The 57,671-nt window shown below is 65.7% G+C and carries 48 protein-coding genes (1 of these 48 running past the window's edge); 26 read left to right on the top strand and 22 right to left on the bottom strand.

Features of this window, described 5'->3' with window-relative positions:
* The 17 genes from dnaA to N8888_RS00085 all read left to right on the top strand — a co-directional run bounded on the left by dnaA (window position 1) and on the right by N8888_RS00085 (window position 22,298).
* Window positions 1–1,332, top strand: coding sequence for a chromosomal replication initiator protein DnaA (dnaA, locus tag N8888_RS00005; protein ID WP_065174068.1), 1,332 nt, complete (start codon window positions 1–3; stop codon window positions 1,330–1,332).
* Window positions 1,333–1,607: 275 nt separating this feature from the next.
* Entirely contained in the window at window positions 1,608–2,708 is a 1,101-nt protein-coding gene (gene dnaN / locus N8888_RS00010) for a DNA polymerase III subunit beta (RefSeq protein ID WP_005411731.1), read from the top strand.
* A 705-nt stretch (window positions 2,709–3,413) separates the two neighbouring features.
* A complete protein-coding gene (gene recF / locus N8888_RS00015; protein ID WP_263176650.1) occupies window positions 3,414–4,508 on the top strand; it encodes a DNA replication/repair protein RecF in 1,095 nt (364 codons plus the stop codon).
* Window positions 4,509–4,620: 112 nt separating this feature from the next.
* A complete protein-coding gene (gyrB, locus tag N8888_RS00020) occupies window positions 4,621–7,080 on the top strand; it encodes a DNA topoisomerase (ATP-hydrolyzing) subunit B (protein WP_065182134.1) in 2,460 nt (819 codons plus the stop codon).
* A gap of 67 nt (window positions 7,081–7,147) precedes the next feature.
* Window positions 7,148–7,993, top strand: a complete 846-nt coding sequence (locus N8888_RS00025) for a CPBP family intramembrane glutamic endopeptidase (RefSeq protein ID WP_053517218.1) — start codon at window positions 7,148–7,150, stop codon at window positions 7,991–7,993.
* A 70-nt stretch (window positions 7,994–8,063) separates the two neighbouring features.
* A complete protein-coding gene (locus N8888_RS00030) occupies window positions 8,064–8,870 on the top strand; it encodes a M48 family metallopeptidase (RefSeq protein ID WP_053517217.1) in 807 nt (268 codons plus the stop codon).
* Between the two features lie 132 nt (window positions 8,871–9,002).
* Window positions 9,003–10,196, top strand: a complete 1,194-nt coding sequence (locus tag N8888_RS00035; RefSeq protein ID WP_128987818.1) for a tetratricopeptide repeat protein — start codon at window positions 9,003–9,005, stop codon at window positions 10,194–10,196.
* Window positions 10,197–10,339: 143 nt separating this feature from the next.
* Entirely contained in the window at window positions 10,340–11,008 is a 669-nt protein-coding gene (locus tag N8888_RS00040; protein WP_053517215.1) for an energy transducer TonB, read from the top strand.
* A gap of 92 nt (window positions 11,009–11,100) precedes the next feature.
* Complete coding sequence (exbB, locus tag N8888_RS00045; protein WP_053517213.1) at window positions 11,101–11,862, top strand: TonB-system energizer ExbB; 762 nt, start codon at window positions 11,101–11,103, stop codon at window positions 11,860–11,862.
* A gap of 61 nt (window positions 11,863–11,923) precedes the next feature.
* Window positions 11,924–12,349 carry an ExbD/TolR family protein gene (locus N8888_RS00050; protein ID WP_053517212.1) on the top strand — a complete coding sequence of 142 codons (426 nt, stop codon included), beginning with the start codon at window positions 11,924–11,926 and terminating at the stop codon, window positions 12,347–12,349.
* A gap of 3 nt (window positions 12,350–12,352) precedes the next feature.
* On the top strand, window positions 12,353–12,766 hold the full coding sequence (locus N8888_RS00055) for an ExbD/TolR family protein (protein ID WP_053517211.1): 414 nt from the start codon (window positions 12,353–12,355) through the stop codon (window positions 12,764–12,766).
* Window positions 12,767–12,926: 160 nt separating this feature from the next.
* Entirely contained in the window at window positions 12,927–14,390 is a 1,464-nt protein-coding gene (cls, locus tag N8888_RS00060; RefSeq protein WP_065182132.1) for a cardiolipin synthase, read from the top strand.
* A gap of 40 nt (window positions 14,391–14,430) precedes the next feature.
* On the top strand, window positions 14,431–14,700 hold the full coding sequence (locus N8888_RS00065) for a hypothetical protein (protein ID WP_053517208.1): 270 nt from the start codon (window positions 14,431–14,433) through the stop codon (window positions 14,698–14,700).
* 9 nt (window positions 14,701–14,709) lie between these two features.
* Entirely contained in the window at window positions 14,710–15,453 is a 744-nt protein-coding gene (locus N8888_RS00070) for a pyridoxine 5'-phosphate synthase (protein ID WP_065182131.1), read from the top strand.
* Between the two features lie 77 nt (window positions 15,454–15,530).
* Window positions 15,531–16,622: a PA0069 family radical SAM protein gene (locus N8888_RS00075; protein ID WP_263176652.1), complete on the top strand. Its 1,092-nt coding sequence runs from the start codon at window positions 15,531–15,533 to the stop codon at window positions 16,620–16,622.
* A gap of 199 nt (window positions 16,623–16,821) precedes the next feature.
* Entirely contained in the window at window positions 16,822–20,070 is a 3,249-nt protein-coding gene (locus N8888_RS00080; RefSeq protein WP_263176654.1) for a DUF6531 domain-containing protein, read from the top strand.
* Between the two features lie 14 nt (window positions 20,071–20,084).
* Entirely contained in the window at window positions 20,085–22,298 is a 2,214-nt protein-coding gene (locus N8888_RS00085) for an RHS repeat-associated core domain-containing protein (protein WP_263176656.1), read from the top strand.
* 347 nt (window positions 22,299–22,645) lie between these two features.
* On the opposite strand, the gene N8888_RS00090 is transcribed toward N8888_RS00085, so the two are convergent.
* The 3 genes from N8888_RS00090 to N8888_RS00100 all read right to left on the bottom strand — a co-directional run bounded on the left by N8888_RS00090 (window position 22,646) and on the right by N8888_RS00100 (window position 25,893).
* Window positions 22,646–23,356, bottom strand: coding sequence for a 2OG-Fe(II) oxygenase (locus tag N8888_RS00090; protein WP_074902476.1), 711 nt, complete (start codon window positions 23,354–23,356; stop codon window positions 22,646–22,648).
* A gap of 107 nt (window positions 23,357–23,463) precedes the next feature.
* A complete protein-coding gene (locus tag N8888_RS00095; protein WP_263176658.1) occupies window positions 23,464–24,480 on the bottom strand; it encodes a class 1 fructose-bisphosphatase in 1,017 nt (338 codons plus the stop codon).
* A gap of 210 nt (window positions 24,481–24,690) precedes the next feature.
* Complete coding sequence (locus N8888_RS00100) at window positions 24,691–25,893, bottom strand: amino acid aminotransferase (protein ID WP_263176660.1); 1,203 nt, start codon at window positions 25,891–25,893, stop codon at window positions 24,691–24,693.
* A gap of 171 nt (window positions 25,894–26,064) precedes the next feature.
* Here N8888_RS00100 and N8888_RS00105 point away from each other — a divergent pair, with 171 nt between their 5' ends.
* Window positions 26,065–28,179: a TonB-dependent receptor family protein gene (locus N8888_RS00105; protein ID WP_263176662.1), complete on the top strand. Its 2,115-nt coding sequence runs from the start codon at window positions 26,065–26,067 to the stop codon at window positions 28,177–28,179.
* A gap of 25 nt (window positions 28,180–28,204) precedes the next feature.
* Here the strand turns inward: N8888_RS00105 and N8888_RS00110 are convergent, their stop codons facing one another.
* Window positions 28,205–28,549 carry a hypothetical protein gene (locus N8888_RS00110; protein WP_065182172.1) on the bottom strand — a complete coding sequence of 115 codons (345 nt, stop codon included), beginning with the start codon at window positions 28,547–28,549 and terminating at the stop codon, window positions 28,205–28,207.
* Window positions 28,550–28,694: 145 nt separating this feature from the next.
* On the opposite strand from N8888_RS00110, the gene N8888_RS00115 reads away from it, so the two are divergent.
* From N8888_RS00115 to ligD, 3 genes are all read left to right on the top strand, one after another.
* Complete coding sequence (locus N8888_RS00115; protein ID WP_053516083.1) at window positions 28,695–29,093, top strand: hypothetical protein; 399 nt, start codon at window positions 28,695–28,697, stop codon at window positions 29,091–29,093.
* Window positions 29,094–29,197: 104 nt separating this feature from the next.
* Window positions 29,198–30,118 (top strand): non-homologous end joining protein Ku, encoded by a 921-nt coding sequence (locus tag N8888_RS00120; RefSeq protein WP_053516081.1) that lies wholly within the window; start codon window positions 29,198–29,200, stop codon window positions 30,116–30,118.
* Window positions 30,119–30,121: 3 nt separating this feature from the next.
* Entirely contained in the window at window positions 30,122–32,575 is a 2,454-nt protein-coding gene (ligD, locus tag N8888_RS00125; RefSeq protein WP_263176664.1) for a DNA ligase D, read from the top strand.
* 36 nt (window positions 32,576–32,611) lie between these two features.
* Here the strand turns inward: ligD and N8888_RS00130 are convergent, their stop codons facing one another.
* The 5 genes from N8888_RS00130 to ttcA all read right to left on the bottom strand — a co-directional run bounded on the left by N8888_RS00130 (window position 32,612) and on the right by ttcA (window position 38,666).
* Window positions 32,612–35,413: a TonB-dependent receptor gene (locus tag N8888_RS00130; protein WP_263176666.1), complete on the bottom strand. Its 2,802-nt coding sequence runs from the start codon at window positions 35,411–35,413 to the stop codon at window positions 32,612–32,614.
* Between the two features lie 119 nt (window positions 35,414–35,532).
* Window positions 35,533–35,928: a hypothetical protein gene (locus tag N8888_RS00135; protein WP_193395684.1), complete on the bottom strand. Its 396-nt coding sequence runs from the start codon at window positions 35,926–35,928 to the stop codon at window positions 35,533–35,535.
* Between the two features lie 36 nt (window positions 35,929–35,964).
* A complete protein-coding gene (locus N8888_RS00140) occupies window positions 35,965–36,744 on the bottom strand; it encodes a M48 family metallopeptidase (RefSeq protein ID WP_263176669.1) in 780 nt (259 codons plus the stop codon).
* Between the two features lie 59 nt (window positions 36,745–36,803).
* Window positions 36,804–37,709, bottom strand: coding sequence for a recombination-associated protein RdgC (locus N8888_RS00145; RefSeq protein WP_065174082.1), 906 nt, complete (start codon window positions 37,707–37,709; stop codon window positions 36,804–36,806).
* Between the two features lie 36 nt (window positions 37,710–37,745).
* Window positions 37,746–38,666 carry a tRNA 2-thiocytidine(32) synthetase TtcA gene (gene ttcA / locus N8888_RS00150; RefSeq protein ID WP_197600186.1) on the bottom strand — a complete coding sequence of 307 codons (921 nt, stop codon included), beginning with the start codon at window positions 38,664–38,666 and terminating at the stop codon, window positions 37,746–37,748.
* Window positions 38,667–38,757: 91 nt separating this feature from the next.
* Between ttcA and N8888_RS00155 the strand changes: the two genes are divergently transcribed.
* Window positions 38,758–38,961, top strand: coding sequence for a YdcH family protein (locus N8888_RS00155; protein ID WP_053516066.1), 204 nt, complete (start codon window positions 38,758–38,760; stop codon window positions 38,959–38,961).
* 122 nt (window positions 38,962–39,083) lie between these two features.
* Here N8888_RS00155 and plsB read toward each other — a convergent pair whose 3' ends face one another.
* From plsB to N8888_RS00180, 5 genes are all read right to left on the bottom strand, one after another.
* On the bottom strand, window positions 39,084–41,720 hold the full coding sequence (gene plsB / locus N8888_RS00160; protein ID WP_197600185.1) for a glycerol-3-phosphate 1-O-acyltransferase PlsB: 2,637 nt from the start codon (window positions 41,718–41,720) through the stop codon (window positions 39,084–39,086).
* A complete protein-coding gene (locus N8888_RS00165; RefSeq protein WP_263176672.1) occupies window positions 41,720–42,673 on the bottom strand; it encodes a hypothetical protein in 954 nt (317 codons plus the stop codon). The genes plsB and N8888_RS00165 overlap by 1 nt, the downstream gene beginning before the upstream one ends.
* 314 nt (window positions 42,674–42,987) lie before the next feature.
* Window positions 42,988–43,809 carry a serine protease gene (locus N8888_RS00170; protein WP_065182122.1) on the bottom strand — a complete coding sequence of 274 codons (822 nt, stop codon included), beginning with the start codon at window positions 43,807–43,809 and terminating at the stop codon, window positions 42,988–42,990.
* 219 nt (window positions 43,810–44,028) lie between these two features.
* Window positions 44,029–44,754: an orotidine-5'-phosphate decarboxylase gene (pyrF, locus tag N8888_RS00175; RefSeq protein WP_053516059.1), complete on the bottom strand. Its 726-nt coding sequence runs from the start codon at window positions 44,752–44,754 to the stop codon at window positions 44,029–44,031.
* Window positions 44,751–45,668 carry a 5'-nucleotidase, lipoprotein e(P4) family gene (locus N8888_RS00180; RefSeq protein ID WP_053516102.1) on the bottom strand — a complete coding sequence of 306 codons (918 nt, stop codon included), beginning with the start codon at window positions 45,666–45,668 and terminating at the stop codon, window positions 44,751–44,753. Before N8888_RS00180 ends, pyrF begins: the two co-directional genes overlap by 4 nt.
* A gap of 99 nt (window positions 45,669–45,767) precedes the next feature.
* On the opposite strand from N8888_RS00180, the gene N8888_RS00185 reads away from it, so the two are divergent.
* A complete protein-coding gene (locus N8888_RS00185) occupies window positions 45,768–46,418 on the top strand; it encodes a YceH family protein (protein WP_111187079.1) in 651 nt (216 codons plus the stop codon).
* A 48-nt stretch (window positions 46,419–46,466) separates the two neighbouring features.
* Here the strand turns inward: N8888_RS00185 and N8888_RS00190 are convergent, their stop codons facing one another.
* Entirely contained in the window at window positions 46,467–46,994 is a 528-nt protein-coding gene (locus tag N8888_RS00190) for a GNAT family N-acetyltransferase (RefSeq protein WP_053516055.1), read from the bottom strand.
* Window positions 46,995–47,080: 86 nt separating this feature from the next.
* Window positions 47,081–49,057: a UvrD-helicase domain-containing protein gene (locus tag N8888_RS00195; RefSeq protein ID WP_065182170.1), complete on the bottom strand. Its 1,977-nt coding sequence runs from the start codon at window positions 49,055–49,057 to the stop codon at window positions 47,081–47,083.
* A gap of 102 nt (window positions 49,058–49,159) precedes the next feature.
* On the opposite strand from N8888_RS00195, the gene N8888_RS00200 reads away from it, so the two are divergent.
* Window positions 49,160–49,780, top strand: coding sequence for a thymidine kinase (locus N8888_RS00200; RefSeq protein WP_053516051.1), 621 nt, complete (start codon window positions 49,160–49,162; stop codon window positions 49,778–49,780).
* Window positions 49,781–49,883: 103 nt separating this feature from the next.
* A complete protein-coding gene (locus N8888_RS00205) occupies window positions 49,884–50,594 on the top strand; it encodes an SEL1-like repeat protein (RefSeq protein WP_180876190.1) in 711 nt (236 codons plus the stop codon).
* Between the two features lie 37 nt (window positions 50,595–50,631).
* Here N8888_RS00205 and N8888_RS00210 read toward each other — a convergent pair whose 3' ends face one another.
* From N8888_RS00210 to N8888_RS00225, 4 genes are all read right to left on the bottom strand, one after another.
* Complete coding sequence (locus N8888_RS00210; protein ID WP_053516049.1) at window positions 50,632–52,236, bottom strand: OpgD/OpgG family glucan biosynthesis protein; 1,605 nt, start codon at window positions 52,234–52,236, stop codon at window positions 50,632–50,634.
* Window positions 52,237–52,341: 105 nt separating this feature from the next.
* Complete coding sequence (gene mutM / locus N8888_RS00215) at window positions 52,342–53,154, bottom strand: bifunctional DNA-formamidopyrimidine glycosylase/DNA-(apurinic or apyrimidinic site) lyase (RefSeq protein WP_065174093.1); 813 nt, start codon at window positions 53,152–53,154, stop codon at window positions 52,342–52,344.
* 19 nt (window positions 53,155–53,173) lie between these two features.
* Window positions 53,174–53,503, bottom strand: coding sequence for an EF-hand domain-containing protein (locus tag N8888_RS00220; RefSeq protein WP_128987651.1), 330 nt, complete (start codon window positions 53,501–53,503; stop codon window positions 53,174–53,176).
* The gene (locus N8888_RS00225) at window positions 53,500–54,702 is read right to left on the bottom strand and encodes a DesA family fatty acid desaturase (protein ID WP_053516042.1); all 1,203 of its coding nucleotides are present in this window, start codon (window positions 54,700–54,702) and stop codon (window positions 53,500–53,502) included. Before N8888_RS00225 ends, N8888_RS00220 begins: the two co-directional genes overlap by 4 nt.
* A gap of 214 nt (window positions 54,703–54,916) precedes the next feature.
* Here N8888_RS00225 and N8888_RS00230 point away from each other — a divergent pair, with 214 nt between their 5' ends.
* Complete coding sequence (locus N8888_RS00230; RefSeq protein ID WP_231107769.1) at window positions 54,917–55,675, top strand: ABC transporter ATP-binding protein; 759 nt, start codon at window positions 54,917–54,919, stop codon at window positions 55,673–55,675.
* A gap of 88 nt (window positions 55,676–55,763) precedes the next feature.
* Here N8888_RS00230 and N8888_RS00235 read toward each other — a convergent pair whose 3' ends face one another.
* Entirely contained in the window at window positions 55,764–56,969 is a 1,206-nt protein-coding gene (locus N8888_RS00235) for a DUF4785 domain-containing protein (protein WP_263176680.1), read from the bottom strand.
* 11 nt (window positions 56,970–56,980) lie between these two features.
* Window positions 56,981–57,671 carry the 3' portion of a hypothetical protein gene (locus N8888_RS00240; RefSeq protein ID WP_065182116.1) on the bottom strand. Its footprint extends 188 nt past the window's final position, so the window shows 691 of its 879 coding nt (coding positions 189–879); its start codon lies off the right edge, out of view; the stop codon is at window positions 56,981–56,983.

Genomic DNA, 57,671 nt, shown 5'->3' on the forward strand with positions numbered 1-57,671 from the left:
ATGGATGCCTGGTCCCGTAGTCTCGAACGCCTCGAAGCGGAGTTCCCGCCTGAAGACGTTCACACCTGGTTGAAGCCGCTGCAGGCCGATCTGCGCGTGGACAGCCTGGTGCTGTATGCACCGAATGCCTTCATCGTCGACCAGGTGCGCGAGCTGTACCTGCCGCGCATCCGCGAGCTGCTGGCGCATTTCGCTGGTTTCAGCGACGTTTTTCTTGAAATCGGCTCCCGTCCGCGCCCGGTAGAGGCGCAGACCGCGCCGGTTTCCACGCATTCGGCGCACGCAGCCAGCGAACCCCAGGTGCCGTTCGCCGGCAATCTGGACAGCCATTACACCTTCGCCAACTTCGTCGAAGGCCGCAGCAACCAGCTCGGCCTCGCCGCTGCGTTCCAGGCAGCGCAGAAACCGGGCGATCGCGCACACAATCCGCTGCTGCTGTACGGAGGCACCGGACTGGGCAAGACCCACCTGATGTTCGCCGCCGGCAACGCCATGCGCCAGGCCAATCCGGGTGCGAAGGTGCTGTACCTGCGCTCGGAACAGTTCTTCAGCGCGATGATCCGGGCCTTGCAGGAAAAGACCATGGATCAGTTCAAGCGCCAGTTCCAGCAGGTCGACGCGCTGCTGATCGACGACATCCAGTTCTTCGCCGGCAAGGATCGCACCCAGGAAGAGTTCTTCCACACCTTCAACGCCCTGTTCGACGGCAAGCAGCAGATCATCCTGACCTGTGACCGGTACCCGCGTGAGGTCGAAGGGCTGGAAGCACGCCTCAAGTCGCGGCTTGCCTGGGGACTGTCGGTCGCAATCGAACCGCCTGACTTCGAGACCCGTGCGGCGATCGTGCTGGCCAAGGCGCGCGAACGCGGTGCGGAGATTCCCGATGATGTTGCGTTCCTGATCGCCAAGAAGATGCGCTCCAATGTGCGCGACCTCGAGGGCGCGCTGAATACCCTGACCGCCCGCGCCAACTTCACCGGCCGTGCGATCACCACCGAGTTCGCGCAGGAAACCCTGCGTGACCTGCTGCGCGCCCAGCAGCAGGCGATCAGCATTCCCAACATCCAGAAAACCGTTGCCGACTACTACGGACTGCAGATCAAGGATCTGCTGTCCAAGCGCCGCACCCGATCGCTGGCCCGTCCGCGCCAGGTCGCCATGGCCCTGACCAAGGAGTTGACCGAGCACAGCCTGCCCGAGATCGGCGACGCATTCGCCGGTCGCGATCACACCACGGTGCTGCATGCCTGCCGTCAGATCCGGACGTTGATGGAAACCGACGGCAAGCTCCGCGAAGACTGGGACAAGCTGATCCGGAAGCTGAGCGAATGATGCACGGACGCCGATGAGGCGTCATCGCACAAAACGGTGCAGAATCCGGTAGCAAGCGCGGGATGAGTTGTGGATAAAAAAGGCGCCTGACAACGCGCGGAATTTATCCACAGCTTTCCCCACCCTCTGGGGGGCGGTAATACAGAGGGTTTCGAGGCCAGAAATCCTTTTTATTACAAAGACTTAACGTTGTTTTCCAGCGATTCTGTCTCTACCAGCACCACCAAGCTTTTGATTTATTCCACATTTTTTAAAGCATAGGGGCACGGAACCACATGCGTTTCACACTGCAGCGCGAAGCCTTTCTCAAGCCGTTGGCACAGGTCGTCAACGTGGTCGAACGCCGCCAGACCCTTCCGGTTCTGGCCAATTTCCTGGTCCAGGTGCAGAACGGCCAGCTTTCGCTGACCGGTACCGACCTGGAAGTGGAGATGGTGTCGCGGATCGCGGTTGAAGATGCCCAGGACGGCGAAACCACCATTCCGGCGCGCAAGCTGTTCGAGATTATCCGCGCCCTGCCCGATGGCAGCCGGATCACCGTCTCGCAGACCGGTGACAAGATCACCGTGCAGGCGGGTCGCAGCCGCTTCACCCTGGCAACGCTGCCGTCCAACGACTTCCCGTCGGTAGACGAGGTGGAAGCCACCGAGCGCGTGGCGATCGGCGAAGCGACCCTGAAGGAGCTGATTGAACGCACTGCGTTCGCGATGGCCCAGCAGGACGTGCGCTACTACCTCAACGGCCTGCTGTTCGACCTGCGTGGCGATGCGCTGCGTACGGTGGCCACGGACGGACACCGCCTCGCCCTGTGTGAAACGGATCTGGCCAAGCCCAGCGGCTCCAAGCGACAGATCATCGTGCCGCGCAAGGGCGTGACCGAGCTGCAGCGCCTTCTGGAGAGCGGCGACCGGGAGATCGAGCTGGAGGTAGGCCGCAGCCACGTGCGCGTGAAGCGGGACGATGTCACGTTCACCTCGAAGCTGATTGATGGTCGTTTCCCGGACTATGAAGCCGTGATTCCGATTGGTGCCGACCGCGAGGTGAAGGTCGACCGTGAGGCACTGCGTGCCTCGCTGCAGCGTGCGGCCATCCTGTCCAACGAGAAGTACCGCGGCATCCGCGTGGAAGTTTCGCCGGGCAACCTGAAGATCAGCGCGCATAACCCGGAACAGGAAGAAGCGCAGGAAGAGATCGAAGCCGATACCACCGTCAGCGATCTGGCCATCGGCTTCAATGTGAATTACCTGCTGGACGCCCTGTCCGCATTGCGCGACGAAGAGGTCATCATCCAGCTGCGCGACTCCAATTCGTCGGCGCTGGTGCGCGAGTCCAGCAGCGAGAAGTCCCGCCATGTTGTGATGCCGCTGCGGCTCTGACAGTTGCGCTGTTCCACGTGGAACCAGAAGACGCCCGGAACGTTCCGGGCGTTTTTTTTGGTGGGTTCCACGTGGAGCATCCCGTTTCTCCATCGTGCTGCAAGGGGCCAGTCCCCGGTGTGGCAGATCCCTATAGCTGTTCTGCCTGCCCGGATCCGCGTAGTTGCTCCTGTTGCTGACGCGACTATCCACAGACGTCGTTGCAGGCGCTGTCTGCCCTTCCTAGCTTCTAAATCTGGGTATAAATCTAAAGCCTGGTGGTGATGGTAGAGCCAGATTTCGTGGAAAACAGGGTCATCTCGTTGATTTTATTGGTTTTTAATGTGCTGAAACCCCCTGCATATCGGCGCCTGGGGCTGGGGGGGAACCTGTGGATAGATTTCAGGCAGGGCCAAAGCGGCTTTTTTATCCACAGATTGCCCATACCTTGTGTATAAGTAATACCGGGCCGCTGTGCATAGCGTGAAACCGCTGGCTTGAAATTCTTGAAATCTGTGGAACCGCCACGGGTGTTGGTGCGCAGATTTCAAGGAAATGCGGCAGGTTTTTTGCGGGCCGTCGTCCGTAAGCCGGTCAGGACACGTTCGCAACCGCGCCGTGGTCTGCAGGGCGATACCCTGACGCCAACGGCGGACTTGACCGATGCAGTAAGCTGATGGATTCCCTGCCCCTCTACCGCTTCGTGCGGATGGTCCTTCGCACCCCATGCAGATCCGTCGCCTCGTCCTGCACCAGCTGCGCCGCTTCGACGTGGTGGATCTGTCGCCACAACCGGGATTGAATCTGCTGACGGGCGACAATGGGGCCGGCAAGACCAGTGTGCTGGAGGCGTTGCATCTGATGGCTTACGGGCGCAGCTTCCGTGGTCGGGTGCGCGACGGCCTGGTGCGCCAGGGCCAGGATGCGCTGGACATCTTTGTGGAATGGGACGAACAGCGCGCCCAGTCATCGCCGCACCGCCGCAAGGCCGGTCTCCGCCATAGCGGACAGGACTGGAAGGGGCGTCTGGATGGTGAAGATGTCAGCCAGCTTGGCAATCTATGTGCTGCACTGGCGGTGGTGACGTTCGAGCCGGGCAGCCATGCTCTGGTCAGCGGTGGTGGTGAGCCCCGTCGCCGTTTCCTCGACTGGGGATTGTTCCACGTGGAACCGGATTTTCTGTCCCTGTGGCGCCGCTACTCACGGGCGCTCAAGCAGCGCAATGCCCTGCTCAAACAGGGAGGGCCAGCAAGGATGCTCGATACGTGGGATCACGAACTGGCAGAGGCCGGCGAACCGTTGACCAGCCGACGTCAGCGTTATCTGGAGCGGCTGCAGGAGCGCACCATCGCGCTGGCGGCCAGTCTTGCCCCCCAGCTGGGTATCCAAGCGCTGGACTTGAGTCCGGGATGGCGCCGCCACGAACTGCCGCTGGCCGATGCACTGCTGCTGGCACGCGAGCGGGACCGGCAGGCGGGCTATACATCCGTTGGGCCCCATCGGGCGGACTGGAGCGTGGACTTCAGCCATATTCCAGGGCGGGACGCGCTGTCGCGCGGCCAGGCCAAACTTACGGCCTTGGCGTGTCTGCTGGCCCAGGCCGAAGACTATGCGGAACAGCGCGGGGAATGGCCGGTCATTGCTCTGGACGATCTGGCCTCCGAACTGGATCGCACCCACCAGGCGCGGGTGCTGGAGCGCCTGCTTGCCGGCCCGGCGCAGATCTTCGTCACGGCAACCGAAGCGCCGGCCGCGCTGCAGGCGCTGACTGACATCACCCGGTTCCACGTGGAACATGGACAGATCGTGGCTGTGCCATAGTGCGTACAACAGGGCCGCTCGACCCTGGCTGGTATAATTCGGGTTGCAATCCTTTCATTCTCGGCGCACCGCTTCCTGTGGTGCCCGACCTGCGGAGCCTACGGCAAGCGCAATGAGCGACGAACAGAACACCCCGGTAAACAATGGCAACTACGACGCCAACAGCATCACCGCCCTCGAAGGCCTGGAGGCTGTCCGCAAGCGTCCCGGTATGTACATCGGCGACGTCCATGACGGTACCGGCCTGCACCACATGGTGTTCGAGGTGGTCGACAACTCCATCGATGAGGCGCTGGCCGGTCATGCTGACCATGTCGCGGTGACGATCCACGCCGACGGTTCGGTGTCGGTCTCCGACAACGGTCGTGGTATTCCGGTCGGCAAGCATGAGCAGATGAGCGCCAAGCTGGGCCGCGAAGTCTCGGCAGCCGAAGTGGTGATGACGGTCCTGCACGCCGGTGGCAAGTTCGACGACAACAGCTACAAGGTTTCCGGCGGCCTGCATGGTGTGGGTGTCAGCGTGGTCAATGCGCTGTCGCAGAAGCTGCTGGTGGACGTATTCCAGGGCGGCTTCCATTACCAGCAGGAATTCAGCAACGGCGCTGCCGTCAGCCCGCTGGCCAAGCTGGAAAGCACCACCAAGCGCGGCACGACCGTGCGCTTCTGGCCGTCGACCGTCGCGTTCCACGACAACGTCGAATTCCACTACGACATCCTGGCCCGTCGCCTGCGTGAACTGTCGTTCCTGAACTCCGGCGTCAAGATCGTGCTGGCGGACGAACGCGGCGATGGCCGGCGCGACGACTTCCACTATGAAGGCGGCATCCGCAGTTTCGTCGAGCATCTGGCCCAGCTGAAGACGCCGCTGCATCCGAACGTCATCGCGGTCAGCGGCGAATCCAACGGCATCACCGTGGAAGTGGCGCTGCAGTGGACCGATTCCTACCAGGAAACGATGTACTGCTTCACCAACAATATTCCGCAGAAGGACGGCGGCACCCATCTGGCCGGTTTCCGCGGTGCGTTGACCCGTGTGCTCAACAACTACATCGAGCAGAACGGCATCGCCAAGCAGGCAAAGATCAACCTGACCGGCGATGACATGCGAGAGGGCATGATCGCGGTGCTGTCGGTGAAGGTGCCCGATCCCAGCTTCTCCAGCCAGACCAAGGAAAAGCTGGTCAGCTCGGACGTGCGTCCGGCCGTGGAAAGTGCCTTCGGCCAGCGTCTGGAAGAATTCCTGCAGGAGAATCCGAACGAAGCGAAGGCGATTGCCGGCAAGATCGTCGATGCCGCGCGCGCGCGCGAAGCGGCCCGCAAGGCTCGTGACCTGACGCGCCGCAAGGGCGCGTTGGATATCGCCGGCCTGCCGGGCAAGCTGGCCGACTGCCAGGAGAAGGATCCGGCGCTGTCCGAGCTGTTCATCGTCGAGGGTGACTCGGCAGGTGGTTCGGCCAAGCAGGGTCGCAACCGCAAGAACCAGGCGGTGCTGCCGCTGCGCGGCAAGATCCTCAACGTGGAACGTGCGCGTTTCGACCGCATGCTGTCGTCCGACCAGGTCGGCACGCTGATCACCGCGCTCGGTACCGGCATCGGCCGTGATGAGTACAACCCGGACAAGCTGCGTTACCACAAGATCATCATCATGACCGACGCCGACGTCGACGGCGCCCATATCCGCACGCTGCTGCTGACGTTCTTCTACCGTCAGATGCCGGAGCTGATCGAGCGCGGCTACGTCTACATCGGCCTGCCGCCGCTGTACAAGATCAAGCAGGGCAAGCAGGAGCTGTACCTGAAGGATGATCCGGCGCTGGACAGCTATCTGGCCAGCAGCGCGGTGGAGAACGCGTCGCTGGTGCCGGCCGCCGGCGAGCCCGGCATCGAGGGCGTTGCCCTGGAGAAGCTGCTGCTGGCCTACGCCTCCGCGCAGGACGCGATCGAACGCAATGCGCATCGCTACGATCGCAACCTGCTCGAAGCGCTGGTCGACTTCATGCCACTGGAACAGGACACCCTGCGCAATGCCGGCCAAGGTGAAGGCCTGGACGCGCTGGCCAGGCGCCTGAACCAGGGCAGCCTGGGCAGCCCGCGTTTCAGTCTGGAACTGCAGGAGGCCAATGAGCAGCGCCCCGCGGCCGTGCTGGTGACCCGACGTCACATGGGCGAAGAGCACATCCAGGTGCTGCCGCTTTCGGCCCTGGAAACCGGCGAACTGCGCGCGATCCACCAGGCAGCCAAGCTGCTGCATGGCCTGGTACGCGAGGGGGCGACCATCACCCGCGGTGCCAAGTCGATCGAGGTCGATTCGTTCGTCAAGGCGCAGAACTGGTTGCTGGATGAAGCCAAGCGCGGTCGCCAGATCCAGCGCTTCAAGGGCCTGGGTGAAATGAATCCGGAACAGCTGTGGGATACCACCGTGAATCCGGATACCCGCCGCCTGCTGCAGGTACGCATCGAAGACGCCGTCGCCGCCGATCAGATCTTCAGCACCCTGATGGGCGATGTCGTCGAGCCGCGTCGCGACTTCATCGAAGACAACGCACTGAAGGTCGCCAACCTGGATATCTGACACAATCGGGACGTGGCCGGTGCGCGGGGAGGCGCGCCGGCCCTTGCCCCTTGATCGCAGGTATCTGATGTCCGCTTCCGCTCCGGTTTCCGCACCGCCGCCGGTTCCGCCGGCGACCGCCGCCCCCCGCGCCGCTTCGCCGCTGGCGGGATTCTTCATCGATCTGGGCATCGCCGCCGTCACCCTGTTCGGCCTGAGCCTGATCAGTGGCCTGTTCTGGGGCCTGTACCGCGGAATGATGGTCGGCTACGCAAACGCGAAGGCCAACGGCGCCGCACCCGATCCCGGCACCCTGACCGAAGCACTGGGCCAGCCGGGTGCCCTGGCGCAGATCCTGATGGCGCTGTTCGCTACCGGCGGCGCGGCCCTGCTGCTGTATTTCTGGCGACGACCGGCCAATGCGGCCGAACGCCAGGCGTCGCGTGACGCGCTGCGCCGGCCCTCCACCTGGGGCTGGACGCTGCTGGTGGCCACGTTGATCGTAGTGGGCAGCAACGGCATCGCCTTCCTGTCCCGGCAGTTCGGCATCGAACCGGTGCCGACCAACGTGGAACTGATGCAGAACGCGGTCGCGCGCTTTCCGCTGTTCCTGATGCTGTTCGCGGTGGTGCTGGCGCCGGCCTACGAGGAACTGCTGTTCCGGCGCGTCCTGTTCGGGCGCTTGTGGCAGGCCGGTCGCCCCTGGCTGGGCATGATACTGAGCAGCCTTGCCTTCGCCCTGATCCATGAAATTCCCGGCACCAGCGCCAACGGCCCGGCCGAGATCGCCCAGCTCTGGCTGGTCTACGGCGGCATGGGCGCTGCATTCTGCTGGCTGTACCGCCGTACCGGAACGCTGTGGGCGGCCATCGCCGCACATGCCCTGAACAATGCCGTGGCACTGGTGGCGCTGGTGTTCTTCGGCGCGACGTAACGGCTGTCCGCTTGACGAAAGATTAAGCAGCGACGATACACACTGCGCTCATGAACACGGGGGTGGACCCATGAAACAACTGCTGCTGGCCCTTGTCATCACCACCCTGGTCAGCGCCTGCGCGACCACCACCTCGCCGACCGGACGGCGGCAGATGATCGGTGGCGTCTCGCAGGCACAGCTTGACCAGCTCGGCGCGCAGGCGTTCGCCGAGACGAAGCAGAAGGAAAAGATCAGCACGGACGGCCGGCAGAACGGCTACGTGCAGTGCGTGGTCAACGCGCTGGTCGCCCAGCTGCCTCCACAATACCGTGGCGTACGGTGGGAAACCGCCGTGTTCGTCGACAAGGAACCCAATGCTTTCGCCCTGCCTGGCGGCAAGGTGGGCGTGAACACCGGCATCTTCACCGTAGCCAGGAACCAGGACCAGCTGGCGGCCGTGATCGGCCACGAGATCGGCCATGTCATCGCCCGCCACCACGAGGAGCGCATCACCCGGCAGATGGGCGCGCAGACCGGCCTGGCGGTACTCGGCGCACTGGCCGGCGCTGCCTATGGCGAAGGCGCGGCCAGCACGGTCAACCAGCTCGGCGGCATGGGGGCACAGACGGCGTTCCTGCTGCCGGGCTCGCGGACCCAGGAAAGCGAGGCGGACGTGATCGGCCAGCGGCTGATGGCGCAGGCCGGCTTCAACCCGGCGCAGGCGGTGGACCTGTGGCAGAACATGATGGCCGCCAGCGGCGGACGCAGCCCGCAATGGCTGTCCACCCACCCCGATCCGGCCAACCGGATCCAGGAGCTGCGACGTGATTCCCCTGCCCTGATGCCGGTTTACCAGCAGGCGCAGGCGGCCGGACTGCGACCAAAGTGCGGATGAGTGCGCAGTTTCATGCTGTATTGCAGCACATAAAACGATTTCTCACGCCATCTGTTTCTGATACGTTTGGCGGCTCAGATTTTTCTGACAGTCCGACTTTGCCGCTATCCGGCGGTTCGATCGAGGTGAACGATGATTTTCCGTAAACACAAAGCTGTGCTTTCCGTCCTCGTCGCGACCGCCCTGACCGGCGCCGTGGTCACCGATGCGCTCGCGCAGTCCTCGCGTTCCTCCGACCGTGGCAACCGCGGCGGCAGCAGCAAGCAGGCCAAGGCCGAACCGCTGTACCCCAATGCGACCCGCCAGGAGCCGGCGGCCAAGTCCTCGGCCAAGATGGGTGGCAAGCTGCAGAAACTGGTAGACAGCTACAACAAGGAAAAGTTCCCGGAGACCCGCACCCAGGCCGACGCGATCCTGGCTGACAGCGCCGCGAACGAGTACGACAAGTCGCTGGCCGCGCAGCTGGCTTCCCAGGCCGCCTACCAGACCGACGATGTCGCCGCCGCCATCGCCTACCTGAAGCAGGTGCTGCAGTTCAACGGCCTGGACAACAACGGCCACTTCCAGTCGATGCTGATGCTGGGCCAGCTGCAGCTGCAGGAAGACCAGACCGCCGAAGGCCTGGCCACCCTGGACAAGTACTTCGCCGAGAGCAAGTCGACCAAGCCGGAAGAGCTGATCGCCAAGGGCCAGGCGCTGTACCAGCTGGAGCGCTACCAGGAAGCGATCCCGGTGCTGAAGCAGGCCATCGCCGGCTCCACCGAGCCGAAGGACAGCTGGAACCAGCTGCTGATGGCGGCCCTGTCCGAGGCCGGCCAGACCGGTGAAGCCGTGCAGGCCGCCGAGGCCCTGGCGGCGAAGAACCCGAACGACAAGAAGGCGCAGCTGAATCTGGCCAACATGTACATGCAGGCCGACCAGATGCCCAAGGCCGCCGCGGTGATGGACAAGCTGCGCAGCAGCGGCCAGCTCACCGAAGAGCGCGAGTACAAGCAGCTGTACTCGATCTATGCCAACACCGAGAACAAGGAAAAGGACGTCATCGCGGTCATCAACGAAGGGTTGCAGAAGGGCATCCTGAAGCCGGATTACCAGGTCTACCTGGCGCTGGCCCAGTCCTACTACTACTCCGACCAGGTGCCGCAGGCGATCGATGCGTGGCAGAAGGCCGCCCCGCTGTCCAAGGACGGTGAGACCTACCTGAACCTGGCACGCGTCCTGCATGCCGAAGGTCGCGTCCCCGAGGCCAAGCAGGCCGCCCAGCAGGCGCTGGCGAAGGGCGTGAAGAACCAGGCTGATGCCAAGAAAATCATCAACCTGAAGTAAGTAGGAATAACGCCTGAACGCCTGCTCAGTTGATGCGCAGGCGCTCAGGATTGGTATAAGCTTGGAGGTTCCTGCGGTGTCATGCACCGCTGATCAGGGATTCCGCCCCCGGCATCCCGGCCCCACTATTGAGCTCTTGGCGCATGACGGAACAACTAGTCGTTCACCGGTACGAACAACCCGATGACAAGGGGCTGAGCTGGCCTCGCATCGTCGGCATCGCGTTTGTAATCGCCCTGCATCTGGCCGCCTTCATGATGCTTCTGATCCCTGCCGTGGCTCCCAAGGCCGCTGCGGAGAAGGAACGCAATGTGATGGTGACCATCGTCGACGCACCGCCGCCGCCGCCCCCGCCGCCGCCGCCGCCGCCGCCGACAGATACTCCGCCGCCGCCGGTGAAGAATCTGTCGCCGCCGAAGCCGTCGCCGGTCCCGCCGCCGCCGCAGGCGCCGGTCGTGGACGTGCCGGAACCGCGTCCGAACGATATCGTCACTCCGCCGACCCCGCCGTCGCCGCCAAGCCCGCCGGCGTCGATCGAGGCCAGCGTGGACATCTCGTCCAAGGCGATGAATCCCCCGCGTTATCCGCCGGCAGCATTCCGCGCAGGTATCCAGGGTGAAGTGATCCTGATCATTGATGTCGATGCCAGCGGCAACGTCACCAATGTCACGGTGGAAAAGTCCAGCCGTAACCGCGACCTGGACCGTGCTGCGATGGAAGCAGCACGCAAGTGGCGCTTCAACGCCGCTGAATCTGGCGGTAAGAAGACGGCAGGTCGCGTTCGCGTCCCGGTCAACTTTGCGCTGAACTGATGCGTTCGGGTGGCTTCGGGCCACCCCCGCTCCGGTTCGATTGTTTAGCTTAGCTACACCCTTTATCACCACACACAACAAAGGTAAGCGTCATGCTGCAGGAAATTTTCATCGCCGCTGCTGCCGGGGGCAATCCGTCCAACGCCCTGTCGCAGATGGGCTTCGAGCACCTGATCCACGAAATGACCACCAAGCCGGGTGATTTCGCTGTTTCCTGGGTCGTGCTGCTGACCCTGGTGATCATGTCGGCCATGTCCTGGTACTGGACCGTCATCAACATCTTCCGCGCCACCCGCCTGAAGAGCGCTGCCGATCGCGTCGTCAGCCTGTTCTGGGACACCCCGAACGCACAGGACGCCATCCGTGCGATGGAAGAGCAGCCGGCTTCGGAGCCGTTCTCGAAGATCGCCCTGGACGCTGCCCAGGCAGCTGCCCACCACCAGCGCGCTGAAGGCGGCGGTACCGGTGGCCTGGGTGAGAACCTGAGCCGTTCGGAATTCGTCGACCGCGCCCTGCGTCAGGCCGTCACCCGCGAAAGCAACAAGCTGCAGTCGGGCATGACCCTGCTGGCCACCGTCGGCGCGACCGCTCCGTTCGTCGGTCTGCTGGGTACCGTGTGGGGCATCTACGGCGCGCTGATCAAGATCGGTGCCACCGGCTCCGCTTCGATCGACGCCGTTGCCGGCCCGGTGGGTGAAGCGCTGATCATGACCGCGATCGGTCTGTTCGTCGCGATCCCGGCCGTGTTCGCCTTCAACTTCTTCAGCAAGATCAACAGCGCGACCATCAGCAAGTTCGATACCTTCGCGCACGACCTGCACGACTTCTTCGCCACCGGTTCGCGCGTCCGCTGATTGCGGCGCGCTTCCACCCGCGACGAAGCAAGTAGTCATCAAGATCTAGACGGAGCCCGTTATGGCTTTCAGTAGTGGTAACAGCGGCGGCCCCATGGCCGACATCAACGTTACGCCCCTCGTGGACGTGATGCTGGTGCTGCTGATCATCTTCATCATCACGGCGCCCCTGATGTCCCACAAGGTCAAGGTGGATCTGCCGGAAGCCAACCTGATCCAGAATCCGGATGACGCCGAAAAGCGCTCCGGTCCGATCACCCTGGCAGTCAAGGAAGACGGCTCGATCTACTGGAACGACGAAGAAATCACCAAGCAGACGCTCGAGTCGCGCTTGGCGACCGCCGCCCAGCAGACCCCGCAGCCGCCGCTGAACCTGCGTGGTGACCGCACCACCAAGATGCGCGTCATCAACGACCTGACCAAGGTCGCGCAGGAGCAGGGCATGCTGGACGTCGGCTTCGTCGCGACCAAAGAAAAGGGGCAATAAGCCATGGCATTCAGTAGTGGTGGTGGCAAGGGCCCCATGGCCGACATCAACGTCACGCCCCTCGTGGACGTGATGCTGGTGCTGCTGATCATCTTCATCGTGACCGCGCCGATCATGACCTACCCGATCGCCGTGGACCTGCCGCAGCGCGTGCTCAACCCACCGCCGCAGCTGGTCGAACCGCCGCCGCCGATCGAACTGAAGATCGACGCCAGCAACCAGGTCTCGTGGAACAACAGCCCGATCAGCACCAGCGAGCTGCAGCAGCGGATGGAACAGGAGGTCCAGCGTGACCCGACCAACCAGCCGGAACTGCGGATCGATGCAAGCCCGGATTCCGAGTACGACGTGATGGCCAAGGTTCTGGCTGCCGCGAAGAATGCTCAGATGAAGAAGATCGGCTTCGTACAGCAGTAAACGCAATACCGCAACACAACAGTCATGACGCGACTGCAGACGCCCCTGGAGACAGGGGCGTCTTTTTTTGTGCCTGCGAAGCCCGACGGGGTCAGATCCCTTTCCCTGCGGAAAAGGGATCTGACCCCCTCTGACTTCACGCGCCCGCTATGATCGGCGCATGCTCGCCCTCTTCGACTCCCTCCGCCACTGGCTTGATGGCATTGCCCACCTGGGTTCGATCCTGGCCGTGGCCTACCTGCTGTACCTGCTCGCGCTGGCGGGCTGGATCATGCTGCAGAAGCGCGAACCGGTAGCCACGCTGAGCTGGATCCTGTCGCTGGCCCTGCTGCCCTACCTCGGCCTTTTCATCTATTACCTGCTCGGTCCGCAGAAGGTGAAGCGGCAGCGCCTGCGTCGTGGCCGCGCGCGATCGGGGATGGAGCATTACAGCGACGTCTGCCCGCCCGATGCCGATTGCACCGAGCTGGCCAAGATCGCCCAGGCCACCACCGGACTGGCGCCGAGCAGTGCCACCGAAGTGACCTGGCTGGTCGATGGCGCGGCGACCTATGCCGCGCTGCTGGAAGCGGTGGCGCAGGCGCGTGACCACGTGCATCTGGAGTACTACATCTTCAATCCCGACCATGCCGGAACCGCACTGCGTGATGCCCTGGTCGAACGTGCCCGCGCCGGCGTGCAGGTGCGGCTGCTGCTCGATGCAGTGGGCTCGTCCGCGGTGCCGCGACGCTTCCTGCAGCCGCTGCTCGACGCCGGCGGTGAAGCGGTCTGGTTCCATCCCCGCCAGCTGCTGAAGCCCTTCAAGCGACCGTGGCTGAACCTGCGCACCCACCGCAAGCTGGTGATCGTCGATGGCCGCCTCGCGTTCACCGGCGGCATCAACATCACCGATGACGAGGATGAGAGCCGCAACGCCAACGCCTATCGCGACCTGCACATGCGCATCCGCGGTCACGTGGTCCGCAGCCTGCAACTGGTGTTTGCCGAGGACTGGCTCTACGCCAGCGGTCAGGACCACTCGCATTTCGACATCGCGCGGATGTGGCCGGCGGACATGCCGCTCCGCGGCGAAGGCTCGATCAACGCACAGGTGCTGGTGTCCGGTCCGGACTCGGGCTGGGAGACCATCCACCGGCTCCACGTGGCGGCCATCCAGGAAGCGCAGGAGCGCGTGTGGCTGGTCACGCCCTACTTCGTGCCGGGCGAAGCCGCGCGGATGGCGCTGACCTCGGCCGCGCTGGGGGGACTGGACGTGCGCCTGCTGGTGCCGAAGATGAGCGATTCCTGGTTCGTGACCCAGGCCGCACGGTCCTACTTCGACGAGCTGCTGCACGCCGGGGTGAAGATCTACGAGTACGGCCCCCGCATGCTGCATACCAAGGCCTTCATCGCCGACGACGATGTCTGCATCGTCGGCAGCGCCAACTTCGACCATCGCAGTTTCCGCCTGAACTTCGAACTGTCGATGATGATCAGCGACCGCGAGCGGGTCGCCGCCCTGGCGGGCCTGCTGGAGGCCGAGTTCGAGCGCGCTACCCGCGTGCACGACCAGGCCGCGGCCCGCTCGCTGTGGCTGCAACGCCTGCCTGAGGCCTTCGCGCGCCTGGCCTCGCCGCTGCTGTAAGGCGGCGCTACACTGCGGCGATCATCCGGGGAGCCTGACTATGTACTGGTTGTACCTGCTGCCGGCGCTGGGCTGTTTCGCCTTCGCGCTGAAAACCCCAAGCCCGGGGCTGATGGCGCTGGCGCTGCTGGCGGCCCTCGCCTTCCTGCTGGCCTGGGTGCGTGGCCGCTACGTGGCCCGGTTCGGTGATCTGCAGAGTGATCCCTCAACCCTGATCGATGCCGACGAGCTGCGCCGCCTGCGTGAGCAGGCCGAGGCCCGTGGCGCGGATCAACGCGACGAACACGATCCGTCCCCTCTTTCCAAGTAGTACCGTTCGATGACCCAGCTCAGTGTCAACGTCAACAAGATCGCCGTCCTGCGCAATTCGCGCGGTGGTGCCGAACCCGATGTGGTGCGTGCCGCCCAGGCCTGCCTGGATGCCGGCGCCCATGGCATCACCGTGCATCCGCGACCCGATCGACGCCACATCACCGCCGAGGACGTGCTTGCGCTGTCCACGCTGACCCGCGTCCGTGGCGTCGAATTCAACATCGAAGGCAATCCCTTCGCACCGCCACGCGACGGCTACCCGGGGCTGCTGCCGCTGTGCGCGCAGACGCGTCCGGCGCAGGCCACCCTGGTGCCGGACGGCGATGGCCAGATCACCTCCGACCACGGTTTCGACTTCGAGCGCGACGGCGAGCGCCTGCGTCCGCTGGTGGCGGAGTTGAAGGCGATGGGCTGCCGGGTCAGCCTGTTCGTCGATGCCGGCAACCCGCTGCTGGAACAGGCGGCCGAGGTCGGCGCCGATCGCATCGAGCTGTACACCGGACCCTATGCCGAAGCGCACGCCGCAGGCGACGCCGCAGCGATGCTGGCGCTGTTCGCCACGGCCGCGCGCCGCGCGCAGGCCGTGGGGCTTGGTGTGAACGCCGGCCATGATCTGTCGCAGGACAACCTGCGTGACTTCCTGGCGAACGTGCCGGAGGTGCTGGAGGTCTCGATCGGGCATGCGCTGATCGGCGAGGCCCTGTATGACGGGCTGGATGCGACCGTTCGGGGCTATCTGGCGCTGCTCTGAGGTAGCGCCGGACCCTGCCCGGCGGGGCCAATACTGTTGTCGCAGCCGCTGAGACGGCAGCGGCGTAGGCTACCCACATGGGTATCGCGATCAAAGGCCGAGGTTCCAGCTCCCACCTTGCCGGGCGCTTCGAGAGCACCGTCAGCGAGGCGGTGGACGACGGCTGGGACGTGGATGAAAGCGACGAGTTCGCGGCCCCCCGCCTGCGCACCGAGGTACGCGCTGAAACCGCGCGCAGCATCATCAGCCGCAATACGTCCCCGGACGTAGGCTTCAGCCAGTCGGTCAATCCGTATCGTGGCTGCGAGCACGGTTGTTCCTACTGCTTCGCGCGCCCGTCGCATGCCTATCTGAACCTGTCGCCAGGCCTGGATTTCGAGACCAAGCTGTTTGCCAAGACCAATGCGCCGCAGCTGCTGCGCAAGGAGCTGTCCCGGCCAGGCTACGTCCCGCAACCGATCGCGCTCGGCATCAACACCGATGCGTACCAGCCGATCGAGCGCAAGTTCAAGCTGACCCGTCAGTTGATCGAGGTGATGCTGGAGACGAAGCATCCGTTCTCGCTGATCACCAAGAACGCGCTGGTCGAGCGCGATATCGACCTGCTCGCGCCACTGGCGGCGGAGAACCTGGTCAGCGTGCATTTCTCGGTGACCTCGCTGGATCCACGCCTGTCGGCGAAGCTCGAGCCACGCGCCTCTGCACCGCACGCGCGCCTGCGCGCGATGAAGCGTCTGCACGAGGCGGGCATTCCGGTTGGCGTGATGGTCGCGCCGGTGATTCCGTGGATCAATGACAGTGAACTGGAAAGCGTGCTCGAAGCGGCGCACGAGGCGGGTGCGCGCACTGCTGGCTATGTGCTGCTGCGCCTGCCTCTGGAGGTTGCACCGCTGTTCCGCGACTGGCTGGACGCCCATCATCCGGATCGCGCCGCGCACGTGATGAGCACCATCCAGCAGCTGCGCGGTGGCAAGGACTATGACAGCCGCTTCGGCACGCGCATGCGTGGCCAGGGGGTCTATGCGGATCTGTTGAACAACCGCTTCAAGCTGGCGCGCAAGCGCCTGGGCTTCGACGCCCAGAACAGCCACTGGCCGAAACTGGATTGCAGCCGCTTCCAGAAGCCACTGCCGCCGAAGGTGGATTCGCCTCAGGGGTCGTTGTTCTGAAGTAGTGGCACTGGCTACTGCGGAACGCGTATGGAAAACCGTGATCACGATCTGCGCCTCGGCGACGGATACGACATCGCGACTGCGCACATCGCTCTGTTCAACTGTGTGAACTCCAGATTACTATCCACTTCCTCCTGAACTCACGGTTCAGGCGAAAGCGACTTCAGATCTGGCAACACAAGGAATAAAAGCGAGCATGAAGCTCCGTACGAAAGGCGTGTCTACCACCGCCGCACTTCTGCTGCCCGTGCTGATGTCGGGCTTTCTCCTGGCACCTCCTGCGTCCGCGAAAAAGGCAACCAGGATCTTCTATCAGAACAACAACGGGGACTCCGGAATCAAGGATCTGGACAAGATCACCGTTACCCATCTGCGTGGTCCATCAGTTGGCACTTCAGGTGTCATCTCGATTGGCATAGGGGTGTCCTACCACTCGGACGCGTCGATGCCCGCCAGGACAGCGGTGGAACAGGAAACCGACGATCGTCGTGATGACTGCGGCGAGCGCAAGGGCAACCCCGTCGTGCTCTACACCGGCAACAAGGTCGAAATCGAACGGGACTTCACCGTCGGTGGGGAGATGGGCCTGTACCTGGAGCGCACCTACAACCATCACTGGAGTGCTGCGGGCCTGTTTGGCAACCACTGGATCAGCAACTTCGACTACAGCATCGCATTCTCGAACGCGCAGAAGACGGCCTGGGCACAGCGGCCGGACGGACGCAGGCTCAAGTTCGTCTGGAGCGAAGCGAACGGGCGCTGGAACGAGGATCGCGCCAAGCCGATCGCCTACCTGACAAAGAACAGCGATGGCAGCTTCACCCTGTACAACGAGGAGCTGGGCAGCGAGCGGTACGACGCTGCTGGATACATTACCGAGCTTCGCAATGAGCAGGGCGTCTTCTGGACATTCACGTACAGTGACAAGTATCTGCAGAAGGTTACGCATTCCTCCGGCCGCAGCATCCAGTTCGTCTGGTCCAACGGATCGCTGACACAGGTCAAGGATCCTGCGGGCAACGTCTACCAGTACACCTATACCCCGAATGCGTTCGGCACGGGACGTGCGCGTCTTGCCAGCGCAACCCTACCGGGCTCGCCGCAGACCACGATCAGCTACCACTACGAGGACGCGCGATATCCAGGTGGCTTCACCGGCAAGTCCTACAACGGCGTGCGCTACTCTACTTTCGCCTACGATGCCAACAGGCGAGCAACGCTCTCGGAACATGCCGGCGGTATCGAGCGGCACACCTTCAGTTACGCCATCGAGAGCAGCGCGCCGGTGGCGGTACCTCCAGCGCCGGTGCATCCAGGCGGCATCCGGGGCAACGAAGAGACGGGCTGGTGTGAGTACAGACCGGGCCAGGGCAACATCTGCATCCAGCCACGGTCCTTGCCCGGCGGCCCTGTTCAAATCGCCGCCGACCCGAGCGCCCAAGGCGTGCTGTTGGCCGCCACCGGGGAGCGGACCCGTCCGGTCAAACTGAAGGTCAGCGAGACCAATCCACTTGGCCGCACGACAACGTATGCCTATGAGGACGGACGACAGGTGTCGGTGACCGGCAACCGATCAACGACCTGTCCCGCCAGCTACAAGGAACGCACCTACGATGCCAATGGCAATCCTGACCTCGTTCACGACTTTGTCGACAACGTCACTGATTTTGATTACAGCCCCGATGGCAATCTGCTGAGGAAGGCCGAGGCCGTTGGCAGCGCTGCGGAACGTGTCACGCTCTATCAGTGGGATGCGGCGGGACGGCATCTGCTGAAGGAAACGCGGGTTGGTGATCGCGAGACCAGCTTCAGCTATGACAGCCGCGGTAACGTCAGCTCGGTCACGACACGAAATCTCAGTGCTGCCGGCGTCAATGGTCAGGCCAGAACCACTCAGTACACCTATACCTACCACGCCAATGGACTGACGGCTTCCGTCAAGGAAGATGGCCCCTTGGCGCAGGACGACATCACGTCCACCTTCAATGCGAAGGGAGATCTGTCCAGTGTCACCAACGCGTTGGGGCACAGGGTGACGTACGCCGCCTACAACGAACTGGGGCAGCCGGGCCGTATCACCGGACCCAATGGCGATGTCCGTGAAATCACCTATGACGCTCGCGGTCGCGTTCTGGTAGACCGGATCAACACAGGGTCCGGTTGGGCAACGACCACAACGACGTACAACGCGACGGGCGACATTGCCAGCATCACCACACCTGTGGGAATCAAGACGCTATACAGCTACGACGCTGGCCGGCGCCTGATGAGCGAAGTTCAGCCGATTGGGAACGGCAACTGGCTGTGGACGCGTCACACGTATGACACCGCATCCAATCGCACACGCACTGAAATCGCGCAGACAGACTATTCCAGCGAGAGCGTTGTCAGGGGTGTAATCGACGAGGTCACCCACGACGCGCAATGGAACTGGTTCGTGCGAGGCTGGGCCTGCTCCTCGGGTTCGGCTTCGTCCATCCAGGTTGATGGCTATGCGGAGGGCGGAACCTATCTCGGCAGCGCACAGGCGAACCTTGCCAGCGAGAGCCAGGTAGCATCCGTGTGCCAGGCATCAGGAAATGCATATCGATTCCAGCTCCCCCTCACGCTGGAACAGCGCCAGCAGCTGGGTGGGAAAAAGATCACGCTCTACGGCCATTCTCCGCTGGGCGCGCAGTACAACCGAGCTCTGGACAACTCCAGCACCTTCTCTATTCCCACCGCGCACATCATCGGTGATGTTGCAGGGATCATGAATGATGGGAACTGGAACTATTCCGTGCAGGGATGGGCCTGCTCGGTAGGAGTCAACGCCGCAACCACGGTTCATGTCTACGCGGGTGGGCCTGCAGGGAGCGGCACCTACCTCGGCAGTGTGACTGGTATGTTGATCCCGAATGACGATGTGAAAGAGGCTTGCCAATCACAGGGCTCTTACTGGTTCGGACTTGCATTGGATGCAAATACACGAAGCGTTCATGGCGGCAAGCCGCTCTATGTTCATGGCATCTCTCCCTGGGGCGGCCCCAATCTGGCCATCAATCGGTCCGGCACGTTCACCGTTCCAACCATCTCGCGTACTGCTGAGCTGGTGCAGGCGTCAGCCGGCCCAGAGCACATCTTCAATGGTGAAACGTCCACGTTGACGTTCCAGTTCCGGAACACCGGCAACGTCGTCTGGAACCCCGGTGACACCTACTTGGCGCTGACGACGTTGCGGACAAGTCAATCGGTGGGGCTCAACAGTGCGGTGGCTCCCGGTGCCGTCGCGACCTTCACCATCAACGTCTCGCCGGTCAACAGTGGCAGCGGAGTTGCCCAGTTCCAGTACTTCGGGCAGCTCGCATCCGGTGCAACCGTCTGGGGACCGAAGGGACAGGTAACGATCAGAGCCGAGAACCATACAGGAAGCTGCAACCTGATCTTCTGTGAACAACCCCGCTAAGGAAAGCCAAGACCATGTCCACAATTGCTTTGGCCATGATGGGGCTCAACACCATCGTCTCGGCCGTGAACTACGATTACGACGAGCTGGGAAGGCTTGTCGCCGAGCGTAATGATCAGGGGCGCAATGTGCGCTATGCCTATGATCTGGAGGATCGGCTGGTGCAGACCACCGATTCCCAGAACCGGGTGAGCCGATACTCCTATGATCCACTGGGCCGATTGCTCGTACAGACGGATGCGAATGGCGGAACGACACGCTTTGCCTACGACAAGGGTGACCGGCTGGCATCTGTGACCGATCCCCGCGGCCTGGTAACGACCTACCAGACCGATGGATTTGGACAGCTATGGACGCAGAACAGTCCGGACACGGGTCGGACAGACCACGAGTACAACGCGGCGGGCCAGCGCATTGCGACGGTGTTGAACGACGGCAGCACTGTCGGTTACGGGTACGACGGGCTGGGCCGCTTGACCAGCCAGAATGCTGAGGGGCAGCAGCAGACCTATACGTACGACAACTGCGTGAACGGCAAGGGGCGTCTGTGTGCCCATTCGGCGCCAGGTGCAAGCGCGCGCTTCACCTACAACGCCGCAGGACAGCTGGTAAGCCGGACTGACCAGCTTTCGCAGGCGAACACCCTGAGTGAGGGAACTGTCAGCTACACCTATGACAGTATCGGGAGGAACAGCACCGTCACCTATCCCGATGGCACGCTCGCGAAGTACGTCTACAACAGTAGGGGCTTTCCGCAGTCCATGACCCTCACCAAGGGCTCGGTGACGCAACAGATTGTTGGATCCAGCGTCTACTCCGCTCTGGGAGCGCGGCAACGCATGCCCTTTGGCAACGGCCTGGCGCGCAGCTACGCGTTCGATCAGGGCGGCCGCCTGGAGGCCCAGGCGGTGCGGAATCAGCAGACGACCGCTCTCAGCCGCACGTCATACCGCTACAACGGCGACAACGAGATCATCAAGATCAACGACGATGTGACGAGCAACCTCAGCCAGGTCCTGGGCTATGACGCACTGGGACGCCTGAGCACGCTGACACGAGCTGGCATCGCCTATACGCTTTCCCATGACGCGGGTGGGAACTACACCGCGCTCAACGCAAAAACAGAGGCGACCCGCTACGTCATCGACGCAAGCAGCAACCGGATGCTGCAGTTCATCAACCAGGATGGCACCCGTACGTATCAGTACGATGCGCTCGGCAACAGGATCAGCGAAACATCGGGCAGCCGCATCTCGACGTTCACCTACGGCCCGTTCAACCGGATGATTCAAAGCAACGTAGGCGGGCAACGAACGGACTATCTGCTCAATGCCCAAGGGCAGCGCGTGGGCAAGAGCAGCGCGAGCTCGACCAGTCGCTACTTCTATGCAGGTCAGAACCAGCTTCTGGCCGAACAGACCGGGAACACCTGGACGAACTACCTGTGGTTCGGTGGTGAGCTGGTTGGCATCGACAGGAAGGGGTCGGTGAACTTCGTTCACAACGACCATCTGGGGCGGCCGGAGTATGCGACCAACACGTCGCAGCAGGTCGTATGGAAGGCGTACAACTATGCGTACGGTCGCAGCGTCCTGAAGGACGATATCGGTGGGCTCAACATTGGTTTCCCGGGGCAGTACTACGACAGTGAGAGTGGGCTCTGGTACAACGGATTCCGTGACTATGACGCGAGCGCTGGGCGTTATGTGCAGAGTGATCCGATTGGGTTGGCGGGTGGGATGAACACCTATGCCTATGCGGAGGGAAACCCAATCAGCGGCTTTGATCCGCTCGGACTCTGCAAAACGGACTACCTTGGAGCGGTGCTGGGGGTAGCCGATATGGTCGCAGGAGCCGGCGCCTTGGCTGCAGGTGGGGCAGACGCCATCATTGCGTCTATCGCCGGAAGCGAAGATGGCGGACTTATAGGCTTATCTGTAGCTGCCCTTGGCCTTGCAACGTTTCACGACGGCGCCAACAACTTGGCGACAGCCTTCGACGGCAAACAGAGGACGCCAGCGTTGGAAAAAGTCGGTGGTGCGGTACTTGGCGCACACGGAGCTCAGATCGGACGATATGCGAGTGACTTCAACTCAGTCACAGGCCTGACTAAAGGAATCCGGAACATGCTACGAGGAAATGCTAAGTTGTCGGACGCGAACGAAGTCGCAAAAGGGATAAAAGATAACGTAACGGACCCTGCATCGCCCTGCGATTGTGGAAAGTAAAAATTATGAAAACACTTTTCTGGCTTGGCATGGCATTTCTATTGATGCTTCCGGTGAACTTCCTCGTGGTGACTATTGGCAGAATTCTGTCAGGCGAGGCCTGGGGAGAGAAGGACATGGTAGGTCTTGGCATGGCGATATTCGGAGTAGCGGCGGCCGTCATTCTGTATAGACGGCGCTCGCTCGGAAGCTCTCGACGACAAGGCAATCGTTGACGCTGATGTCAGTCGTCCGCTGTGTCGCCTTTTCCTTACGCCGCGTACCGGATGTATTGCTCGACGGCTCTCCAGCAGGCGCTGGCAGGACCACCGACCTGCCAGAACCTATCCGGCGATGCCCGTGATGCCTCACCCACCCCCAAACAACTTCTGCGCACTCTGGAACAGGATCCAGCTCGTCGCGATGAACTTGTCGCCGCCCTGCGGCCGATTGCCGCGATGGGTGTGGGTGAAGGCGGTCGGGGCGATCAGCAGGCTGCCGGTACGCGGTGCGATCTTGCGGCCCTGGAACAGGAACTCGGTTTCGCCTTCGTCGAATCCATCATTGAGGTACAGCGTCCACAGTACATGCCGGTGCAGCGTTTCGGCCTGCGCATCCTTCGGGTACAGCTCGCAGTGCCAGTACGGGTAACCGCCCTCGCCTGCGGCATACCACTGCAGGTTGATCGCGCCCGGGCGCAGGCAGGTGCGCGCCAGGTCGGCCAACTGCTGCTCCGGCATGTCGGGGAAGTCCTCGGCCGACAGGCGTCGCGGCTGACCGTCGCTGTCCTGGATCTGCAACATCAACGGTGCGATCAGCGCCTGTGGATAACGGCGTAGATAAGTCAGCAGGCCCTTGAACACGGCCTGCTGCAGCTGTACGTCGACGTCCTGCCAGCCCTCCAGGCCGCTGATGCGCAGGTCCTTGCTGTGCTTGAGTTCCGGGAACACGCCGCTGCCGACGGCACCTGGCATCAGGCCGCGGGTGGCACGCAGGCGCTCGACGATGGCAGCACAGACCTCCGTGGGCACCGCGTTGTGGATGACTTCGATGAAATCGACCGGGCCCTGCTCGTGCATGCGTGCATTCCTTCGGCGGCAAGGGCTTGATGGTGCCGTTTGCCGCCGTCGGTGTCACCCCACGGTCATGTCATCGAACTGCCATGAGCGTGGCCGCAGTGCGCCGCTCAGGCCTGTGCGGCGTCGTGCTGGTGGTGGTAGCGCACCGCCTCGGCCACTTCCTCGCGCGAGCCGAGAAACACCGGCACGCGCTGGTGCAGCTGGTCGGGCTGGATGTCGAGGATACGCTCGCGGCCGGTCCAGGCGGCACCGCCGGCCTGCTCGACCAGCAGGCCCATCGGGTTGGCTTCGTACATCAGGCGCAGCTTGCCGGCCTTGGACGGATCCTTCCGGTCCCACGGATAGATGAAGACGCCACCGCGGGTCAGGATGCGATGCACATCGGCCACCATGCTGGCGATCCAGCGCATGTTGAAGTTCTTGCCACGCGCGCCTTCCTTGCCAGCCAGCAGATCGCCGACGTAGGCCTGCATCGGTGCTTCCCAGTGGCGCTGGTTGGACATGTTGATGGCGAATTCCTGGGTGGCCGCCGGAATCTGCATGTTCTCGGTGGTCAGCACGAACTCGCCCTTCTCGCGATCCAGGGTGAAGGCATGCGTTCCGTGGCCCACGGTAAGCACCAGCTGGGTGCTCGGCCCGTAGATGCAGTAGCCGGCCGCGATCTGCTTGCTGCCCGGCTGCAGGAACGCGTCATCGCCCGGCAGTTCGACGTTGGTCGGGCAGCGCAGCACCGAGAAGATGGTGCCGACGGAGACGTTGACGTCGATGTTGGAGCTGCCGTCGAGGGGATCGAACAGCAGCAGGAAATCGCCGCGCGGATAGATGTCCGGCACCGGCTGGCTGTGGTCCATTTCCTCCGAGGCGCAGGCGGCGAGGTGGCCACCCCAGGCGTTGGCTTCGAGCAGGATCTCGTTGCTGATGACATCCAGCTTCTTCTGCGCCTCGCCCTGCACGTTGCCGGTACCGGCGTCGCCGAGCACGCCGCCGAGGGCGCCCTTGCTGACGGCGATGGAGATGCTGGTGCAGGCGCGGGCGACGACCGCGATCAGCTGACGCAGGTCGGCATTGATGCGGCCGGCGTGCTGTTCCTGGATCAGGAAGCGGGTCAACGAGGTACGGGACATGGGCGGACAGGTCTCGGCAGCGGGAAAACGCCTATTGTCGCCCGTCTGGCCGCTGCGTGCGTGAGCGCGGGAAGGCGTAATCGTTTCCAGATGCGCTCGTAGCGCCTTCCTTTTGTCGAGGCTCGTGGGAAGGGGAAGGCGATGCAGGACACGCTGCAAAAACAAAGGCGCCTTCCGGCGCCTTTGTCTTCAAGCCACTGGAGCGTGGGTTCAGCCCTTGGCCACGGTGGCCACGGCCTTGGCGACATACTCCAGGTTGCTCTGGTTCAGCGCAGCCACGCAGATGCGGCCAGTGCCGACAGCATAGATGCCGAACTCGTCGCGCAGGCGCTCGACCTGCTCGCGGCTCAGGCCGGAGTAGGAGAACATGCCCGCCTGCTCGTTGATGAAACCGAACTGCGGGGCGCCGGCGGCCGCCAGCTTCTCGACCAGGCCCTGACGCAGCGCGTGGATGCGTTCGCGCATCTCGGTCAGCTCCTGCTCCCACATCGCACGCAGTTCCGGGTTGGTCAGTACACCGGCCACCAGCGCTGCACCGTGGGTGGAGGGGCTGGAGTAGATGGTGCGGATCACGCGCTTGACCTGCGACTGCACGGCCTTGGCGTCGGCGGCGGTCGGCGCCACCATCGACAGTGCACCCACGCGCTCGCCGTACAGCGAGAACGACTTGGAGTACGAGTTGGCGACGATGAAGCTGTCGATGCCGGCTTCGGCGATGATGCGCACGGCGGCGCCATCCTGCTCGATGCCCTTGTCGAAGCCCTGGTAGGCCATGTCGATGAAGGGGAACAGCTGGCGGTCCTTGAGCAGCTGCGCGACCTGCGTCCACTGCGTGACCGTGAGGTCGGCACCGGTCGGGTTGTGGCAGCAGGCGTGCAGCAGCACCACGCTGCCCGGCTGCAGCTTCTGCAGGTCGGCCAGCATGCCGTCGAAGTCGACACCGTGGGTCGCGGGATCGAAATAGGTGTAATCCACTACCTCGAAGCCGGCGGCACTGAACACCGCGCGGTGGTTTTCCCAGCTCGGGTTGCTCAGCGCGACGGTGGCGTGCGGCAGCAGCTTCTTGAGCACGTCGGCGCCGACGCGCAGCGCACCGCTGCCACCGACGGTCTGTGCGGTGGTGACGCAACCTGCGGCCAGCAGCGGCGAATCCTTGCCGAACACCAGCTCACGCGTCGCCTGCGTGTAGGCCGGAAGGCCGTCGATCGGCAGGTAGCCGCGCGGTTTGGCTTCGGCGGCGAGCTGCTGCTCGATCTGCTTGACGGCGCGCAGCAGCGGAATGCGGCCGCTCTCGTCGTAGTAGATGCCCACACCCAGGTTGACCTTGGTCGGGCGGCTGTCGGCGTTGTATGCCTCGGTCAGGCCCAGGATCGGGTCGCCTGGGACCAGTTCCACGTTTGCAAAGAAGGACACGGCGGTACTCGTTCGGTAGACGGAAAGGGGGAGGAATTGCGCCACGCGGCTTGCGGCATTTCGGCCGAAAACGGCCCATCGTAACAAAGCCTGCCGGGGCTGGCCGCCACCATCGTCATCCGCGGCCCCGTACCATGGCGTGCGTTGCCGACCGATCCATCAACCTGAATCATGAATCCTGCCGCACGCCGCAATCGCCTACCCCTGTCCGCCCTGCTGCTGTCGCCGCTGGTCGCGATGGCGGAGCCGTCCACGACCGCCCTGCCCCCGGTGCAGGTGCAGGCAGCCCGTGTGCAGGGGATCGATCCGTTCGCCCTGCCCGCCAGCCAGGATACGGTCTGGATCGATGCTGACCGCGCCGGCACCGGGGCGCAGCTGTCCGAAGCATTGGGCGGGGTGCCGGGCCTGCTGGCCCGCGACCGGCAGAACTTCGCGCAGGACACCCAGCTGTCGATCCGGGGCTTTGGCGCCCGCTCGACGTTCGGCGTACGCGGCGTACGCGTGCTGATCGACGGTGTGCCGGCGACCATGCCCGATGGACAGGGCCAGCTGTCGCACGCCAGCCTGCTGGGTGCCGAACGCGTGGAGGTGCTGCGTGGACCGTTCTCGGCGCTGTACGGCAATTCCTCCGGTGGCGTGCTGCAGGTGTGGAGCGCGCAGGGCCGGGCGGGCGACCCGTGGCGGCTGCGGCTCAGTGCGGGCGCGGACACGACCCTGAGCGTGGGTGCGCAGCTGCGCGGCGCGGGTCAGGTGCTGGACTACAACATCGCGGCCAACCACTTCCGTACCGATGGCTGGCGCGACCACAGCCGTGCCCGGCGCGAATCGCTCAACGCCCGCGTCGGCGGCGAACTGGCAGGCGGGCGGCTGGAGCTGCTGCTCAACGCGCTGGACGCACCCGATGCGCAGGATCCGCTGGGTCTGACCCGCGCGCAGGTGGCGGCCGACCCGCGCCAGGCCACCGCCGTCGCTCATCAGTACAACACCCGCAAATCAGTGCGCCAGCAGCAGGCCGGCCTGCGCTGGAGCCGCGAGGCCGGCGCGCAGCGGTGGCAGCTGATGGGCTATGCCGGCCAGCGCTCGGTCACCCAGTATCTGGCGATCCCGCCGACGGCCCAGGCCAACCCGTTGCATGCCGGCGGTGTGATTGACCTGGACAGTGGCTATGGCGGCCTGGACGCGCGCTGGAGCTGGCAGGGCGAGGTGGCCGGCCGACCGCTGGACCTGGTCGCCGGGCTCAGTGCGGACCGCCAGCGCCAGCAGCGCACCGGCTACGAGAACTTCGTCGGCAGCACACTGGGCGTGCGCGGGCGCCTGCGACGCGACCAGATCGACATCGTGCAGAACGTAGACCAGTTCGCCCAGGCCTGGTGGCAGTGGAGTCCGCGCTGGTCGCTGCTGGCCGGCGTGCGGCACAGTGCCGTGCGCTTCGAATCGGACGACCGCTACATCACCGACCGCAACCCGGACGACAGCGGCCACCGCCGCTACCGGGCCACCACACCCGTGGCCGGCATCAGCTTTGAAGCCCACCCGCAGTGGCGCCTGCATGCCGCCGTGGGCCGTGGCTTCGAGACACCGACCTTCAATGAACTGGGCTATCGCGCCGACGGCCAGGCCGGGCTGGCGCTGGATCTGGCGGCGGCGCGCAGCCGCACGCTGGAGATCGGCAGCAAATGGCATGCACAGGATGGAATGCAGCTGGATGCAAGCCTATTCCGTGCAGATACCGACGACGAGCTGGCCGTTGCCAGCAATATCGGTGGCCGCAGCACCTACCGCAACATCGGCCGTACACGGCGCCAGGGCATCGAACTGCAGTACCGGCAGCCGCTGGCCGAGCAGCTGGAACTGCAGCTGGCTTGGACCTGGCTGCAGGCACAGGTGCGGTCGCCCTATCTGACCTGTGCCGGCAGCGGCTGCCGTGTGCCCGATACCCGCGTGGATGCCGGTAGCCGCCTGCCGGGTGTTCCACGCCAGCAGGCCTTCGCCCGCCTGCAGTGGACGCCTGCGGACTGGCAGTGGGCGGTGGAGGCCACCGCGAGCAGCGATACCGTGGTGAACGACCTCGCCGACGAACGCGCGCCGGGTTACGCCCTGCTGCATCTGGAAGGGGGCCGCCAGTGGCGGCTGCCCGGAGGCGAGCTGCGTGCCTTCGCCCGGCTGGAGAACGTGCTTGACCAGGCCTACATCGGCTCGGTCATCGTCGACGATGGCAATGGCCGCTACTACGAGCCCGGCCCGGGCCGCCGTGCCAGTGTCGGCCTGCAGTGGTCATGGCGCTGACCTGACCGGCGGCGCCTGCGGGCCGTCAGTCGGGCGCCTTGGCCGGCACGAACGGTGAGGTCGGGTCGCTGGCCGGGAACGTTTCCTCCAGCGCCTCGTCCTGGTTGTCGCTGGCGTGCTGCTTGCGTTCGCGTCGCTTGAGCGGGCTCTCCTGCCCTCCCCGATGGCGGTCGCCGCCGTCCTTGCGGTCCAGCGCGGCCTGTTCAGCCTCGCGCTTCACGGGCAGATGCTCGCCGGACTGTGCGGCGTCGAAGAAGGGCGCGCCCGTGCCACGGAAGTCGGCATCATCGTTGTCGTGCTTGCCGCGCTGCTCGCCGGGAATTGGCGCACGGTTCTCGCGGAGCGGGTCTCGGGAGGTCTCTCGGCTCATGATCAGGTACCTGCGCATGGGGAGGACCACTACACCGCCACTGAGGTAAAGGCACCGCGAACCCTGCGTCATGAACATCTCTGTCACGGCTGGATAACGCTGCCGCCGGTATTCCTGCCCACCCGACCCGCTGCAGGAGCCGGTCATGCCCCGCCTGGAACGCCCCGCCCCGTCCGTGTTCAACGCCCTGCTCGATCCGCTCGGCCAGCGCACCGCGCAGCGCCGGACGCGTCGCCACGAAGATCCGCAGGCCGTGGCCCAGGATTACCTCCAGTACATGCTCAGCGATTACGAGGAACGCCGTGGTCACGGTCATCGCAACTGGCGTGACCTGTGCCCGGTGTATGCCTTCGCACTGACCACACATGCGGCGGACTGGCCGCGTGGGGATGCGGCCGATACCTGCGAGGAGCTGGCCGAGCATTGGGAACAGATGCGAGGGCAGTCGCGACTGGGCTGGTCGCAGGCGCGGCCGGTGGTGGAAGACGCATGGCGCGCGCTGGATCATATTCCGGCAGCGGCGGTAAGACCCCTGCTGCAGTGACCTGGCCGGGATGCTGCGCGCCGACCCGGCGTGCACGGCATCGACACGGGTGGTTTACACCCGGCACCGGAAGCTGACGGTCCTGCTCAAGCACAGGTGCGCGCATGGCCCGCCCGATCTGGACCGGAACACTCTCCTTCGGCCTGCTCAACGTGCCGGTGTCGCTGATGTCCGGCGAACGCAAGGTCGATCTGCAGTTCCGCATGCTCGATTCGCGCGACCGCAAACCGATCCGCTTCGAACGGGTCAACGCCGATACCGGTGAGGAAGTTCCGTGGAAGGACATCGTCAAGGCCTACGAGTACGACAAGGGTAGTTATGTCGTGCTGGAGGAAGGCGACATCCGTTCGGCGGCGCCCGAAAGCCATGAGACCGTGGAGGTGGAGACCTTCGTGGACGCGGCGCAGATCGATCCGCGCTACTACGAAAAGCCCTATCTGCTGGTGCCGGGCAAGAAGGCCGAGAAGGGCTATGTACTGCTGCGCGAGACGCTGCGCAGCACCGGCAAGGTCGGCATTGCACGGGTGGTCGTGCGTACCCGCGAGTATCTTTGCGCGGTGATGCCGCACGAGCACGCCCTGGTGCTGATGATCCTCCGCTATCCGCAGGAGCTTGTCGATCCGGAGGACCTCAAGCTGCCCACCGGCACCCTGTCCGAGTACCGCATCACCGGCAAGGAAACGGCGATGGCCGAGCAGCTGATCGAGTCGATGGCTGGCGACTGGGATCCGTCGCAGTATCACGACGAGTTCCGCGAGCGCCTGCAGCAGGTGCTCAACAAACGGATCAAGGCCAAGGGGGGCACCACCCGGGTGGACGAAGAGCCTGCACCGCGCGAGGACGCCACCACCAACGTGGTCGATTTCATGGCCCTGTTGCAGAAGAGCCTGGATGCGAACAAGCGAACCCCCGCGAGCAAGACGACCGCGCGCAAGGCGCCGGCGAAGAAGGCGGCCGGCAAGACAGGCAGGAAGACCGCGAAGAAGGCAGCGAAGAAGGCCGCGCCACGGCGCAAGGCAGGGTGATCCATGTCGCTGCATCAGTACCGGCGCAAGCGTCGGCTCGGCGGCGGCAACGGGCAGACGCCGGAACCGGACGACCAGCCGGCGCCGGGTGATCCGAAGCGGCGGCCGATCTTCGTCATCCAGCTGCACCACGCCAGTTCGCGCCATTTCGATTTCCGCCTCGAAATGGACGGCGTGCTCAAGAGCTGGGCGGTGCCCAAAGGGCCATCGCTGCGCGTTGGCGAGAAGCGGCTGGCGGTGGAAGTGGAAGATCATCCCCTGTCCTATGCCGGCTTCCAGGGCGATATTCCCGAGGGCCACTACGGTGCCGGTCACGTGGAGGTCTTCGACCACGGCACCTGGGCATGCGCGGGTGATCCACTGCAGGCGCTGGCAGCGGGCAAGATCGATTTCGTCCTGCATGGCCAGCGGCTGGCCGGGGGATGGAAACTGGTGCGGACCGCGATGAAGGGACGCCAGGTGCAGTGGCTGTTGATCAAGCGCGAGGACAGCGAGGCCCGCGACGCAGAGGCCGACGACCTGCTGCACGCGCCATTGCGTGAACACCCCGGGAGCGCGAAGAAGATGACGGGCAGGAAGACACGCAAGGCGGAGTCGCGCTGGCACGCGCGCGCGCTGAAACTGCAGGGCGCCCGCGACCGCCCGTATCCGCGTGCATTCAAACCACAACTGACCGACCACCGCGATGCCGCGCCCGATGGCGATCGCTGGCTGCACGAGATCAAGTGGGATGGCTATCGCCTGCTGGCCGATCTGCACGGCGGTGAAGTGAAGCTCCGCTCGCGCAACGGGCTGGACTGGACCGGGGACTTCCCTGAAGTCGTGCAGGCCGTGCAGGCGCTGCCGGTTGATGACGCGCGCCTGGACGGTGAACTGGTAGTGCTCGACGAGAAGGGTCGCAGCGATTTCGCCGCCCTGCAGCGGGTCATCGATGGCAGCTCGAAGGCGCCGCTACGCTACCTTCTCTTCGACCTGCCCGGCGTGGCGGGAGTGGACATCAGCGCGGCACCGCTGCTTGAGCGCAAGACGCTGCTCAAGGCGTTGATCGGCGACACGCCCGGAACGCTGGCGTTCAGCGATCACGTCCTCGGCCATGGGCCGCAGGTCTTCGCCGCCAGTGGTAAGGCCGGGTATGAGGGCATCGTCAGCAAGCAGGTGGACGCGCCCTACGTCAACGTGCGTGCGCGCAGCTGGGTGAAGGTCAAGCATGAGGATACCGATGAGTTCCTGATCGTCGGCCATACCGCGCCGAAGGGCTCGCGCGTGGGGTTCGGATCGTTGCTGCTGGCAACTCCCGACAAGGACGGCCTGCGCTACGTGGGTCGCGTCGGCACCGGCTTCGACGATGACAGCCTGCGCGCGCTGGCGCGGACGCTGAAGCCGTTGGCGGTGGAGGACGCTGCGGTGGCGCTGCCCGCGCACGTCCCGTTCCGCGCCGCCAGCGTGCACTGGGTGAAGCCAGTGAGGGTGGCCGAAGTGGCCTTCCGTGGCTGGGGCAAGGAGGGGCTGCTGCGACAGGCCAGCTTCAAGCGGCTGCGCAGCGACAAGAGCGGCGAGGATCTGGCGATGCCTGCAAAGACCACGAGCAGCGACGACGCGGTTGCCATCAGCCACCCTGAGCGTGTGGTCTTCGCGAAGAAGAAGATCCGCAAGGGCGACGTGGCCGACTACTACCGGCAGATGGCGCGCTGGATCCTGCCCGGGATCGTGGGCAGGCCCCTTTCGCTGCTGCGCTGCCCTGATGGCGCGGGCAAGGCCTGCTTCTTCCAGAAGCACCACGGCCCGGGCCTGGGCGACGCCGTGCATGCGGTCCCCCTGCAGCAGAAGAGCGGTCGCGAGGACTACGTCTACATCGACGATGTACGCGGCCTGCTGCAGCTGGTGCAGATGAACACGCTCGAGCTGCATCCCTGGGGCGCCACGGTTGCCGATCCCGAACATCCAGACCGGCTGGTATTCGATCTGGACCCCGGTGAGGGCGTCGGCTGGAACGAGGTCAAGGCCGGCGCGCGCGACGTGCGCGACCGGTTGCAGGAGATCGGCCTGCGCAGTTTCGTGCGGCTGTCCGGCGGCAAGGGCGTGCATGTGGTGGTCCCCCTGCAGCCCGCCGCCGACTGGGAACAGGCCAAGGCATTCTGCGAGGCCTTCGCGCAGGCGATGGCACAGCAGGCGCCCGAACGCTATGTGGCAACGATGAGCAAGGCCAAGCGCGGCGGTGTGATCTTCATCGATTGGTTGCGCAATACGCGTGGCGCGACCAGCGTCTGCTCCTGGTCGCTGCGCGCCCGCGAAAGTGCGGGCGTGGCGGTGCCGCTGCGCTGGGAAGAGCTTGCGCGGATCAAGGCGGCCGACGCCTTCCCGCTCGACAAGGCGCTGGCACGGGCCAAGCGCCTGAAGGCCGATCCGTGGCGGGGCATCGATGCGGTGAAGCAGACCCTGCCGTCGCTCGATCTGTAGGGCCGGGGCATTGGCCACGGCCCTGCAGCGGCGGGCTCAGAAGTCCGCGCGGATGCCGAAGGTGATACGACGGCCGGAGAACTCGTACTGGGTCGGGAAGGCCTTGTCGATGGTGTAGCCGGTGGTCTTCTCGTCGAGCAGATTGATCGCCTCCAGGTTCAGCTTCCAGGTGTCGGTGAGGCGGAACCCGATAGAGGCATCGAGCTGGCCATAGGCATCGCGGTAAACCGGATACATGTTCAGATGGATGTACTCGACGTACTTGTCCTTGTAGTTGTACGAGGCGCGCGCGCTGAAGCGATCGTTCTCGTAGTACAGGGTGACGTTGTACGCCTTCTCGGCCAAGCCTTCCGGCGGCGTCGGGATATCCAGGTCGGATGCACCGGTCAGCGAATTGTCGAGCTGGGTGTAGTTGGCATTGATGCCCCAGCCTTCCAGCGCCGGGTGCAGCATCGACAGCGGCAGCTGCGCGACCAGCTCCACGCCGGTGACCTTGTACGAGCCATCGGCGTTGACCGGCTGGTAGACCTCGAAGTCGTAGTAGCCGTCCAGCGAACCGTTGGCGTTGAGTTTCTCCACGTTCGGCACGATGCCGGTCAACGACTGCCGCACTACGCCGTCGATCTTCTTGGAGAAGTACGACGCGGCCAGCAGGCCACCGTTCTGCAGGTACTTTTCCAGGCCCACTTCCCACTGCCTGGCGGTGGTCGGCTTCAGTGCCGGGTTGCCGTCCATGAAGCGGAAGCTGCTCCAGCTGACGGTGCGGCGGTAGGCAATGTCGGTCAGCGACGGACGCATCAGTGTTTCCGAGGCAGCACCGCGCAGCACCAGGCCCTCGGCGATCTCGGCGGTCATGTTGAAGCTGGGCAGGATCCTGCTGTAGTCGCCGCTGCTCGAAATCGGCGTCGGCGTGTAGCCGTTGCTGCCATCGGCGTTCTGCACCGGATGGAAGCCGGACGAATCGACGTCGGTGTCGATCGAACGCACGCCGAGGTTGGCGTACACCGGTACCTGACCGATGTCGAAGTAGAGATCGGCCATGGCATACAGGGCCAGGGTCTTCTCCTTCACCTCGTAGTACTGGCCCGGATCGATCGGGGTTTCATAGCCCGGGTAGCGGAACGTAGCGCGCGCATAGGCGTTGGAAACCTGCTGCCAGTCCAGGTCGCTCGGGCGATACGCACCACCCGGTGCCAGCTGGCTGATCCACACCGGGTTGCTGTCGGCCAGCGTGCGCGTATTGACCCACGCGGCGCTGCCGGCGGTCGGGCCCTGGATCTTGCCGCTGCCGAACGCGCGTTCCTTGGTCTTGTCGGTGTAGCGCGCGCCGAACTGCACGCCGCTCAGTGCCGGGAAGAAGGCCAGGTTCATCTGCCGCCTCAGGTCGAGCTGCGCGGCGTACTTGTCATCCTTCACCTTCTCCAGCTCGGTTTCGTACGCTTCGAACAGGTACTTGTCTGCGGCGTTGTACATGTCGAAGCCGCCGGTTGTGCTCGGCACGGTCTCGCCGCCGTTGCGGGTCCAGCGCGTGCGCGACGGCGCGTAGGCCACGTGCTTGAGGTTGGCGTAGTCCGAGTCCTTGCGCGCGCCGGAGTAGCCGACCAGCGCGTCGATGTTCCAGTTACCCACCTTCCAGTCCAGCGTGCTGCTGAACTGACGGTAGTCGGTATTGGCGTTGCGTTCCTTGCTCAGGATTTCGTGCTGGGTGGCGGTGTAGGACACGTCCTTCAGCACGGTGATGCCGTAGGCCGACAGCGTGTCACGGTCGTAGTCGTGGATGGTGTCCAGCGTGCTGCGGCTGGAGGCCGAGTACGCTGCGGCATCGTACTCGTCCTCGTGTGTGTCGTAGCCGCCGAGCATGGCGTCGAAGCTGAGCGAGAACGTGTCGCTGGGCTTGAACTGCAGCGAGGCGGTGGCGCCCCACTGGTCCTGCTCGTTGAGGTAGACGCGGTCGCCGACCTTGTCCTGGAAGACAATCCGGCTGGTTTCATCCTTGTCCATCCGGTTGCTGACGACGATGCCGGCATCGCGCGCCAGCACCGCGGCGGCCTGCGAACCGCGCGTACCCGACGCCTCCAGGAAGCGGCCCATGGGACGGAAGTTGATGCCTGAGTTGGAGTCGGTGCGGTTGCTGCGCTTGGCCTTGGAGAACGACACCAGGCCGCCCCAGTTGCCCCAGGTGTCACTGGCGAGGAAGGAGATCTTCGGATCGATCTTGCCGTTGATCGAGTTGTGCGAAGCTTCGGCCGACGCACTGAACTTCGGCTCGGGGAAGTCGAATGGCTTGGCCGTTTCGATGTAGACCGAGCCGGCGATGCCGCCTTCCTCATCGGCGGCGGTCGGCGACTTCTGCACGGTCACCGTCTGCACCACGTCCGAGGCGAAGATGTCGAACTGCACGTCGCGTCCGCCACTGCCGGAGGCCGTCGCCAGGTTGTTGATCGAGACCAGGGTGAACTCGCTGGGCAGGCCGCGCACGCTGACCCTGCTGCCCAGGCCCTTGTTGCGTTCGATGGTGACGCCCGGCATGCGCTGCAGCGCTTCGGCGAGATTCTGCTCGGGAAAATCGGCCACGTCGGTGGCGACGATCGAGTCGGAGAAGCCGATGTTGGCGCGCTTCAGGTCGACGGCGCGCTCCAGGCTCCGTGCATAGCTGCCGGTCACGGTGACCGTGTCCAGCTGCTGCAGCTGTTGGCGGGTATCGCCTTCGATCGCCTCCTCGGCCATTGCTTCGACGGGCAGCACGGCCAGGCCGCCGATCAGCACCGCATGCACGGCGCGGGACAACAGCTTCGCTTGGGGGGCCGCGGCGGCGGCCTCCCGTGTCTGGTAACGCATCGGATGATTCCCCGGTTCCCTGTGGTGTCTTACGCCGCGCCTGTTCCCGGGTTCCGTGGGTACAGGCCCCTGCGCCGCGTTGCCGACGTTCGGCGGGCACCGAGCCTAGGGGGAGATTGTTAAGCCTGTGTTGCGCTGCGTGAGGGCCGACGTCCGAACCCCCATCCCAGCAGCAGCTGCACCGGCAGTGATACCAGCAGGCCGATGACGAACCAGCGTGGGAAATCCGCGCCGAGCGTCCACAGGCCGTAGCCTGCGCCCAGCACCAGCAGTGACCAGATCGAGGTGCCGTGCGCACGCGGCCAGCAGGGCGCGTAGTAGGTGGCGAAGGCGATCGCGGCGATGCCGCCGAGCACGGTGAACGCCAGGTCCCAGCCCAGCTGCGCTTCGCTGCCGGGATGCAGGCCGAGCAGCGCAGGCAGCCAGCCACCGGCACTGGTGACCAGGGCAAGCGCGAGCAACGCGCCAGCCAGGGCGACGATGGAAAGAAAGACAGTCTTGAGCATGCCGGGCATGGCCGCATTGTACGGCCGGACCGGCAGGGTGATGGCTTACAGCAGCTGCCTCAGCATCGCCTTCAGGCGTCGCCCTTCCTGCTGGAAGTAGTCGCGCTGCTCACGCCAGGCCGGGAACCGTTGCTCGACCTCCTGCCAGAACGCCGGCGAGTGGTTGGGCTGGATGAGGTGGCAGAGCTCATGCACCAGCACATACTCGAATGCCTGCGGACGCCCCAGGACCAGCGCAAGATCCAGGGCCATGCTGCCATCGGGAGCCAACGAACCCCACTGCGAGGACATCACCTTCAAGCGCAGGCGGCTGGGTGCCCGTGGCAGGCCGGGTAGATAGCGCGGCAGCCAGCGCCCCACGTCGGCGCGGGTCTGCGCCTCGAAGAACTCGCGCAGCAGACGGCGCAGGGTCGCGTCACCGGCGCGGGCCGGCCACTGCAGGCAGGCGCCGTGCTCGTCGATGTCCAGGCGTGCGTAGCGGCCTTCCTGCCAGCGCAGCGGCAGCAGCTCCCCGCGCAGGGGCAGCACTCCGTCCACGCCGGGCTGCAGCGGTGCGGGCAGGCCCTGGCCCTGGTACTGGCGCAGCTGCAGTGCCAACCAGTCGCGATGCTGCTCCAGGAAACGTTCGCCCATCACCAGGCTGGCGCGCGGCGGCAGGGTCAGGCGCGCGCCGCGTTCGTCGACGCTGAGCTTGATGCGGCGCGCGCGCGGATCGCGTACGCGCAGCACGTCGATCTCGGCATCCTCCAGGCGGAGGCGAACGGTATCGCGCTGCACGGTGGCGGGCAGTGTGGGCGAGATCAGGCGGCGCAGCAGGCGGCTCATGCAGCCAGCATAGCGCTGCTTCGGGCCGCTGGATGACCGGCGGCCCACGCGGTGCCTGTTCAGTCAGCCTTGCTGAGCTTGAACGCCTCTTCCAGCAGCAGGAACAGGCGGCGGATCTCGGCGCTCTGCAGGGCGAACCGTGCGTCGAACTCGGCGCGACGGCCCTCCTCGTCGGCATGCTCGAGCTGGTCCAGGGCGCCGTCGAGGAACTTCAGCTTGCGCACGATCAGGTCGTCGCCGATGACGAAGGACAGGTTGTCTTCGAAGATCAGCGCCAGCTTGGTCACCTGCTTGCCGGCGTCCAGGTGCTTGTCGATCTCGTCGCAGCGCAGTTCCTGGTGCTGGCACTTGACCACCGCACCGCCCTCCACCGGATCCTTCATCTCGCACTCTTCGCCCAGGCTGAGCCCGGTCGGCAGCGGTTCGCCGGCGATCCAGCCGGTCAGGATCGAACGCGGCGCGACTTCGGCGTTCAGCGGCATTGCCGGAAAGCTGCCGAGCAGGCCACGGATGTCGGACATGAAGTACTCGCCGGTCTTGCGGCTGGACGTATCCACCGCGACGTAGCCGTGCTGCAGGTCGATGAAGGCGTCGTTGCGCGAGGACTTCACGAAGGCGCGCGGCAGCAGTTCATGCAGCAGGTCGTCCTTCATGCGCTTGCGCTCGCGGCCGCCGGGGCGCCGGCCTTCCTTCTCCTCGATCTCCTCCAGCTTGCGCTCTAGCAGGTCGTTGACCACGGCTGCCGGCAGGATCTTGTCCTCGCCGCCAACCGTCAGCCACAGGTGCTCGGCGATGCGGTGCGAGAGCAGTTCCTTCTCCTCGCGGCCGAACGGTGAAATGAAGCCGCGCGAATTCATCTCCAGCGCGCCGACCGGCTTGAGCACGGCGTGCGGCAGCAGCGTATCGATTTCAGAAAAATCAGTGGCGGTCGGGAAACGGAAGAACGTCAGGTTGCGAAAGAACATGGATTTCCGGATGGCAAAGAGAAAGGGCGACCGACCTTATGCGGTGGGCGTCTCGGGATCTGCTTCGGCGTCGACCGGGGTACCGGCCAGCCAAGCATGGGCATCGGGCAGCGGTGCGTCATCGCGACGGCCCAGCGCCATGAAGTCGAACAGGGACGTGTCGGCCAGCTGCGAGGGCCGGACCTGGCCCATGGCGCGCGCGATCTGCTCGATGCGGCCGGGGTGGTCCCTGTCCCATTGCTTGAGCATCAGGCCGACCTGGCGGCGCTGCAGGTTTTCCTGGCTGCCGCACAGGTTGCAGGGGATGATCGGGAACCGGCGTGCCTGCGCGTACGCGACGATGTCGCTTTCGCGCACGTAGGCCAGCGGCCGGATCACCACGTGCCGGCCGTCATCGCTGCGCAGCTTCGGCGGCATGCCCGACAGCTTGGCGTGGTGGAACAGGTTCATGAAGAACGTGGCCACCATGTCGTCGCGGTGGTGGCCGAGCGCGATCTTGGTGAAGCCGTGGGTCTCGGCATGGTGATACAGCGCGCCGCGGCGCAGGCGCGAGCACAGCGAACACATCGTCTTGCCTTCCGGAATCACCCGGCTGACCACCGAATAGGTGTCCTGCTCGATGATGTGGTACGGCACCCCGAGCCCGGCCAGGTACTCCGGCAGCACATGCTCGGGGAAGCCCGGCTGCTTCTGGTCCAGGTTCACCGCCACCAGTTCGAACGGCACCGGTGCCTTCTTCTGCAGCTGCACCAGCATGTCCAGCAGGGTATAGCTGTCCTTGCCGCCGGACAGGCAGACCATGATCCTGTCGCCGGCCTCGATCATGCCGAAGTCGGCGATCGCCTCGCCCACCTGGCGGCGCAGGCGCTTGGCCAGCTTGTGCTGCTCGCGCTCGGCCACGCGCGGATCGCGGGGCGCGCGCGGCAGGGGATCGGGAAGGGAGATCACGGCACTCATGCCTTCCATTCTACCGGCTTGGAGCGGCCCCGGCCGGGGAACGGTCCGGCCCTCTCCCGGTGGTCATCATCGCTGTGTATGCTCGGAGGCCGTGGACACCTACAGCCCCGCCGAGATCGCCGAACGCCTCGCCGCCCTGCGCGCCGAGCACCGCCTGCTGGATGAACAGATCACCCGCATGGCGGCCAATGGCGAGGACGAGCTCGAGTCCAAACGCCTGAAGCGGCGCAAGCTGCAGCTGAAGGACTGCATCACCCGGCTGGAAAGCCTGCAGATTCCCGACGAGCCGGCGTGAGCCGGGTTCAGGTGGGTGCCAATCTTGGTTGGCCTCTGCCCTGGTAGGTGCCAACCTGGGTTGGCACGACTGGAAGGTGTGTGGACCAAGGTCTACACCTACCGTAGGACCCGGCGCGACCTTCAATCCTGCGGCGCAGGCTCGTCCGGGCGTGCGGCTTCCGGGCTGACCCGCTCGATGGTGTGGCGCAGTTCGCGACCGAGGATGAACTTGGCGTCCTTGGCCCAGGCATCCAGGCGCTGGTCGAACAGCAGCTTGCTGTTCTCGTCGGGCCATACCAGGCGCAGTTCGCGCAGCTTCTGGATGAAGCTGCGGAACAGGGCCTTGTCGAAGAACTCCGGTGCCGCCGGCGCGTAGAGCAGGCTCAGGCGCTGTGCGGCCTGCTGGCACAGGCTTTCCAGTTCGGCGGCGCCGAGCGTGCCCGGCCCGTTCTTCACCAGCACCGAAATGGCGATGTAGTAGCGCTCGAAGGCCTGCTGCAGGGAGTGGCCGATCGCACGCAGGCGGAACACTTCGTCGGTCTGCCCGGTGTTGCGGGCAAGAATGCCGCCATCGTCCTCGTTGACGTTCTGCAGCAGTCCCTCACGCACGAACACGTCGATGGTCTGGTCGATGCGCTGGGCGAACTCGTCCTCGGTCCACGGCAGGAACAGCTCGGCCTGCAGGAACGGGTAGACGGTGCGGCCCAGCTGGACCAGGCCGGTGCGGCTCATGCGGCGGTTGTTCTGGAAACAGCACGCCACCCACGAGGAGGCGGTGAACAGGTGCAGCACGTTGTTGCGGAAGTAGCTCAGCAGCACCGCGGTGTCGCCACTCACACTGAGCACGTCGCCCAGCGGGTGCTTGATGCGGGTGAGGACGTTGATCTCCTCGGCGTGGGCGATGATCCGCTCCGGCGAATGCGGAGTCACCGTCACCCGGTCCGAATACGGCATCTCGACCAGCAGGGTCTTGCACAGTTCGATCTGCGCGATCAGGTCCGCCTCGCCCATTGCATGCTTGGGCGTGGACAGCAGGGCCAATGCCAGCAGATTGATCGGATTGACGTCCGCCGCGCCATTGATGCGTTCCTGGATGCGCTCGGCCAGTGTATCGACAGTGGTCGACAGCCATGCCGGCTTCTCGTCTTCCGGCACCGCCTCACCCTTCCACTCCGGCGCCTTCTCGGCCAGCACGTCGTTCAGCGCGATCGGCTCGCCGAAGTTGACCACCACCTGCCCGTAGTTCTGCTTGAGCACCTTGGGGATGCCCCACAGCAGCTGCCAGATCGATTCCTTTTCCTTCGGTCGGCCGGAGAGTTCGTCCAGGTAGCTGCCGCCTTCCATCAGCTTCTCGTAGCCGATGTAGACAGGCTGGAACAGCACCGGCTTGCGCGGCTGGCGCAGGAAGGCACGCAGGGTCATCGAGATCATGCCGCCCTTGGGCTGCAGCAGGCGGCCGGTACGCGAACGGCCGCCCTCGACGAAGTACTCGATGGAATAGCCACCGGCCACCAGCTGCGCGACGTACTCGCTGAGCACCGCCGAGTACAGCGCGTTGCCGCGGATCGAGCGGCGGATGAAGAACGCGCCGCCCTTGCGCAGCAGCGTGCCGACCACCGGCAGGTTGAGGTTGATGCCGGCCACGATGTGCGGCGGCACGATGCCGCGGTCGTACAGCAGGTAGGACAGCAGCAGATAGTCCATGTGGCTGCGGTGGCTGGGCACGTACACCACTTCATGGCCCGGCGCGGCCGCCTTGAACTTGTCCAGATGGTGAACCAGCACACCGGCATAGATCCGGTTCCAGACATGGCTGAGCATGAAGCTGGCCGAGCGCACCACCGGGCTGGAATAGTCCGCAGCGATTTCCCAGGCGTAGGCATGCGCCTTCTTCCAGGCATCGGCCGGCTTGGAATTGTCGCGCTTGGCCTGCGCGGCGATCGCTTCGCGTACCGGCTCGGCGGCCAGCACCTGGTCCACCAGCAGGCGGCGGGTGGAAAGGTCCGGGCCGATCACCGATTCGCGGATACGGCGGAAATGGGTGCGCAGCACGCGTTGCAGCTTGCGCACCGTACGCTCAGGCTCCAGGCCCTCGTTGACGGTGGAGCGCAGCGAAATCGGCGGAGCGAAGCGGACGATGGTGCTGCGGCCGTTGAGCAGGACCGCCAGCAGGCGGCGGAAACGGCCGACCAGCGCCCAGTTCTCCGAGAACAGTACGGCAAACCACCCGCTCTGCTTGTCCGGCGCGCGGCCGACGAAGATCGACACGGGCACCAGGTGCACGTCCAGATCCTCATGCACGCGATGCGCCTGCAGGACCTTGGCCAGCGAATCGGAATGGGTCTTGGCGCCACGCTGCTCCGGAATCAGCGAGTTGCTGGAACTGCGCCGCGACAGTGCCAGGTAGGCGCGTTTGCGACCGGTCGGGTCGCCGGCCAGCGGCACCAGCGGTGACGGCAGGCCCGCCTGGCGGCACGCCTTGTCCAGGATCAGCGCATTGGACAGCCCGTAGTCTTCCAGCACGTACATCACCGGACGGCCATCGTTGTACTGGCCCGGATCCTCAGGTTCGATCTTCAGCGACAGCCACGGTTCGACCAGGCGGCCGAGCAGCCTTGCCCACAGCGGGCGGCGGCCAGGAGGACGGGCGTGCACGGGCGGCGGCACCGGATTCGGGCCGGTACTGGTCGAGGGGGACGCCGGCGCCGTTTCGGCGGGCGTCGACTGGGATTCTTCGCCGGGGAACGGCAGCGGGTTCTGTTTCGACATCGGCGCCATTATGGCTTAGGCGGCGGCATTGCCGCTTCTTCGCCTGCATCGGCGGGTTCGGCCGGGGCGGGCGCGGCTGCCGCACGGGCCGCGTCGGCCTGGCGCAGTATCGCGTCGGTATCGGCCAGAGTGCGGGTCAGGTACCAGTGACCTTCGCGCCGGCTCAGCGGCAGCTGCAGGGTCAGCTCGCGCCCGGCCAGGTCGTACTGCAGGCGGACCAGCGCGTTGTCGCCCTCCAGTGACAGCACTTCGCCGCGGATGCTGAGCAGGGCTTCGTCCACCCCCAGCCCGTAGCTGGCCAGCACGGCCTTGAGCGTGTGGATGAACGGCGCCAGCTGCTGCAGGCTGCCCTCCATCCCCGCGGCCTGCAGGCCGGCATCATCCTCGAAGCCGACCTGGGTGGCGGCGCCGACGAGCGCGGCGATGCTGCTGCGCGCCCGTGCGCGATCGCTGATCGGTGCGCCCTGCGCCCAGCCGGACAGGGCCTCCACCAGGGCGATGTAGTGGGCCTGCTGGCTGGGCGTGTATCCCTTCTGATGGCGCAGATACTGCACCCCGAAGTTGCCCATCGACTGCGCGGCCTGGCGCACCGCGCCGGACTGCCCGGCCAGCTGGCGGTCGAAACTGCGCTGCAGTTCGGCGCTGGCGCCGGGCCTGCGCAGGGCGGCCAGCATCGGCAGCAGCTGGTCACCCAGCGGCAGTTCGGTCAGCGGCCATTGGCTGTGTCCGTCCGCCCAGGCCTGCTGCAGCCGCTGGTACTGGCTGGGGGGCACCGACAGCTTCGCGTAGCCGAGCAGATCGTCCTCGGCCAGACGCTGCGCCATCGCCTGCACGGCGGCCACCGGTTCGGCTGCCGGTCGGGCCGGATCACTGCCTGGCTCGCGGCACGCGGCCACGGCCAGCAGCATCATGGCCGCCAGCCCCCACCCTCGTGCAGACTTCGTTCGCACTACCGTGCTCATGCCTTCGGACTCCCCGGACCGGTCCGCATCTTGCGGCCTGCAAGGTGACAGCGGCAAGCCGGGACGTCACGGTTTCCAGCCAAGGGGGTCAGATCCCCTCTGCTGCGGCAGAAGGGATCTGACCCCAGCGCCGCCACCGGGATAAAAAAAGAGCCCGGATCACGGGGATCACAGGCTCCTCAAGCCGGCTCGAGGCCGGAGGACAGTGTTGTGGCGCAGGTCCGGTCCGAAGACCGGATGGCGCGATCCTACGCCGCCGCACAACTTAAGGCAACACATGATGTAATGTTATTTAACTTATTGATTTTATTGAATCAATCGCGTTGCCACACGGATTCGATGAAATCCACGGCATGTTTTTCGGCGATTCGGGCATAAACCCCCGGGTAGCCGGCCAGGGCACAGCCTTCGCCCCAGCTGACGATGCCGAACTGGGTCCAGCCCTCCCGCAGGCGCAACAGCAGGGGCCCGCCCGAATCGCCCTGGCAGCTGTCGATGCCCTCGCGACCGGCACAGATCACCTTGCCGCGGGCCAGCTCACCGGCGTACGCCTGCTGGCATTGCGTGAAGGGCACGAAGGGCGTCCGCACCGCCTGCAGCTCGGTCGGGTAGATCACGTCGTCATCGATGCCGGTGTCACCCCAGCCGATCACGGTGAAATCACGACCCGGCTTGAGATAGCTGGCGTCCGGACGCAGGCGCAGGGCAACCGGCTGCACGTCGGCCAGCGGCGCGCTGAGGTGGATCAGGGCCACGTCGTGCTCCAGGGTGTTGCCGCTGTTGAAGGCCGGGTGCACGTGGATCGCCCTGATGTTGGACGCTCGAGGCGATGGCGCGGTGGCCAGCGTGGTGCTGCCGGCCAGCACCGCCAGCCGCGCGGGCGAGTTGCCCTGTACGCAGTGCGCGGCGGTCAGGATCCAGGACGGCGAGATCACCGTGCCGCCGCAGACGTGGCGGTCGAAGTCACTGTCTCCCAGCTCCAGGCCCTGCAGGCTGACCATGAACGGATACTCGCCGGGCACGGCCGGGGCGCCGCCGATGATGTGGGGCGACCCGGTCGCTGGCGCTGCTGCGGTGGCAGGAAAGATGGCAGCGGCCAGCAGGCCACCGAACAGCAAAGAGGTGCTGCGATACATATCCTTGTACTCCCTCTATCGATGATTGGAACCGGCGAAGCCGCGGTCCACGCCGGTGCATCGATTGGAAGGGCGACCACCCCCGCGCACTGCGAGCGGGCTCACAGTTCATCGGTGTGGGGACGGTCGCGTCATTACGGGAGCCACAATTGCGAACGCCATCCCGCATGCAGCGCGATGGCGTTCATGATGTCACCGTGATCGCTGTTGGTGCGGGACTCAGCGTGCAGCCAAAGCCGACGCGATTTCCTGCTGGATCGACCGCGCCGCTGCCTGCGGATCGGCCGCCAGGCGGATCGGTCGACCGACCACGATGGCGTCGGCGCCATCGGCAAACGCCTGGGCGACGCCGACGGTACGCTTCTGGTCGTCGCCGACCGGACCCCCGGGGCGGATGCCCGGGCAGACGATCGAGAAGCCGGCACCGGTCGCGGCACGGATCGGCGCGGCTTCCTGGCCTGATGCGATCACTCCGTCGATACCGGCGGCCTGCGCGGCCAGCGCGCGCTCGACCACCACGTCCACCGGCTCGCGGTCGATTCCCATCTGCGCCAGGTCCGGACGCCCCATCGAGGTCAGCACGGTGACCGCCAGCAGGCGCATGTCGCCGGTGCTGGCCGCGGCGCAGGCTTCCATCATTGCCGGATGCCAGCCGTGGATGGTGGCGTAACTGACCGGCCACTGCGACAGCCGCCGGATCACCGCCGCCGCGGTAGCGGGGATGTCGAAGAACTTCAGATCGACGAACACGCGCTTGTCGCGGCGCGCCAGCTCATCCAGCACCTGGAAGTAGTCACCGGACGCCAGCAGTTCCATGCCGATCTTGTAGAAGGCCACGCTCTCGCCGAGGCGGTCGACCCACTCCAGTGCCTGTACGCGGTCAGGGACATCCAGCGCGAAGATCAGGCGCTCATCGTCGCGCAGCGGCAGCGGTGCGCGGCTCACGGCGCGTAGTCCAGGGCAGCGCGCTTGGCATCATGGCGTGCCTGGCGCGACTGGCTGTAGTCATTGTTGAACTGCGCCGGCTCGAAGCCGCCGTAGGTCGGGTTCGGCAGCATCCACCAGCGCTCGCCGAACCAGTCGTGGTACTGCTGCAGCAGTGCGTCACGCCCTTCATTGGTGTTGGCGGTCACTTCCACGAAGTCGCCCAGCTGGTCGCCGAACTGCATCAGCACGCGGTACTTCTGCCCGGCCAGGCGCCGGCGGCAGTTCTTCTCGCTGCCGGCCTGCTCGCAGCCTTCGACCACGGTGCCCAGGCCCAGGAACACGCTGTCATCGGCGACCGGCAGGCCCTGCTCGCGCAGGTTGGCCAGGGTCGCTTCCTTCAGGTGCACGGCGCGGTTGGAGATGTACAGAAGGGTCACGCCGCGGGCATTGGCCGCCTTGGCGAAATCGACTACGCCGGGAATCGCCTTGGCCTTCTTCTCCGCGACCCACTGGTCCCAGCTCAGCTCGTCGTATTCCTTGCCATCGCGCACCAGGCGCGCCTGGTAGGGCGAGTTGTCCAGCACGGTTTCGTCCACGTCCAGCACCACCGCGGGCTTCAGGCCCTTGGCCTCGTTGCCGCGCTCTTCCGGCACCAGCGCGTCCCAGTGGGCTTCCTTCAGCGCGCCGTCCAGGCGGTCGGCGGCGGCACGGTAGGTTTGCTCGGTGATCGCGCGGTACTCCTGCGCGCGCTGCATCCACAGCACCGCGTTGAGGTTGTCGTTGGCGGTCGCTTCGCCGGCCGCCCCGGTCTTGGCAGCCGGGGCCACCGGAGCGGCCGCGTCGGTGGCCGGGGTCTCGACGCGCTTGCAGGCGGACAGACCCAGCAGCGCCGTGGCGAGCAGGGTGAGGGACAGGGAAACAGGACGACGCATGGCATTCACCGGCAACAGATATCGGCTCATTTTACCGGCAAAGGCGCCATCGGGACGGCTATGCTTGGCGGTTGACCCGATGCCTTCCCGGAGGCCGCCATGACCGATGCCATCCAGACCCCCGACCGTCCCCTGCTCGATCCCGTGCAGGCCCGCCTGCTGGGCTGCCTGGTGGAGAAGGAGGCGACCACGCCGGACACCTACCCGCTGACGGTCAACGCCGCCCAGTCGGCCGCCAACCAGAAGACCGCGCGCGAGCCGGTGATGAACGTCGACGCCGGCAGTGTCCAGCACGCGCTGCGCCAGCTGGAGTCGATGGGCCTGGCGCGCCAGCACTTCTCCTCGCGTGCAGACCGCTACGAGCATCGCCTGCAGGCCGCGCTGGACCTGACCCGGCAGCAGACCGTGCTGCTGGCGATGCTGCTGCTGCGCGGGCCGCAGACACTGGGCGAGCTGGTCACGCGCAGCGAGCGCCTGTACCGCTTCGCCGACACCGACGAAGCCCGCCACGCCATCGAGCGCCTGCAGCAGCGTGAGCTGCTCATCGTGCTGCCGCGCGCCAGCGGCCAGCGCGAGGACCGCTATATGCACCTGCTGTGCGGCGAGGTGGACGCGGCGGCACTGGCGGCACGGTACGCAGGCGGTGCCGGTGGCAGCGAGCCGGCCGACCCGGGCCTGGCTGAACGGGTGGCCCAGCTGGAAGCGGCAGTGGCCGAACTGCAGGCGCAGCTGGCGGACCTGCGCGGCTGAGGCGGCCCGCCGGGCCTGGCGCAACGCTGTCGATGCGGTACAGGCGGACTAGCCGACCGGCGCCGCTCCCGGCGTGGCATACAGACGGCTGGGCGTGGCGATGCCCGGCAGCTGGATGACCCCCTGTTCGCACATGCCCAGGCCCAGCAGGATTTTCCCGGACACGACGTTGTCCAGGTCGGTGATGCCATAGAGGTCCTGCAGGCCAAGGGCGCCGCGCGCGTGGGTGAAGACCGCCCGCGCTGCTTCCCCTGCGTAGCCGTGCCCCGTGTACTCCGACAACAGTGCATAGCCGATGTCCGGTCCCGGCAGGCCGTCGCGCCGGACCAGCCCGGCATTGCCCAGCCAGGCGCCATCGGACAGACGCTCGATGGCATACATGCCGAACCCGTTCAACGCATAGCTGTGCAGCACGCGCAGGGCGATGTACTCGCGGGCCTGCGCTTCGCTGTGCACGTTGCGGTCACCAATGAAGCGCACGAAACCAGGATCGTTGAGCAGCGCCAGCATCGGCGCCGCATCACGATCAGGCTCGATGCGGCGGAGCCGCAGGCGTTCGCTTTCGATGGGATGCATGCGCAGACCTGTGGGTGGAGAGGCCCGATTGTAGGGCGATGTGCTGGGGTCAGAGCCCTTCCCTGCGGGAAGGGATCCGACGCCGGTCAGTCGAACAGGGCCTCGATCGCCGCCAGCCCCGCCGTTGCCCGCTCCTTCTTGCGCGCGGCATCGGCCACCGGATCGGCGCCGTCGCGCTGGATCTCCTCGGCCGGGATCTCGTCGAAGAAGCGGCTGGGCTTGAGCCGCACATGCTCGCCGAACTTGCGGGTGAGCTTGCTGTAGCTCATCCACAGCTGGATCTTGGCGCGGGTGATACCCACGTACAGCAGCCGCCGCTCCTCCTGCAGGTTGCCTTCGTCGAGGCTGACCTGGTGCGGCAGCACGCCGTCCTCGCAGCCGACGATGAAGACATACGGGAACTCCAGGCCCTTGGAGGCATGCAGGGTCATCATCCGCACCTGGTTGCCGCCCTCATCCTTGTCGCTGCGCGACAACAGTGCCAGCTGGCCGGCCAGATCGGCGGCGGTGGCACCGCGCGGACCGCCTTCAAACCACTGCGCAAGTTCCTCGATGTTGTTGGCGCGGCGCTGGTAGCTGGCCTCTTCCTTGGCCTGCTGGCGCAGCTCGCTGAGCAGGCCCGATTCCTTGGCGACCTTGCGGATCATGTCACCGGAGCTGACCTGCCGCATCTGTGCGCGCAGGTCGCGCAGGATGTCGGTGAAACGCGCCAGGCTGTTGGCAGCGCGCGGCGGCAGCTGCGACAGCGCGCCGATCGCCTCGGCCGCCTGGGCCATCGGCATGTCTTTTTCCGATGCCAGTTCGGCCAGCTTGGCCAGCGTTCCGGCACCCACGTCACGCTTGGGCGCCTGCACGGCACGCATGAATGCGGTGTCGTCGTCCGGGTTCACCAGCAGCCGCAGCCAGGCCAGCGTGTCCTTCACTTCCTGGCGCTCCAGGAACATGGTGCCGCCGGTCAGGTGATAGGGAATACGCAGCAGCTGCATCGCCTTCTCCAGCGGCCGCGACTGGAAGTTGCCGCGGAACAGGATGCAGAAGTCACTCCACGGCACGTTGCGCGACTGCGCCACGAAGGCGATCTCGGCGGCCACCTTCTCTGCCTCGTGCTCGCTGTTGCGGCATTCCCATACGCGGATGCGCTCACCGTCGGCCTGATCGCTCCACAGCTTCTTCAGGTGCTCGTGCGGGTTGTTGGCGATCAACGCATTGGCCGCGCGCAGCACGCGGTTGGAGCAGCGGTAGTTCTGCTCCAGCTTGATGATCTCCAGCGTGGGGTAGTCGCGCCCCATCTGCTGCAGGTTCTCGGGGTTGGCGCCACGCCAGGCGTAGATGGACTGGTCATCGTCACCCACGCAGGTGAAGTTGCCCTTGTCCCCGGCCAGCTGCTTGAGCAGGCGGTACTGCGCGTCGTTGGTGTCCTGGCATTCGTCCACCAGCAGGTAGCCGATGCGTTCGCGCCAGGCCAGGGCGATCTCCGGGTTCTCCTCCAGGATCTGCACCGGCAGGCGGATCAGGTCGTCGAAGTCGACCGCGTTGAACGCGGTCAGGCGCAGCTGGTAGCGCTCGTAGACGCTGGCTGCTTCCTTCTCGCGGTTGCTGCGCGCGGCAGCCATCGCCTGCTCGGGCGAGAGACCGGCATTCTTCGCCCGCGACACAAGGTTCTTCATGTCCTCGATATCGTCGGGCTTGGCGCCATGCATCAGGTCCTTGATCTGCGCGGCGGCGTCGTCGGCATCGAAGATCGAGAAGCCGCGCTTCAGGCCCACCGCCGCATGCTCGATCTGCAGGAACTTCAGGCCCAGGGCGTGGAAGGTGCAGATGGTCACCTCGTCGGCGTCCTGCTCGCGCAGACGCTTGGCCACACGTTCGCGCATCTCCTTGGCCGACTTGTTGGTGAAGGTGATCGCGGCGATGCGGCGGGCCGGGTAGCGGCCGCAGCCGATCAGGTGGGCGATCTTCTCCACGATCACGCGCGTCTTGCCGCTGCCGGCACCGGCCAGCACCAGCAACGGGCCTTCGATGTGCAGGACGGCGGCGGCTTGGGGAGGATTGAGACCGTGCATGGGAGGGGGATTGTAGCGGGGCCGGGTGAGGACCACAGCCGGACAGCCGGTGGGGTTGCTGAACAGCTTCGGCCAAGCGGGGCTGCGGCGTACAATCCGTCGATGGCCAAGCTCTACTTCTACTACTCGGCGATGAACGCCGGCAAGACCACCACCCTGCTGCAGAGCGCGCACAATTACCGCGAGCGCGGCATGCGGGTGGCGATCCTGACCCCGCGCCTGGATGATCGCGCGGGCGCAGGCGTGGTGGCCTCGCGCATCGGGCTGCGCGCCGAAGGCATGGCGTTCGACCGCGACACCGACCTGCAGCGCTGGGCCGAACAGGACCTGGCATCGAACGGGCCGATGGGCTGCCTGCTGGTGGACGAAGCACAGTTCCTGACCCGCGCGCAGGTCTGGCAGCTCAGCGAAGTGGTCGACCAGCTGCGCATCCCGGTTCTGTGCTACGGGTTGCGCACCGATTTCCGCGGTGAACTGTTCGAAGGCAGCCAGTACCTGCTGGCATGGGCCGACGAGATGCAGGAGATCAAGACCATCTGCCACAGCGGCAAGAAGGCGATCATGACCGTCCGCGTGGATGAGCACGGGCATGCCGTGCAGGACGGCCCGCAGGTGGAGATCGGCGGCAACGACCGCTATGTGTCGGTGAGCCGGGCCGAGTTCAAGAAGATCACCCGCGGTGAAGGCCGCATCGAGCCGATGCAGGCGCCCCTGCCGCTGTGATCCGCCGGCTCATGCCGCTGCACGCGTGACCTCCGGCAGTTTACAGCTGCAGGCCAGTGGTCCTAGGCTGCGGCCACGTCTGCTGCCGAACAGGAAGTCCGCCATGCGTTCCACGCTTCTGCTGTTGCCGCTGCTTCTGCTGCCGCTGGGGCCGCCGGCCTTCGCCGCCGATCGTCCTCCGGTGGAGCAGGATCCCACGTTGCTGGGCGCAGGCTTCATGGACAACCACCCGGACATGATGTACCGGCAGTGGGGCGTAAACGCCCTGCACCGCAATGATGTCAAAGGCGCGATGGATAATTTCCGGCTGGCCGCACGCTACGCGGACAAGCCTGCGCAGGGCTACCTGGGCGAACTGTACTGGTATGGAGTGAACCAGCCGCGCGATCCGCTCATGGCATTTGCCTGGATGGATGTGGCGGCCGAGCGCGGCTACCCCCTGTTCGTGGACCTGCGCAACGAGTACTGGGCCGCGCTGCCACTGGAGCAGCATGAGGCCGCGCGTGCGCAGGCCAACGCGCTGCGGGCCGAGTATGGCGACGAGGTTGCCCGCCCGCGCATGGCGGAAGTGCTGAGGAAGGGACGGCGCGAGATGACCGGCAGCCGTGTCGGCTCGATGTCCAACAATGTGGACATCGTATACATGGACGGCGGCATCTCCCGCACGATCAAGGCTGATCGCATGTACGATCCGAAGTACTGGGATCCCAAGCAGTACGAACGCTGGCAGGACGAAACCTGGATGAAGATCCGCCGTGGCACGGTGGAAGTGGGCGTGCCGACGCAGTCGCACGCCACCGACGCCAAGCCGTGAGTTATCGGTGCCGGCACTTGGCCGGCATCGATCTGCCTCAGTACAGCGTCCGCTCCGGTGCACCGGCCGGCGGCGGCGTGTACTGGTACAGCCAGGTTTCGGTCAGCGGCTTGCCACCGCTGCGCAGGTACAGGCGGATGTCGATCTGTTCGGTGCTGCCTTCCGGCGGCACCAGGTCGAACATCGCGCGGTAACCGTCGATCTCGCGCAGCGGACGCGCCGATACGATCTCGACACGGCCCCGGCTGGTTTCCACCACTGCCTCGACCTCGGCCTTGTCGATCAGCTTGGCCAGTTCGCCGCCTTCGAAGTCCACGGCGAAGCGCCACGAGAAGTACTCGCGCTTCTTGCCGACCACACCGCCCAGCCCCGTGCGGCTGGCCACGCAATGCGCCAGCGGTGGCCGTGCCGGCGGCTCGGCGCCCCAGTACAGGCGGTAGCCGACCAGCAGCTCCTGTCCCGGCTGCGGCTTCTCCTTCGGATTCCAGAAGGCGACGATGTTGTCGAAGGTCTCATCGACCGTGGGGATCTCCACCAGCTGCACCGAGCCCTCGCCCCATTCGCCCTTCGGCTCGATCCACAGGCAGGGGCGCTTCTCATAGAAGACGCCGTCGTCCTGGTAGTGATCGAAGTTGCGGTCGCGCTGCAGAAGGCCGAAGCCACGCGGATTGCGGTCGACGAACATGTTGAAGCGCAGGTTGCGCGGGTTGCACAGCGGCCGCCAGATCCACTCACCGGCCCCGGTCCACATCGACAGGCCATCGGTATCGTGGATCTCCGGGCGCCAGTCCCAGTCCATGCGGCGGTCGTTCTCACCCACCTGGTACATGCTGGTGCACGGCGCGATGCCCAGGCGCTCGATCGCCTTGCGCGGATAGAGCGCACTGTCGATGTCCATCAGCAGCACATCGCCGTTGGTGATGGCGAAGCGGTAGGCGCCGGCTACGCTGGGCGAGTCCAGCAACGCATAGACGATGATGGTGTCCGAATCGGCGGCAGGCTGCTCGAGGTAATAGGCGATGAAGTCGGGAAACTCCTCCGGCCTGCCCATGCCGGTATCGATCGCCAGGCCGCGTGCGGACTGCCCGTACTGGCCTTCCTTGCCGACCGCGCGGAAGTAGCTGGCGCCAAGGAACGCGGCGAAATCGCGGTCGGTATCCTTGCGGGTGTTCAGGCGGAACCCGGCGAAGCCCAGGTCCGCCGGCAGTTCGCCGTTGCGGATCCCGCTCTTGCCGTAGTTGAACGCTGCACCGTCATACGCCAGTTCCTGCGCCTGGCCGTCGACCACGTCGAACATGCGCACCGGCGAATGGAAGTACAGGCCCAGGTGGAAGAACTTGGCCTGGAACTTGCCCGGCTGATCGGCCCACAGCGCGTGGTCCTGGCGATAGCTGATGGACTGGTACTGGTCCCAGTCCAGCGCTTCAAGCCGGCCCGGCAGCACCCGCTTGTGGCTCTGGTAGGGGGCCTGTGCCAGTGCGCGTGCCTGCCCCTTCAGGGTGGCGAAGCTGAACGGCTGCGGCTGGCCGAGGCGGCGCAGGCCGACCTGGCCGTTCCTGCTGGCGGCGCAGGCGGGCAGGGACGGCAGGCCGAAGGCTGCCAAGGCCAGGGAGGCGTTGCGGATGAAGTCGCGTCGTTGCATGCAGGCGCGTCAGGCACAGGGAAGGGTCGGCCATCATAGGCAGACAAACGTTAACGGGCAGCGGAGAGCGCAACCTCCCATTCAGCTGCCGCTGGCTGGACCGCCTCAGCGCTGGCAGTGGCTGCACCACACGCTGGCACGCTGGCCGATCATGGCGTGCTTGAGCAGGCGTCCGCAGGTCGGACAGGGCAGCCCGTCGCGGCCATAGACCAGCAGTTCCTGCTCAAAGTAGCCCGGTGCGCCATCGGGGCTGATGAAATCACGCAGTGTGGTGCCACCGCGGGTGATCGCGTAGCCCAGCGTTTCCTTCACCGCGGTGGCCAGCCGCTGGTAGCGCTCGCGTGAGACCTTGCCGGCCTCGCGCAGCGGGCTGATGCCGGCCTTGAACAGGCTCTCGGCGGCATAGATGTTACCGACGCCCACGACCACCGCCTGGTCCATGAGGAAGGTCTTGACCGGGGCGCTGCGGCCGCGGCTGCGGGCGAACAGGTAATCGCCATGGAAGGCCTCGTCCAGCGGTTCAGGCCCCAGCCCCTGCAGCAGCGGATGGACCTGCCCGGCCGGTTGCCAGAGCAGGCTGCCGAAGCGGCGCGGATCGTTGAAGCGCAGCAGGCGCCCGTTGTCCAGGCTGATATCCACGTGGTCATGTGGCCGCAGTGGGGTATCTCCGGGCAGTACACGCAGGCTGCCGGACATGCCCAGATGCAGTACGGCGCTGCCGATGGCCGTGTCCAGCAGCAGGTACTTCGCGCGCCGGCGGATGCCTTCGATGCGCTGTCCCGGCAGCAGCTGCGCAATCTCCGGCGGAATCGGCCAGCGCAGGTCGGCGCGGCGCAGGATCACGCCGTGGACGCGGCGGTCCTGCAGATGCGGGGCCAGGCCGCGGCGGGTGGTTTCGACTTCGGGCAGTTCAGGCATGCCCCGATTCTACGCCCGCTCAACGCGGGGGCGCGGACAGCTCACGGGCGTCGAGAAACCCGTCACCGTTGGCATCCTGCTTGTGGAAGCGCTGCACGATGACCTGCCGCTGCTGCTCGCGGGTGATCGCTCTGCCCTTGCCACCGGGCAGTTCATCGGTAGTCAGCACGCCATCGCCATTGCGGTCCATGCGGTCGAAGGCATACAGCATCCACTGCACGTACTCGGTCTCGCTGACCCGGCCGTCGCCGTCGCTGTCCATCTTCTGCAGGTAGCTGCGGGTGTCACTGACCTGGGCCGGGGCGGCGGCCGGCAGCAGCGCGGCCAGCAGCAGCGCCCCTGCCCTCATGCGCCCACCAGCGTGTAGCCCTTCAGCCGTTCGGCATAGGCCTGCAGCGCGGCGATTCCGCTCCCCTCGGCCTCGCGGCACCACGCCTGCAGGTGTCGCAGGCGCTCGGCGGCATCGTGCCCGCGCGCCTCCAGCAGCGCAGCCAGCCGCGCGCGGTATTCGACCAGCACACGGATGCGCGGGCGTTGCGCCACCCACTCGCTGAGCTGGGCACGGTTGTCCGGCTTCAGCCAGCGCCCATCGTTGACCAGGCCGCGGCGCAGCCGCCGCGGCAGCAGCCGGCGCAGCTTGGCGCCCGCCTGGGCGGCTTCCTCGCGCAAGGCCGGCATGAAGACGTTGCGCTGGTAATCGGTCATCGCCTGGAAGCGATGCGACAGCAGTGCCTTCAGGGTCTCGGCGTCGGGCACGGCGATGTTCGGGCGCACATCCATCGCCGGTGCGACGCGCAGCACCCTGGCCAGGCGCAGGGCCTGCAGCAGGCGGATCGCGCACCAGCCGATGTCGACTTCCCAGCGCCGCATGGCAAAGCGTGCCGAACTGGGGAAGGCATGGTGGTTGTTGTGCAGTTCCTCGCCACCGATCCAGACGCCCCACGGTGTCAGGTTGGTGGAGGTGTCGGCCGATTCGTAGTTGCGGTAACCCCACCAGTGCCCCAGGCCATTGACCACGCCGGCCGCCCAGAACGGAATCCACGCCATCTGGATCGCCCACAGTGCTACGCCCGGCAGGCCGAACAGTACGCTGTTGATGGCCAGCAGCAGCACCGGGCCGAGGGTCGCATGCGGGGTATACAGGTGGCGCTCGATGGCATCGTCGGGCGTGCCGCGTCCGTACTGCTCGATATCCGCGCGCATGCCGCGTGCTTCCCGATACAGCTCCACTCCCCGCCAGAACACCGTGCCGATGCCGCGCGTGACCGGGCTGTGCGGGTCGTCCTCGGTCTCCACCTTGGCGTGGTGCTTGCGATGGATGGCCACCCACTCGCGGGTGATCATCGAGGTGGTCAGCCACAGCCAGAAGCGGAACACGTGGGCCAGTGCCGGATGGAAATCGACGCCGCGATGGGCCTGGCTGCGATGCAGGTAGAGCGTCACCGAGAAGATGGTGATCTGGGTGAAGACCAGCAGCACCGCCAGCATGGCCCACCCTCCCAGGCCGAGCACGCCACCGGTCAACAGGGATATCAGGGCATCGGACATGGAGGCTCTCCGGATCTCACGGGGATGGCAGACATCATGGCCGCTTGCGTTGCAAACTGCACCTCTGACCGCGGTGCGCCAGCACCGCTTCCGTGGCACCGTTCACAGTTGGGGACCTGAGTTGTCGAGCCTGGATCCGCGCGCCCGCGCCGTTGTCGCCGTCCCGTCCGCCGGGGAGCGGCCGCCGTTGATCGAACTGGACCGCGCCAGCGTGATGCGCGGCCAGGTGAAGGTCCTGCATGGGCTGAGCCTGCGCATCGCGCAGGGCCAGCACACCGCCCTGCTCGGCCCGAATGGCTGCGGCAAATCGACCTTCATCAAGCTGATCACCCGCGAGCTCTACCCGCTGGCGCAGGGCGACGGCGCGGTCGCGGTGAAGGTGCTGGGCCAGAACCGCTGGCAGGTGGACCGGCTGCGCTCGCAGCTGGGCATCGTCACCGGTGACCTCAGCAGCACGCTGTCCGAGATGCCGGGGCTCACCGTCGAGCAGGCCGTGCTGTCCGGTTTCTTCGCCAGCTGCGTGGTGCCGGCTTTCCGTGAGGTGACCGCCGAGATGCGTGCCCGCGCCGGCGAGACACTGGCGATGACCGGTGCGCTGGCCCTGCGCGAGCGCGCCTATGCAGAGCTCTCTGCCGGCGAGACGCGCCGGGTGCTGATCGCGCGCGCGCTGGTGAACCGGCCGCAGGCGCTGCTGCTGGACGAACCCTCCACCGGCCTGGATCTGGTCGCCCGCCAGCAGCTGATCGCGACCATGCGGGCACTGGCGCAGCAGGGCATCACCCTGGTGCTGGTGACCCATCACATCGAAGAGGTCATTCCCGAGATCGAGCGGGTGGTGCTGCTGCGCGACGGCCGCGTGCTGGCTGACGGCAGTCGGGCCACGCTGCTGTGTGACGAGCCTCTGTCGGAGGTGTTCGGCGGGCCGATCCGGGTGGTTGAACAGGATGGCCGGCTGACGGCGTACGCGGGGTGAGAAATACGCCTGCGCAGTGCCGGCGTCGGCGTGGCGCTGCAGGCGGTGCAGGGTAGCGGGCCGGCATTCCGGCCCGCCACGTCATGCCTCAGAACCGCAACGCGACTGCGCGTGACTCGATCGGTGCCATCCGGCTCTGGTCATGCAACTGCAGCTCGCGCAGTTCGAAGGGGGCACCGAAGCCGGTCGGCAGCGCTGCCTGGTCGAACGGCAGCACCAGCTGGCCGCGACCGGGACCGTCGAACCATGCGGCGGCGTGCGCCTGCGCGACCGGACGCAGTTGGCCATCCGGGCCCGTGGCGTGCAGGGTGCCGCGCGCTTCGTAGCGCCCGGCGGCGGCGACCTGCAACGGCAGCGCCACGCGCCGGCTGGCCTGGTCCGGTGTGGCCCGCCCGACGAAGCGGGCGGTCGGCCGGGCTACGGCGAAGGCGACCTTGCCGTCGCGCAGTACGCCATCGGCCTGGGCGAACACCTGCAGTTCCCACAGGCCCTGCGTGTTGCTGGCCTCGGCGGGAATCCGTACCTGCGCGTGCAGGCTGCCGTCAGTCGTACGCAGCAACCGCTGCGGCCAGCTGCGGCCATCGGGTGCGACCAGCAAGGCTTCGCCGCCCAGTCCCCCGCGACGCGCCTGCAGCTGGGCGGGACTGGCTCCGTCTTCAAGCAGGCGTGCCCGCAGCTGTATGCTGCCGCCGGCCAGAACCTGCGCCTGGCTGGCCTGCACCTCCAGCCGCAACGGGCTGTTGGGTTCAAGCACCTGTACGACGTAGCGGCCCTGCGCCTGCGCGCTCTGCAGGCGGTAATTTCCCGCAGCACTGCCCGTGCCGGTGCGCAGCATGCTGCTGCCTTCGCCCACGGGCATGCCGGCGTCCTGCAGCTGGCGCGCGTCGACGGCGCGGGCGACGCTGCTGCGGCCGGCCGGATCCCGGACCTGCAGTGACTGCGCCGGAACCGCGCGCGCACCGGCTGCCGGGCTCAGCTGGATCACCGCATCGGGGGCGGTCAGCGGCAGCTCCAGGCCACGTTGCAGCTGCGCGCCATCGACCTGCTGCCAGTAGCTGCGGCTGACCGAGGCGTAGGGCGTGGAGGCCTGCAGGGCCTGCGCCGGGTCCAGTGCCCAGGCAAACGCCAGGGGCGCGTGTTCGCTGTCGTCAGGCGGCAGCGGTGCGGCCACCAGCGTGGCCACCACCTGGTCGCCGGGGAGGGAGCGCAGCGGCTGCGCAGCGTGCACCGTGACGGAGGCTGTGGCCAGGGCTGCCAGCACGGCGGTGGTCAGCGGAAGGGAAATCATCGTCATCGTCGTCGTCCTCACTGGGCCAGGTCGTTGCGCAGGATGGCGCCCAGGCCGAAGCACTCGCGGCGGCTCTGGTTGTGGCTCAACGGCTCGGCGCCCTGGGTACGCGCCGTGTCGGTGAACCAGGTGCTGCCCGCTGCCTTCTGGCTGCTGCACTCCAGGAATCCGTCCGAGCACGAGGACAGCCAGTTCTGGGTGAACTCCAGGCCGACGTTGGCCGCGTAGCCGCCGCAGTAGCTGTTGCTGTCCCACACGGCCGATTCGACATCGCTGCCGACCACCGCGCGGAACGGCTTGGGCAGTGCCGGCCGACCGGCCGTGCCGTACAGGTTCTGCGCGTTGTAGGTGGCCATGCTGGCGACCTGCTGCATACGCACGGCATCGTTCTTGTAACCGAGCAGCCAGCCCAGCGAGGTTTCGAAGGTGTTGCCGTTGAGCACGGCATCGGCCAGCGGCGTACCCGCCGATGAGGGTGCCAGCGCGTTGACCTTGCGCACCGTGCGGATGATGTTCGGGTAGCGGCTGTCGTAGGTCGGGTTGGAGAGGATCCAGCGCATCACGTTGCCGCCGTTGGAATGGGTGATGACCACCAGCTGGGTGATGCCGCGGCTGTTGATGAAGCCGGTGAGCTGGTCGGCCAGGCAGCCGGCGGCTTCCGGCTTCCACATGTACTGGGTGAAATCGCAGTTGATGACCACATAGTTG

The sequence above is a fragment of the Stenotrophomonas maltophilia genome, from assembly GCF_025642255.1.
In the GTDB taxonomy this organism is placed as follows: domain Bacteria; phylum Pseudomonadota; class Gammaproteobacteria; order Xanthomonadales; family Xanthomonadaceae; genus Stenotrophomonas; species Stenotrophomonas maltophilia_P.

Coding starts and splice junctions, on each gene's coding strand:
- dnaA (WP_065174068.1), top strand. CDS start 1: ATGGATGCCTGGTCCCGTAGTCTCGAACGCCTCGAAGCGGAGTTCCCG.
- dnaN (WP_005411731.1), top strand. CDS start 1,608: ATGCGTTTCACACTGCAGCGCGAAGCCTTTCTCAAGCCGTTGGCACAG.
- recF (WP_263176650.1), top strand. CDS start 3,414: ATGCAGATCCGTCGCCTCGTCCTGCACCAGCTGCGCCGCTTCGACGTG.
- gyrB (WP_065182134.1), top strand. CDS start 4,621: ATGAGCGACGAACAGAACACCCCGGTAAACAATGGCAACTACGACGCC.
- N8888_RS00025 (WP_053517218.1), top strand. CDS start 7,148: ATGTCCGCTTCCGCTCCGGTTTCCGCACCGCCGCCGGTTCCGCCGGCG.
- N8888_RS00030 (WP_053517217.1), top strand. CDS start 8,064: ATGAAACAACTGCTGCTGGCCCTTGTCATCACCACCCTGGTCAGCGCC.
- N8888_RS00035 (WP_128987818.1), top strand. CDS start 9,003: ATGATTTTCCGTAAACACAAAGCTGTGCTTTCCGTCCTCGTCGCGACC.
- N8888_RS00040 (WP_053517215.1), top strand. CDS start 10,340: ATGACGGAACAACTAGTCGTTCACCGGTACGAACAACCCGATGACAAG.
- exbB (WP_053517213.1), top strand. CDS start 11,101: ATGCTGCAGGAAATTTTCATCGCCGCTGCTGCCGGGGGCAATCCGTCC.
- N8888_RS00050 (WP_053517212.1), top strand. CDS start 11,924: ATGGCTTTCAGTAGTGGTAACAGCGGCGGCCCCATGGCCGACATCAAC.
- N8888_RS00055 (WP_053517211.1), top strand. CDS start 12,353: ATGGCATTCAGTAGTGGTGGTGGCAAGGGCCCCATGGCCGACATCAAC.
- cls (WP_065182132.1), top strand. CDS start 12,927: ATGCTCGCCCTCTTCGACTCCCTCCGCCACTGGCTTGATGGCATTGCC.
- N8888_RS00065 (WP_053517208.1), top strand. CDS start 14,431: ATGTACTGGTTGTACCTGCTGCCGGCGCTGGGCTGTTTCGCCTTCGCG.
- N8888_RS00070 (WP_065182131.1), top strand. CDS start 14,710: ATGACCCAGCTCAGTGTCAACGTCAACAAGATCGCCGTCCTGCGCAAT.
- N8888_RS00075 (WP_263176652.1), top strand. CDS start 15,531: ATGGGTATCGCGATCAAAGGCCGAGGTTCCAGCTCCCACCTTGCCGGG.
- N8888_RS00080 (WP_263176654.1), top strand. CDS start 16,822: ATGAAGCTCCGTACGAAAGGCGTGTCTACCACCGCCGCACTTCTGCTG.
- N8888_RS00085 (WP_263176656.1), top strand. CDS start 20,085: ATGTCCACAATTGCTTTGGCCATGATGGGGCTCAACACCATCGTCTCG.
- N8888_RS00090 (WP_074902476.1), bottom strand. CDS start 23,356: ATGCACGAGCAGGGCCCGGTCGATTTCATCGAAGTCATCCACAACGCG.
- N8888_RS00095 (WP_263176658.1), bottom strand. CDS start 24,480: ATGTCCCGTACCTCGTTGACCCGCTTCCTGATCCAGGAACAGCACGCC.
- N8888_RS00105 (WP_263176662.1), top strand. CDS start 26,065: ATGAATCCTGCCGCACGCCGCAATCGCCTACCCCTGTCCGCCCTGCTG.
- N8888_RS00110 (WP_065182172.1), bottom strand. CDS start 28,549: ATGAGCCGAGAGACCTCCCGAGACCCGCTCCGCGAGAACCGTGCGCCA.
- N8888_RS00115 (WP_053516083.1), top strand. CDS start 28,695: ATGCCCCGCCTGGAACGCCCCGCCCCGTCCGTGTTCAACGCCCTGCTC.
- N8888_RS00120 (WP_053516081.1), top strand. CDS start 29,198: ATGGCCCGCCCGATCTGGACCGGAACACTCTCCTTCGGCCTGCTCAAC.
- ligD (WP_263176664.1), top strand. CDS start 30,122: ATGTCGCTGCATCAGTACCGGCGCAAGCGTCGGCTCGGCGGCGGCAAC.
- N8888_RS00130 (WP_263176666.1), bottom strand. CDS start 35,413: ATGCGTTACCAGACACGGGAGGCCGCCGCCGCGGCCCCCCAAGCGAAG.
- N8888_RS00135 (WP_193395684.1), bottom strand. CDS start 35,928: ATGCCCGGCATGCTCAAGACTGTCTTTCTTTCCATCGTCGCCCTGGCT.
- N8888_RS00140 (WP_263176669.1), bottom strand. CDS start 36,744: ATGAGCCGCCTGCTGCGCCGCCTGATCTCGCCCACACTGCCCGCCACC.
- N8888_RS00145 (WP_065174082.1), bottom strand. CDS start 37,709: ATGTTCTTTCGCAACCTGACGTTCTTCCGTTTCCCGACCGCCACTGAT.
- ttcA (WP_197600186.1), bottom strand. CDS start 38,666: ATGAGTGCCGTGATCTCCCTTCCCGATCCCCTGCCGCGCGCGCCCCGC.
- plsB (WP_197600185.1), bottom strand. CDS start 41,720: ATGGCGCCGATGTCGAAACAGAACCCGCTGCCGTTCCCCGGCGAAGAA.
- N8888_RS00165 (WP_263176672.1), bottom strand. CDS start 42,673: ATGAGCACGGTAGTGCGAACGAAGTCTGCACGAGGGTGGGGGCTGGCG.
- N8888_RS00170 (WP_065182122.1), bottom strand. CDS start 43,809: ATGTATCGCAGCACCTCTTTGCTGTTCGGTGGCCTGCTGGCCGCTGCC.
- N8888_RS00180 (WP_053516102.1), bottom strand. CDS start 45,668: ATGCGTCGTCCTGTTTCCCTGTCCCTCACCCTGCTCGCCACGGCGCTG.
- N8888_RS00185 (WP_111187079.1), top strand. CDS start 45,768: ATGACCGATGCCATCCAGACCCCCGACCGTCCCCTGCTCGATCCCGTG.
- N8888_RS00190 (WP_053516055.1), bottom strand. CDS start 46,994: ATGCATCCCATCGAAAGCGAACGCCTGCGGCTCCGCCGCATCGAGCCT.
- N8888_RS00195 (WP_065182170.1), bottom strand. CDS start 49,057: ATGCACGGTCTCAATCCTCCCCAAGCCGCCGCCGTCCTGCACATCGAA.
- N8888_RS00200 (WP_053516051.1), top strand. CDS start 49,160: ATGGCCAAGCTCTACTTCTACTACTCGGCGATGAACGCCGGCAAGACC.
- N8888_RS00205 (WP_180876190.1), top strand. CDS start 49,884: ATGCGTTCCACGCTTCTGCTGTTGCCGCTGCTTCTGCTGCCGCTGGGG.
- N8888_RS00210 (WP_053516049.1), bottom strand. CDS start 52,236: ATGCAACGACGCGACTTCATCCGCAACGCCTCCCTGGCCTTGGCAGCC.
- mutM (WP_065174093.1), bottom strand. CDS start 53,154: ATGCCTGAACTGCCCGAAGTCGAAACCACCCGCCGCGGCCTGGCCCCG.
- N8888_RS00220 (WP_128987651.1), bottom strand. CDS start 53,503: ATGAGGGCAGGGGCGCTGCTGCTGGCCGCGCTGCTGCCGGCCGCCGCC.
- N8888_RS00225 (WP_053516042.1), bottom strand. CDS start 54,702: ATGTCCGATGCCCTGATATCCCTGTTGACCGGTGGCGTGCTCGGCCTG.
- N8888_RS00230 (WP_231107769.1), top strand. CDS start 54,917: ATGCGCGGCCAGGTGAAGGTCCTGCATGGGCTGAGCCTGCGCATCGCG.
- N8888_RS00235 (WP_263176680.1), bottom strand. CDS start 56,969: ATGACGATGATTTCCCTTCCGCTGACCACCGCCGTGCTGGCAGCCCTG.